This is a genomic window from Hyphomicrobium sp., from assembly GCF_041659645.1.
GTDB lineage: Bacteria > Pseudomonadota > Alphaproteobacteria > Rhizobiales > Hyphomicrobiaceae > Hyphomicrobium_B.
Genome location: NZ_JBAZXX010000006.1, coordinates 1 through 57,671, shown reverse-complemented (window position 1 = coordinate 57,671; position 57,671 = coordinate 1). Strand labels below are relative to the sequence as shown.

General features: G+C 60.2%; 52 protein-coding genes and 1 pseudogene (1 of these 53 running past the window's edge). 24 read left to right on the top strand and 29 right to left on the bottom strand.

The genetic code is table 11. From position 1 onward, the window contains the following. Positions 1–362 carry the 5' portion of a GlxA family transcriptional regulator gene (locus tag WC811_RS19910; RefSeq protein ID WP_372647189.1) on the bottom strand. The gene continues 679 nt to the left of window position 1, outside the view, so the window shows 362 of its 1,041 coding nt (coding positions 1–362); its start codon is at positions 360–362; the stop codon falls past the left edge of the window. 395 nt (positions 363–757) lie between these two features. Here WC811_RS19910 and betB point away from each other — a divergent pair, with 395 nt between their 5' ends. Together betB and betA are read left to right on the top strand one after the other, a co-directional pair. Then, entirely contained in the window at positions 758–2,218 is a 1,461-nt protein-coding gene (gene betB, locus WC811_RS19905) for a betaine-aldehyde dehydrogenase (RefSeq protein ID WP_372647188.1), read from the top strand. A gap of 48 nt (positions 2,219–2,266) precedes the next feature. Next, positions 2,267–3,928 carry a choline dehydrogenase gene (gene betA / locus WC811_RS19900; RefSeq protein ID WP_372647187.1) on the top strand — a complete coding sequence of 554 codons (1,662 nt, stop codon included), beginning with the start codon at positions 2,267–2,269 and terminating at the stop codon, positions 3,926–3,928. 11 nt (positions 3,929–3,939) lie between these two features. Here betA and WC811_RS19895 read toward each other — a convergent pair whose 3' ends face one another. Together WC811_RS19895 and WC811_RS19890 are read right to left on the bottom strand one after the other, a co-directional pair. Beyond that, positions 3,940–5,487, bottom strand: coding sequence for a DHA2 family efflux MFS transporter permease subunit (locus WC811_RS19895; RefSeq protein WP_372647186.1), 1,548 nt, complete (start codon positions 5,485–5,487; stop codon positions 3,940–3,942). After that, on the bottom strand, positions 5,474–6,361 hold the full coding sequence (locus WC811_RS19890) for an HlyD family secretion protein (RefSeq protein ID WP_372647185.1): 888 nt from the start codon (positions 6,359–6,361) through the stop codon (positions 5,474–5,476). Before WC811_RS19890 ends, WC811_RS19895 begins: the two co-directional genes overlap by 14 nt. A 550-nt stretch (positions 6,362–6,911) precedes the next feature. Here WC811_RS19890 and WC811_RS19885 point away from each other — a divergent pair. Continuing rightward, positions 6,912–7,547, top strand: coding sequence for a GNAT family N-acetyltransferase (locus tag WC811_RS19885; RefSeq protein WP_372647184.1), 636 nt, complete (start codon positions 6,912–6,914; stop codon positions 7,545–7,547). A gap of 17 nt (positions 7,548–7,564) precedes the next feature. Here the strand turns inward: WC811_RS19885 and WC811_RS19880 are convergent, their stop codons facing one another. The 9 genes from WC811_RS19880 to WC811_RS19840 form a co-directional block, all read right to left on the bottom strand. After that, positions 7,565–7,738: a hypothetical protein gene (locus WC811_RS19880; RefSeq protein WP_372647183.1), complete on the bottom strand. Its 174-nt coding sequence runs from the start codon at positions 7,736–7,738 to the stop codon at positions 7,565–7,567. 114 nt (positions 7,739–7,852) lie between these two features. Next, entirely contained in the window at positions 7,853–9,160 is a 1,308-nt protein-coding gene (locus WC811_RS19875) for an MSMEG_0569 family flavin-dependent oxidoreductase (protein ID WP_372647182.1), read from the bottom strand. Positions 9,161–9,199: 39 nt separating this feature from the next. Then, complete coding sequence (locus tag WC811_RS19870) at positions 9,200–9,487, bottom strand: MSMEG_0570 family nitrogen starvation response protein (protein WP_372647181.1); 288 nt, start codon at positions 9,485–9,487, stop codon at positions 9,200–9,202. Beyond that, complete coding sequence (locus WC811_RS19865) at positions 9,480–10,643, bottom strand: MSMEG_0565 family glycosyltransferase (protein WP_372647180.1); 1,164 nt, start codon at positions 10,641–10,643, stop codon at positions 9,480–9,482. Before WC811_RS19865 ends, WC811_RS19870 begins: the two co-directional genes overlap by 8 nt. Further along, positions 10,640–11,620, bottom strand: coding sequence for a sll0787 family AIR synthase-like protein (locus WC811_RS19860; RefSeq protein WP_372647179.1), 981 nt, complete (start codon positions 11,618–11,620; stop codon positions 10,640–10,642). The genes WC811_RS19865 and WC811_RS19860 overlap by 4 nt, the downstream gene beginning before the upstream one ends. Then, the gene (locus tag WC811_RS19855) at positions 11,617–12,162 is read right to left on the bottom strand and encodes an MSMEG_0567/Sll0786 family nitrogen starvation N-acetyltransferase (protein WP_372647178.1); all 546 of its coding nucleotides are present in this window, start codon (positions 12,160–12,162) and stop codon (positions 11,617–11,619) included. The genes WC811_RS19860 and WC811_RS19855 overlap by 4 nt, the downstream gene beginning before the upstream one ends. Further along, positions 12,159–13,361 (bottom strand): MSMEG_0568 family radical SAM protein, encoded by a 1,203-nt coding sequence (locus WC811_RS19850; RefSeq protein ID WP_372647177.1) that lies wholly within the window; start codon positions 13,359–13,361, stop codon positions 12,159–12,161. The genes WC811_RS19855 and WC811_RS19850 overlap by 4 nt, the downstream gene beginning before the upstream one ends. Further along, the gene (locus WC811_RS19845) at positions 13,267–14,328 is read right to left on the bottom strand and encodes a Nit6803 family nitrilase (RefSeq protein ID WP_372647176.1); all 1,062 of its coding nucleotides are present in this window, start codon (positions 14,326–14,328) and stop codon (positions 13,267–13,269) included. Before WC811_RS19845 ends, WC811_RS19850 begins: the two co-directional genes overlap by 95 nt. Before the next feature lie 27 nt (positions 14,329–14,355). Further along, entirely contained in the window at positions 14,356–14,838 is a 483-nt protein-coding gene (locus WC811_RS19840; protein WP_372647175.1) for an MSMEG_0572/Sll0783 family nitrogen starvation response protein, read from the bottom strand. A gap of 318 nt (positions 14,839–15,156) precedes the next feature. Between WC811_RS19840 and WC811_RS19835 the strand changes: the two genes are divergently transcribed. Next, entirely contained in the window at positions 15,157–16,548 is a 1,392-nt protein-coding gene (locus WC811_RS19835; protein ID WP_372647174.1) for a PLP-dependent aminotransferase family protein, read from the top strand. A gap of 75 nt (positions 16,549–16,623) precedes the next feature. Here the strand turns inward: WC811_RS19835 and WC811_RS19830 are convergent, their stop codons facing one another. From WC811_RS19830 to WC811_RS19820, 3 genes are all read right to left on the bottom strand, one after another. Then, on the bottom strand, positions 16,624–18,282 hold the full coding sequence (locus tag WC811_RS19830; RefSeq protein ID WP_372647173.1) for a L,D-transpeptidase family protein: 1,659 nt from the start codon (positions 18,280–18,282) through the stop codon (positions 16,624–16,626). A 260-nt stretch (positions 18,283–18,542) separates the two neighbouring features. After that, on the bottom strand, positions 18,543–18,998 hold the full coding sequence (locus tag WC811_RS19825) for a hypothetical protein (RefSeq protein WP_372647172.1): 456 nt from the start codon (positions 18,996–18,998) through the stop codon (positions 18,543–18,545). 306 nt (positions 18,999–19,304) lie between these two features. Next, positions 19,305–19,535, bottom strand: coding sequence for a hypothetical protein (locus WC811_RS19820; RefSeq protein ID WP_372647171.1), 231 nt, complete (start codon positions 19,533–19,535; stop codon positions 19,305–19,307). On the opposite strand from WC811_RS19820, the gene WC811_RS19815 reads away from it, so the two are divergent. Next, positions 19,525–20,904: an undecaprenyl-phosphate glucose phosphotransferase gene (locus tag WC811_RS19815; RefSeq protein ID WP_372647170.1), complete on the top strand. Its 1,380-nt coding sequence runs from the start codon at positions 19,525–19,527 to the stop codon at positions 20,902–20,904. The genes WC811_RS19820 and WC811_RS19815 overlap by 11 nt on opposite strands. 246 nt (positions 20,905–21,150) lie before the next feature. Next, positions 21,151–21,930: a DUF1194 domain-containing protein gene (locus WC811_RS19810; protein ID WP_372647169.1), complete on the top strand. Its 780-nt coding sequence runs from the start codon at positions 21,151–21,153 to the stop codon at positions 21,928–21,930. A gap of 16 nt (positions 21,931–21,946) precedes the next feature. On the opposite strand, the gene WC811_RS19805 is transcribed toward WC811_RS19810, so the two are convergent. The 5 genes from WC811_RS19805 to WC811_RS19785 form a co-directional block, all read right to left on the bottom strand. After that, positions 21,947–22,147 carry a hypothetical protein gene (locus WC811_RS19805; protein ID WP_372647168.1) on the bottom strand — a complete coding sequence of 67 codons (201 nt, stop codon included), beginning with the start codon at positions 22,145–22,147 and terminating at the stop codon, positions 21,947–21,949. Positions 22,148–22,258: 111 nt separating this feature from the next. Continuing rightward, the gene (locus tag WC811_RS19800; RefSeq protein ID WP_372647167.1) at positions 22,259–23,071 is read right to left on the bottom strand and encodes a formylmethanofuran dehydrogenase subunit C; all 813 of its coding nucleotides are present in this window, start codon (positions 23,069–23,071) and stop codon (positions 22,259–22,261) included. Then, positions 23,071–23,976 (bottom strand): formylmethanofuran--tetrahydromethanopterin N-formyltransferase, encoded by a 906-nt coding sequence (fhcD, locus tag WC811_RS19795; RefSeq protein WP_372647166.1) that lies wholly within the window; start codon positions 23,974–23,976, stop codon positions 23,071–23,073. Before fhcD ends, WC811_RS19800 begins: the two co-directional genes overlap by 1 nt. Then, entirely contained in the window at positions 23,973–25,637 is a 1,665-nt protein-coding gene (locus tag WC811_RS19790) for a formylmethanofuran dehydrogenase subunit A (RefSeq protein ID WP_372647165.1), read from the bottom strand. Before WC811_RS19790 ends, fhcD begins: the two co-directional genes overlap by 4 nt. A 20-nt stretch (positions 25,638–25,657) precedes the next feature. Then, positions 25,658–26,941, bottom strand: a complete 1,284-nt coding sequence (locus WC811_RS19785; protein ID WP_372647164.1) for a formylmethanofuran dehydrogenase — start codon at positions 26,939–26,941, stop codon at positions 25,658–25,660. 223 nt (positions 26,942–27,164) lie between these two features. On the opposite strand from WC811_RS19785, the gene WC811_RS19780 reads away from it, so the two are divergent. From WC811_RS19780 to WC811_RS19765, 4 genes are all read left to right on the top strand, one after another. After that, positions 27,165–27,710, top strand: a complete 546-nt coding sequence (locus WC811_RS19780; protein ID WP_372647163.1) for an SRPBCC family protein — start codon at positions 27,165–27,167, stop codon at positions 27,708–27,710. Between the two features lie 72 nt (positions 27,711–27,782). Further along, the gene (locus WC811_RS19775; protein ID WP_372647162.1) at positions 27,783–28,673 is read left to right on the top strand and encodes a YncE family protein; all 891 of its coding nucleotides are present in this window, start codon (positions 27,783–27,785) and stop codon (positions 28,671–28,673) included. 184 nt (positions 28,674–28,857) lie between these two features. Further along, a complete protein-coding gene (locus WC811_RS19770; RefSeq protein ID WP_372647161.1) occupies positions 28,858–29,547 on the top strand; it encodes a hypothetical protein in 690 nt (229 codons plus the stop codon). Further along, positions 29,544–29,921, top strand: coding sequence for a hypothetical protein (locus WC811_RS19765; protein ID WP_372647160.1), 378 nt, complete (start codon positions 29,544–29,546; stop codon positions 29,919–29,921). The genes WC811_RS19770 and WC811_RS19765 overlap by 4 nt, the downstream gene beginning before the upstream one ends. A gap of 78 nt (positions 29,922–29,999) precedes the next feature. Here WC811_RS19765 and WC811_RS19760 read toward each other — a convergent pair whose 3' ends face one another. Further along, on the bottom strand, positions 30,000–30,968 hold the full coding sequence (locus WC811_RS19760) for a quinoprotein relay system zinc metallohydrolase 2 (RefSeq protein ID WP_372647159.1): 969 nt from the start codon (positions 30,966–30,968) through the stop codon (positions 30,000–30,002). A 446-nt stretch (positions 30,969–31,414) separates the two neighbouring features. Here WC811_RS19760 and WC811_RS19755 point away from each other — a divergent pair, with 446 nt between their 5' ends. From WC811_RS19755 to WC811_RS19735, 5 genes are all read left to right on the top strand, one after another. Beyond that, positions 31,415–33,235: a methanol/ethanol family PQQ-dependent dehydrogenase gene (locus WC811_RS19755; RefSeq protein ID WP_372647158.1), complete on the top strand. Its 1,821-nt coding sequence runs from the start codon at positions 31,415–31,417 to the stop codon at positions 33,233–33,235. 289 nt (positions 33,236–33,524) lie between these two features. After that, entirely contained in the window at positions 33,525–34,190 is a 666-nt protein-coding gene (locus WC811_RS19750) for a c-type cytochrome, methanol metabolism-related (RefSeq protein ID WP_372647157.1), read from the top strand. A 178-nt stretch (positions 34,191–34,368) separates the two neighbouring features. Next, the gene (locus WC811_RS19745; RefSeq protein WP_372647156.1) at positions 34,369–35,334 is read left to right on the top strand and encodes a substrate-binding domain-containing protein; all 966 of its coding nucleotides are present in this window, start codon (positions 34,369–34,371) and stop codon (positions 35,332–35,334) included. Between the two features lie 126 nt (positions 35,335–35,460). Continuing rightward, positions 35,461–36,066: a PQQ-dependent catabolism-associated CXXCW motif protein gene (locus WC811_RS19740; protein ID WP_372647210.1), complete on the top strand. Its 606-nt coding sequence runs from the start codon at positions 35,461–35,463 to the stop codon at positions 36,064–36,066. Positions 36,067–36,325: 259 nt separating this feature from the next. Next, the gene (locus tag WC811_RS19735) at positions 36,326–38,185 is read left to right on the top strand and encodes a monovalent cation:proton antiporter-2 (CPA2) family protein (RefSeq protein WP_372647155.1); all 1,860 of its coding nucleotides are present in this window, start codon (positions 36,326–36,328) and stop codon (positions 38,183–38,185) included. A 12-nt stretch (positions 38,186–38,197) separates the two neighbouring features. On the opposite strand, the gene WC811_RS19730 is transcribed toward WC811_RS19735, so the two are convergent. Beyond that, positions 38,198–39,358 carry a mannosyltransferase family protein gene (locus tag WC811_RS19730; protein WP_372647154.1) on the bottom strand — a complete coding sequence of 387 codons (1,161 nt, stop codon included), beginning with the start codon at positions 39,356–39,358 and terminating at the stop codon, positions 38,198–38,200. A 292-nt stretch (positions 39,359–39,650) separates the two neighbouring features. On the opposite strand from WC811_RS19730, the gene tkt reads away from it, so the two are divergent. The 5 genes from tkt (at position 39,651) to WC811_RS19705 (ending at position 46,266) form a co-directional block, all read left to right on the top strand. Next, positions 39,651–41,660 carry a transketolase gene (tkt, locus tag WC811_RS19725; RefSeq protein ID WP_372647153.1) on the top strand — a complete coding sequence of 670 codons (2,010 nt, stop codon included), beginning with the start codon at positions 39,651–39,653 and terminating at the stop codon, positions 41,658–41,660. Positions 41,661–41,703: 43 nt separating this feature from the next. After that, entirely contained in the window at positions 41,704–42,915 is a 1,212-nt protein-coding gene (gene pgk / locus WC811_RS19720; RefSeq protein WP_372647152.1) for a phosphoglycerate kinase, read from the top strand. 35 nt (positions 42,916–42,950) lie between these two features. Next, positions 42,951–43,748: a cytochrome c biogenesis CcdA family protein gene (locus WC811_RS19715; RefSeq protein WP_372647151.1), complete on the top strand. Its 798-nt coding sequence runs from the start codon at positions 42,951–42,953 to the stop codon at positions 43,746–43,748. A gap of 13 nt (positions 43,749–43,761) precedes the next feature. After that, entirely contained in the window at positions 43,762–44,580 is an 819-nt protein-coding gene (gene thiD / locus WC811_RS19710) for a bifunctional hydroxymethylpyrimidine kinase/phosphomethylpyrimidine kinase (RefSeq protein ID WP_372647150.1), read from the top strand. 399 nt (positions 44,581–44,979) lie between these two features. Next, entirely contained in the window at positions 44,980–46,266 is a 1,287-nt protein-coding gene (locus tag WC811_RS19705) for an OmpP1/FadL family transporter (protein WP_372647149.1), read from the top strand. Positions 46,267–46,345: 79 nt separating this feature from the next. Here WC811_RS19705 and WC811_RS19700 read toward each other — a convergent pair whose 3' ends face one another. Continuing rightward, positions 46,346–46,894: a hypothetical protein gene (locus tag WC811_RS19700; protein ID WP_372647148.1), complete on the bottom strand. Its 549-nt coding sequence runs from the start codon at positions 46,892–46,894 to the stop codon at positions 46,346–46,348. 155 nt (positions 46,895–47,049) lie between these two features. Between WC811_RS19700 and WC811_RS19695 the strand changes: the two genes are divergently transcribed. Then, positions 47,050–48,255: an MFS transporter gene (locus WC811_RS19695; RefSeq protein ID WP_372647147.1), complete on the top strand. Its 1,206-nt coding sequence runs from the start codon at positions 47,050–47,052 to the stop codon at positions 48,253–48,255. Between the two features lie 6 nt (positions 48,256–48,261). Here the strand turns inward: WC811_RS19695 and dgcA are convergent, their stop codons facing one another. Together dgcA and WC811_RS19685 are read right to left on the bottom strand one after the other, a co-directional pair. After that, the gene (dgcA, locus tag WC811_RS19690; protein WP_372647146.1) at positions 48,262–49,239 is read right to left on the bottom strand and encodes an N-acetyl-D-Glu racemase DgcA; all 978 of its coding nucleotides are present in this window, start codon (positions 49,237–49,239) and stop codon (positions 48,262–48,264) included. A 36-nt stretch (positions 49,240–49,275) separates the two neighbouring features. Continuing rightward, positions 49,276–52,044, bottom strand: coding sequence for a hypothetical protein (locus WC811_RS19685; protein ID WP_372647145.1), 2,769 nt, complete (start codon positions 52,042–52,044; stop codon positions 49,276–49,278). Between the two features lie 381 nt (positions 52,045–52,425). Between WC811_RS19685 and WC811_RS19680 the strand changes: the two genes are divergently transcribed. The 3 genes from WC811_RS19680 (at position 52,426) to WC811_RS19670 (ending at position 54,402) form a co-directional block, all read left to right on the top strand. Further along, positions 52,426–52,821: an Hpt domain-containing protein gene (locus WC811_RS19680; protein ID WP_372647144.1), complete on the top strand. Its 396-nt coding sequence runs from the start codon at positions 52,426–52,428 to the stop codon at positions 52,819–52,821. A 169-nt stretch (positions 52,822–52,990) separates the two neighbouring features. Continuing rightward, a complete protein-coding gene (locus WC811_RS19675) occupies positions 52,991–53,311 on the top strand; it encodes a 2Fe-2S iron-sulfur cluster-binding protein (protein WP_372647143.1) in 321 nt (106 codons plus the stop codon). Between the two features lie 26 nt (positions 53,312–53,337). Continuing rightward, on the top strand, positions 53,338–54,402 hold the full coding sequence (locus tag WC811_RS19670; RefSeq protein ID WP_372647142.1) for an NAD(P)/FAD-dependent oxidoreductase: 1,065 nt from the start codon (positions 53,338–53,340) through the stop codon (positions 54,400–54,402). 16 nt (positions 54,403–54,418) lie between these two features. Here the strand turns inward: WC811_RS19670 and WC811_RS19665 are convergent, their stop codons facing one another. From WC811_RS19665 to WC811_RS19650, 4 genes and pseudogenes are all read right to left on the bottom strand, one after another. Beyond that, complete coding sequence (locus tag WC811_RS19665; protein WP_372647141.1) at positions 54,419–54,784, bottom strand: ABC transporter permease; 366 nt, start codon at positions 54,782–54,784, stop codon at positions 54,419–54,421. 32 nt (positions 54,785–54,816) lie between these two features. Further along, complete coding sequence (locus WC811_RS19660; protein WP_372647140.1) at positions 54,817–55,341, bottom strand: hypothetical protein; 525 nt, start codon at positions 55,339–55,341, stop codon at positions 54,817–54,819. A gap of 153 nt (positions 55,342–55,494) precedes the next feature. Beyond that, on the bottom strand, positions 55,495–56,670 hold the full coding sequence (locus tag WC811_RS19655) for a VWA domain-containing protein (protein ID WP_372647139.1): 1,176 nt from the start codon (positions 56,668–56,670) through the stop codon (positions 55,495–55,497). A gap of 123 nt (positions 56,671–56,793) precedes the next feature. Continuing rightward, positions 56,794–57,671 (bottom strand): annotated as a pseudogene (locus WC811_RS19650) (porin); the annotation flags it as partial.

Here is a 57,671-nt window from a genome sequence, read left to right as displayed (position 1 = left end):
AGTGCATACGTGCCGGTGCAAAGGCCTCCGAGGACGATGCCGTCGTGGGCTATCCGGCGGAGAAGATTGATAACCTTGTCGTTGACGAACTTTTCGACGTTCGTGCCGCCGCAGACGAGCACCATGTCGAGGTCACCGGCGTCGTCGTAGGTTTTTGCATCTGCGAAGGACAGGCCGTTGCTCGAGGATGCCGACCGGCCGTCGGGGGTAAGGATTGTCCAGGAATAATGGGGCTGGCCGCTCAAACGGTTAGCCATCCGCAGAACCTCGATCGCGCTTGAGAGCGCAATCATAGTGTATTCGTTCAGAGTCAGAAAGCCGATCCTACGGATCGCGCCCAACGTCGCCGGAACCTCATTCACGTAGCAAAGCTCCCGGATGCTCCGCAAACCAACGATAATCGCGATATCCGAGTATGACCTCGAACAGACGACCGTCGCAAAATCTTAGCACTCCGTCGTTCTTTGACAAGTTCTAGAAAGTTTAATTCTTGCTAGAGAAATGGGCTTTTAGTGCCGCAAAAGCGGGCGACCGGCCGGCCTTTTGGTTCGACTTTAGTCGGCTCGTTCAAGCCTTTGCCTCTGTCGCAGCCGACAATAATTGTGTCGTATCTGACAATGCCAAAAAGGCGCCGGACCGGCATAGAGATCGGCATGGGATGACAAACATCCGGCCGGTGTTCGTGCGCCGGTGACGGCCGTGACGGAAGCGCGCTGTGCTCGCTCGCGGCAGTAAGCAGATCCAATGAGTGTGGTTGATGGCGCAGTTGCTGCAGAACTACATCGGTGGCCGCTTCGTTGCGGCATCGGACGGTGAGACCTTCGAGAATACCGATCCGGCCACCGGCGAACTCATTTCCCGTGTCGAGATCGCTCTTGCGCCGGAGGTTGACGCCGCCTTGCAATCGGCGCAAGCCGGGTTGGCGCGATGGTCCGCCTTATCGGGTGCGGAGCGCGGACGCGTTCTCAATAAGGCCGCGCGTATTCTGCGCGATCGCAATCGCGAACTGGCCGAAATCGAAGTCCGCGACACTGGCAAGCCGATCCAGGAAGCGGACGTCGTGGACGTCGTCAGCGGCGCCGATTGCGTTGAATATTTCGCAGGCGTCGCGGCGACGCTGCATGGCGAGCAAATCGCGCTGAAAGATGCCTTTGTCTACACGAGGCGCGAGCCCATCGGGGTTTGTGTCGGCATCGGGTCGTGGAACTATCCGATCCAGATCGCGTGCTGGAAATCGGCGCCGGCCCTGGCATGCGGCAATGCGATGATCTTCAAGACGTCAGAGTTGGCGCCGACGACATCAGCAAAGCTTGCCGAGATCTACTCCGAGGCGGGCGTACCCGACGGCGTCTTCAACGTCCTGCACGGCGATGCCCGCGCCGGATCGATGCTGACGACCGATCCGCGGGTCGCCAAGATTTCGCTGACCGGCTCGGTCGGGACGGGCAAGAAAATCGTCGCGGCGGCGGCTGCCACTCTCAAGCGCACAACGATGGAATTGAGCGGCAAGTCGGCGCTGCTGGTGTTTGCCGACGCCGACCTTCGGCAAGCGGTTTCCGCGGCGATGCTCGGCAATTTCTATACTCAGGGCGAAATCTGCACGAACTGCACGCGGGTTTTCGTGCACGACGATATTTATGACAGCTTCATCGACATGGTCGTCGAACGGACGAAGAAGCTTCGGATCGGCCTGCCGCTCGATCCGGAGACGCAAGTCGGGTCGTTGATCTCGCGCCCGCACATGGAGCGGGTGCTGGGTTTCGTCGCCGCCGGGAAGGCTGAGGGCGCGCGCCTTTGCTACGGCGGCGAGAGGGTGGACAGTGTGCCGCTCGATCGCGGAAACTATGTGCGCCCTGCCGTTTTCTCCGAATGCACCGACGATATGAGCATCGTGCGGGAGGAGATCTTCGGGCCGGTCATGTCGGTTCTGAGATTCCGGGACGAAGACGATGTAATCACACGGGCGAACGCGACGCGCTTTGGACTGGCGGCCGGTCTTTTCACGCGCGATCTCGCGCGTGCGCATCGCGTTGCGGCGCGGCTTGAAGCCGGTATCTGCTGGATCAACAACTACAACATAACGCCGGTGGAGATGCCGTTTGGCGGCATCAAGGAATCCGGATTCGGGCACGAGAACGGTCAAGCGGCCATCGAGCATTATACGCAACTCAAGAGCGTCTACGTCGAGCTCGGAGACGTGCAGTGCCCGTATGAATGACGGCGACTTTTGACAATGTGAACCATCAATGCCGGGATATTTAGAGAGATGAGCACCTCCCAAGACTTCGACTACATTATTGTCGGCGCTGGGTCAGCGGGTTGCGTACTTGCGAACCGGTTGACGGAGGACGCGGCGGTTCGGGCTTTGGTTCTCGAGGCGGGACCGCAGGACAACAGCATTTTCATTCATATGCCGTCGGCGTTCGCTTACCCGCTGGCGGGTACGAAGTATAACTGGTGGTACGAATCCGAGGCGGAGCCTTATCTCGATAATCGCCGGATGTACTGTCCGCGCGGGCGCGTCGTCGGCGGATCGTCATCGATCAACGGGATGATCTACATCCGCGGACATGCGTTCGATTACGACGCCTGGGCGCGGCACCAGGGTCTGCAGGATTGGTCGTATTTCAATTGCCTGCCGTACTTCAAGAAAGCCGAGACCCGCCTCAAGGGCGGTGACGCATACCGCGGCAATTCAGGCCCGCTCTACGTCACGACGGCGCCATGCACCAACCCGCTCTATGACACCTTCATCGAGGCGGGACGCCAAGCCGGATATCCGGTGACCGAAGACATGAACGGCCACCAGCAGGAAGGTCTCGGCCGCATGGACATGACGGTCTACAAGGGCCGCCGATGGAGCGCCGCGCAAGCCTTTCTACGTCCGGCGCAGAAGCGCGGAGGCATCGAACTCAAGGCGAAGACGCTCGTCACGCGCATTCTGTTCGAAGGACGCCGCGCCGTTGGCGTCGAGTTCAGCAGGGGTGGCCGCTTGGAGACGGCGCGAGCGACGCGCGAAGTCATCATCAGCGGCGGCGCGATCAACTCGCCACAGATCCTGATGCTGTCGGGCATTGGCAACGCCGACGCGTTGAAGGCTCTCGGCATTCCCGTCGTGCAAGATCTTCCGGGCGTCGGCGAAAATCTTCAGGACCACATCGAAGCCTACGTGCAATACGAATGTACGAAGCCAGTTTCGATTTACAGCGCCAACAATCCGCTGGCTAAGCTCAAGATCGGCATCGAATGGATTTTGACGGGTAAGGGGCTCGGTGCGACCAATCACTTTGAATCGGGTGGCTTCATCCGGAGCGAAGCCGGCGTTCTGCATCCAGATCTGCAATATCACTTCTTCCCGATGGCGATCAGCTACGACGGCACGTCGGCGGCGAAGGGACATGGCTTTCAGGCGCACATCGGGCCGATGCGTCCGACGAGTAAAGGTTATGTCAAGCTGAAGTCATCGGATCCGCGCGAATATCCCCGCGTGCTGTTCAACTACATGCAGACCGAGCAAGATCGGAAAGAGATGCGCGCGGGCATTCGCCTGACGCGCGAAATCTTCGCCCAGCAGGCGTTCGATCAATATCGCGGCGACGAGCTGGCGCCAGGGCCCGGTGCTACGAGCGACGCCGATATCGACGCGTTCGTTCGAGCGAAGGCTGAGAGCGCTTATCATCCGTCGTGCTCGTGTCGGATGGGGGCCGACGATATGGCGGTCGTCGATGGTGCGGGACGGGTGTACGGCGTCGAGGCGTTGCGCGTCGTCGATGCGTCGATCATGCCGGACGTGGTCAGCGGCAATCTCAACGCGCCGACGATCATGATGGCGGAGAAGCTGGCGGATGTCATCCGGGGGCGGCCGCCCTTGCCCGTCGAAGAGGTGCCGGTGTGGTCCAACCCGAACTATGAGACGCAACAGCGGTAGCTGCGCCGGGGCTAATGCTTGCTGGCGGCGCCGAAGGCCGACGCGGCGCCCGTTTGCTTCAGCAACAACACCAACGGGATCAGAATGAGGAAGCTCAAGGTTATGAAGCCGAAGGCCTCGACGAAGCCGATCATCGTCGATTGGCGCGTCAGCTCGTAGCTCAGAAGTTGCTGTGCACGCGGATCGGAGAACGGGAGGCCGACCTGATCGAGCCAAGCGTGCAAGGCGGGATTATAGGGATTGATTCCGGCGCCAAGCGTTTGGAGATTCTCGTGCGTGGCACGCGTCAGGACCGTAGCGCCGATAGCGATGCCCAGAGAACCGCCGATCGTGCGCGCGATATTGAAGATGCTCGCGGCTTGGTCGGACGCAGTTGACGGCAAGGTCTGATAGGCCAGAGTCGATAGCGGCACGAAGATCATGCCCATGCCGAGGCCCTGAACAATGCCCGGCGCGATAATCCAGAAGGTATCGACGTTGAGATTGTAGAGCGTGGTCACGTAGGTTCCGGCCGCAGACAGGGTCAGTCCGACGAACACCAGCCAGCGCGCGTCGATACGCTGGATGAGGGTTGCGACCACGATCATGCCGAAGGCGACGGCGATGCCACGCGGGGCCATCACCAGCCCTGCCGTGCTTGCGGGATAACCGAGCAGATGTTCCAGAAATAGCGGCTGCAACGCGATGGTGCTGAGCATTCCGACGCCGAACGCCATGATCAGAAACGACGACGTCGCGAGATTGCGGTCCTTGAGAAGATTGAGCTTCAAGATGGCATCGGGGCGGTTGAAGCTTCGAACCGTAAACGAGACGAGGCAGGTGATCGCCACGGCCGCCAAGCCGACGATCATTTGCGATTGGAACCAGCCTTCCGAGTTCCCGCGATCAAGAAGCATTTGCAGGCTGCCGACGCCGACCGCGAGGAGCAGAGCGCCGATCCAGTCGAATTTGGCGCCCGTGTGCGGGGTGGGTTTGATGTAGGCCGCGATGAGCGCCAGGTTGATAATGCCAATCGGCAGGTTGACGTAGAATACCCATTGCCAACCGAGGTGATCGGTAATGAAGCCGCCAACCGTCGGTCCCATGATCGGTCCGAGGAGAACGCCGATCCCCCAGATCGCCATCGCCTTGCCGCGCTTTTCTGGTTCGAAGCTGTCGACCATCGTCGCCTGCGAGAGGGGAACAACGCTCGCGCCGAAAGCACCTTGCAGTAGACGGAAGAAGACCATTTGCAGGAGCGAATGCGCTTGTCCGCACAGCATCGACGAAATGACAAAACCGACGACGCTGACTGTGAGCACGCGCTTGCGTCCGAAGCGCTCGGCCAGAAAGCCGCTCATGGGAATGACGATGGCTTCAGCGACGATATACGACGTCAAAACCCAGGTGATTTGATCCGGTGTCGCGCCGAGGGTGCCCATCATATCGGGCAGGGCGACGTTGACGATGGTCATGTCGAGGATGACCATCAGCACCGCCAGCAGAACGGCGATAGAACTCAAGATCCTGGGAGCCAGCGGACCGCGTGTCGGCGATCCTATCTGGTTACTTGGTGCCACTCGCGACTCCATCCGAGGATGTGTCGATCGTCACGGATGCCGACGCGCCGACGCCCATCGGCGGGTCGTCTGCGTCCAGCGTGAGTGCGATGCGGACGGGGAAGCGCTGAACAACCTTGACCCAGCTGCCGGTCGCGTTTTCCGATGGCAACAACGAAAAGGAGGAACTGCTGGCGCGACTGATCGCTTCGACCTTTCCGGTCAGTTCTTTAGACGGGTAGATGTCGAGGAAGACGGTGGCAGCCTGACCGGGCTTGATGCGCGCAAGGTCCGTTTCCTTGAAGTTCGCGTCGACCCACCAAGTGGACGTGTCGACGAGCGGGAATATGCTCATGCCGGCTTTTGCGATGTCGCCGGGGCGGATGCGGACCTTGCCGACGGTTCCGTCGACGGGAGCTTTGATCGTGGCGTGATCGAGTTCGGTGCGGGCTTGCGCGACGGCGGCCTGAGCTTGCTCCACATTACCCTTTGCAGCCGCAGCCTGCGCGCCGGGTGCGCCTTGGGCTTGCTGCTGGGCGACCGCAAGGCGACCTTCCGCCAACTTCAGTGCGGCCTCGAACGGCGCGGGATCGATCTGAAGGAGAACGTCACCTGATTTGACAGACGCATATTCCTGAACCCGGACCTCCGTCACGACGCCGGTCACCAGGGGCGCGATCTGGATGATGTTCGCCGCGATCTGGGCGTTGTCGGTCGAGGGATAGAGCGTTTCATGTCGCCAATAGGCGTAGCCGGCAGCGATCAGCGCGACGATCCCCAAGGCGCCGAAGATGCCGAGCCCGCGCCTGGAAAGCAGCGGAGTGCGATCCGGCGTCGGGGCGCTGAGATGGGTACCGTTGGCCGGCGGCTTCCTATCTGGCAATCTGTCCTGCATCGGCTTTTTCCGCTTATTCGAAGGCTGCAACTTTCGAAGTCCTTTGAGGTTGCGTTGTACGGGGAATTTTGCGGTAGATTCGGGTCGTAATCGACGCCGGCACGGTGCAAAAGAAGTGACAATTGACGCCCCTCTATAGGCTCTTTGAGGGTTTGTCACCAACGCGACAATCGTCCTTGCCATGCCGCTCAAGTGTCGCGGAGCGGAATTCTGAGGCACGCGCCGGAGCGTTCATATTGCGGCTTTCGGTTTTAGATTGGATACGGCGTCCCTTACGGATCGGACAGGTTGTGGGGCGAAGAACAAGCGATACCGGAGCAGAATGAAAGGCTGAGCGCAGCCATGTCCCGGCTTTAAAGTTAATAATGGCTGGCACCGGTTGTTTGTGTCTGAGAAAGTTCGGGCGAGCACAGCGGAATTTGCGGTTTCCACGAAAGGATGGGGCGGGCATTAACGGATCGGGAGCGAATGGGTGAGAAATTCTTGTCCTTGAAAATACTGGCTTGAAGAATTTTGTAGATGCTTATGCAGCCCGGGGAATGTTGAGGCCGTGATTGTTTCGCAGCGATTGGAGCAAGCCGACGCATCACACACGCGCTTGCTCGCGCAGTATGCAAAAGCGTCATTCAAAACGGCGGACATTGAGGGCCGGCTGGCGACGCTGGTCCGGGATAAGCCGATCGTCGAATTGAGGACCGAGGGCGGGGAGCTTTTCTTTGTCAAGCGCTCGATGTCCGACGCTGAGTTTAGCTACAAGGTTTTCCGTACCGAGGTTTCGGCCATCATAGGCGACACGGCGATCGGGTTCTGCGAAATTAAAAAACTCGCCAACGGGATCTGTATGATCGCCGACGCCGAGGTCGAGCCGTCTTATCAGCGACACGGCATTGCGACTTCCGTCTATGACCTCATCACGTCGGATATGGCGGATGTCGGGGGCCTTTTGTGGCCGGTTTCTCCGAAGACGATGTCGGACGGTGAATTCAAGGTGTGGTGGCGTCGCTCGCCGGCGCTGGTGTTCTATTATCCTCATCGCGATCGCCTTGGGCTCACGCCGCGCGCCGAATTCGATGAGTTGTTCAATGAGACGTTGAATAGCGGAATTTGGGAAAAGGGCGTCGCTTATTGCTCAGCCCTGCTGTCCCGCATCCGACGGTTCGTGGGCTTCGGCTCGGTCCGCCGATGATGTGTTTCGCTTGCCGTTCAACGCTGAGCGGCCGCCAGTATCCGTTCTGCCGCGCCAAGCGCATCGCGGACTTTGGTTGAGATCACGCAGCGCCGCTGAAGCTCGCGGTCGGCGAATTTCAGCGCGTCGCGTAGTTGCTCAATGACCCCGAGGGCGGATGCGTCGTTCGCGCTGCGCTCTTGTGCGTCCATGTCCATGTTGTCTCCTCCCGGCCCGTTGTGAGGAGGCAACATCCTTCTCGCGGCAATTTCAAGGAATGTGCCGCGAGCGTGTCTTTTTCGAGAGCGAACAAAGCTGGCCGGCGATTATGCGGCGCTCGCCTGATTGCCGCCGAGGAGCGCATCGCAAAGAGGATTGGCCTTGCGCGGATTGTCGGCATGCGCGGCGATCTCCCCGCCGAGGTGTTCAGCGTCCCGGGCGATGCCTGAGAAGCGGCCGGATCCCCAAGTGTGCAGCCAGGGCAGTCCGAGGAAGTAAAGGCCCGGTACTCCGGTAACGCCGCGATCGTGAACGGGGGCGCCGCGGTTGTCCATCGCGGGAAGTTTGATCCAGCTGAAGTCGGCGCGGAAGCCGATGCACCAGATGATCGATGTGATGCCAGCTGCTCGGTAGTCGAGTTCGCTCCGTTCCGCCTTCGGCACCCAGAGCGGATTGTAGCGCGGCTCGACCGGTGCCTGGATGGCGTTTTTGGTAATGAACGCGTCAATGCTGTTCTTGATCGATTCCGAAGTCTTGTCGGCATTGTCGAGGCATTGTTCCAGGTCCTCGGCGACGAGAAACTTATCGTCATTGAGGCCGAGCAGCTTGCCGTAAAGCTCCATACCTTCACGCGCGAATTTGCGAAGGTCGATATCGCGACCGCCGTCACGGCCGGTGACGTAGTGGTTGGTGTTGTCGCGCACGCCCTGGCGCAGCGGGTGCTCCTTCACCGACATTTCGTAATAGCCCATCTCGGCGAGCCACTTCACGACGTCCTTGCCGCGATAGCGGCGGGCGACACGCGGCGCGTCGCCGACACAGAGGTGAACCTTTCGGCCCGCGAGATGAAGGTCTTCCGCGATCTGGGCTCCGGACTGGCCGCTGCCGACGACGAGCACAGCGCCGTCGGGAAGCTGCTCGGAGCTGCGATACAGCGACGAATGGATCTGCAAGACATTGGCGTCGATATTTTTCGCGTAGGGTGGAACGATCGGGATTTGATAGCCGCCTGTCGCGACGACAACCTGATCGGCGGTGTAGCGACCGTAACTCGTATCGATGGTGAAGCCGCCATCGGCTGTGCCTCTGACGCCGTTGACGGCCACGCCTTCGCGGATCGGCGGATCAAGCGCTTTCACGAAACCCTGCACGTATTCGATGATTTCGTCGCGGACCATGAAGCCGTCGGGATCGTCGCCGCGATAGGGATAGCCCGGCAATTGACACTGCCAATTGGGCGTCACGAGGCAGAACGTATCCCAGCGTTCGGTACGCCAAGTGTGGGCTGCTTTGTGTTTCTCGAAGATGATGTGGCGAATGCCTCGCTGCTTCAGGCTCGAGCTCATCGAGAGGCCGGCCTGGCCGCCGCCGATGATGGCAACGGGATAGTGATTTCCTTGGTAATGGGCGCTCATGGCGTTACCTTTTTGGGGGACGATGTTGCGTATCGAAGGTCATTCGCTGAATGCGATGACCGTCACGCGTGCATCGGGGTTGTTAGTGAAATCTGCGGATTTACGTTCGATCTCGGCGATCTGAGACAAGGCATGACCGCAAGCCATGCCGTACTTCGCGTGGACGCGTTCGCTGCCGATGTTGAGGGCGGTTCGGGCGCGTTCGACGAAGTCCTTGAGGGCGTAGCTTTGCCCCGGGCTGAAATAGTCCTTGATGACGAGCGACGGCGAATAGCAGGTCTCGGTCTTGTCGTCGGGCCAGCGGATGGCAAATTCCATTTCAGGCATGGCAGTTTTCTTTCATGGCTTCGTAAACTGGAAGATGGGCGAGTGCGATGGTGGTCCAGTTGTGCCGCCTCGCGACGCCAAGGCGGCGTTCCACGAGATCGGCGCGAGCCGGGGTTTTGATCGCCGAAAGCATGGCTTCGGCAATCGAGGTGCTGTCTTCGGGATCGCACCAATGGACGTCATCCCCGGACAGGAAATCGGTGAATGGGCGGATACGCGACGCGACGACGGGCACGTCGCAGGCGAGGGCTTCGAGCACGACAAGTCCGAAGCCTTCGTTGAGCGATGGAAAGACAAGTGCCGAGGCGCGGCGATAGAGCGACGGCATCAGCCTGTCGGGCACCGTGCCGGTAATGATCACCGAACTTTTCGGCAGACACGAGAGCTTTAAGACTTGCTCGAACTCGTGCCGGTAAAATGAGTGATCGAGAACGCTGGCACCACCCGCGATGACGAGCCGCGCGTCCGGATTTTGAGCATGGCATTGCGCGAATGCGGCGAGAATGCCGATCGTGTTCTTGCGCTGCTCGATCCCGCCGATGGCCAAATAGATAGGTCCGTCGCCGGGCACGAGCTTTTCGCGCAGCTCGGTATCGTAAAGGGCGTGCGGATCGCGATTGAAGCGAAAGACATCGACGCCGTTGCCGGTCAGGCTTGCGAAACGGCTGAAGCGTGTTTCGATTTCCTCCTGCCAAACCCTGCTGACGGTAAACAACTGGTCGGCCCGTTGGATGCTTTCTGCCTCAAGGACAGTGACGCGTACATCGGAAAAGGGGTCGATGTGGTGGACCGTTCGCGCGAACGCCGGAATGCGGCGGCGATCCTTCAGCGCCAGAAGCGCATTCGCTGAGATGCCGTCCTGAGCGTGCCAAACGTCGAAGGTGTGCTCCGGCACCGCGCTGAAATAGCTCGTGTAATCGGCGACTCTGGAGAGAATTGTTTCATGCAGCGCGTACGCAGGCGGCTCAGAAGGGACGATGACTGTTTGGCAGAGCGTCGAGCGGAAGAAAGCGGTTTCTCTTTGTCCCGGTGCAAAGACGACGGGTTCGTGTCCGAGGCGCGCGAGGGCGTCGGCAAGTTCCAGGGTGTGAATGACGCCGCCACGCGGATTCGTGGAGTGGGTCAGGAGTGCGATTTTGAGGGGTGTGTTTTTCATGGCGTCGCCTCACGGCGGCCAAGGCCGAGAAGCGGAGAGGTGGCAAAATCCCAAATGGTCTCGCGATTTTCACTGTCGGAGATCTCGACCCGCGTTCCTTTCGTGACCGCGCCGACGTCGGCGGCTGCAACGCCCTGGGCGGAGAACATCGCAAGCACCCGCTCGGTGTTTTGCGGCGGGACGGACAGGATGAAACCGAAGCTGGGAAATGTCTGGAGCCAGCGTTCGAGTGGGACGCCGGGGGGCTTCGGTATTTTATCGAGATTGATCGTTATGCCGACGTTTGAGCATTCCGCGAGCATGATCGAGGTGCCGACGATACCAGCCTGGCTGATATCCTTGGCGGCTTTGGAAAGCCCCCGTTCCGCAATGGTCGGCAAGATATCGTAACAGGCTCGAAGGCGTTCCGGAGGCGCGTCGGTTGCGGCTTCCCAATTCGAATATGGCTCGCGATAGCGGCCGCGAAGATCGATTGCTGCGATCAGATGATCGCCGGGCTCCGCATCGAACGACGTCAAAAGCTTCTTGGCGCGGCCGAGGATCGCGACGCTCAATTGGCGTTCGGCTCCGCTCGTACACGTATGACCGCCAACAATTGGAATGCCGAAGGTTCTGGAGGCTGCTTTCATACCGGCGAGAATTGGGTCGGCCTCATCGGCGTTCGAAGCAAGAATGCAATCGACGACGGCGACGGGACGGCCGCCCATCGCGGCGACGTCCCCCAGGTTGACCATGATCCCGCACCAACCCGCGAACCACGGATCGCCGGTGACGAATTCGTTCAGGAAGCCTTCGATCGCGAACAGAAGATAGCCGCCGCCATCGGGAATGGCGGCGCAGTCATCGCCGACAGCTGCCGTCGCGACACGATTGAGGTCGAGTTGTTCGGCGACCGTCGCGATGGTGCTCTTGGCTGCGAACGCGCGGCTTTTGCGGAGCCGCTCGGCGAGATCGATTATGTCGGGCGCGAGTGTCATGCGGCAATCGTCCTTGGGCGGGCGCTGAAGCCGGTGGCTGCGTCTTCGAGGGGCGGATAGAAGTCCAGGTCTGCTTGCATGTAGTGGTGCGGGCGGCCATGGATCTCGAGTTCGGAAAGCGTTTGCCAGTGCATCCGGCGAAAGAGCGCGGCGTTCTGGGATTGGACGTTGGCGAGAAACGTGTGGCATCCGCGCGCGCGCGCCGAGGAGACGGCGAGGCGGATGAGCGCCGATCCCAACGCCCCGACTTTGCGATACCGCTCGGCAACGGCAAGACGCGATCCCCACCAGACTCCGGGTTCGGCCTCGTGAATGCGGACGGTACCAACGACTTCGCCGGTGACGATGCCGAGCGATGTCAGGGCGACGATGGGGATGGCGTGACAATCGATCTCGTCGCGGTCGTGGCCGTTGAAAATGTGCTGCTCCTCGCAGAAGACTTGGCGGCGAAGATCCTCGGCGCCTTGCAGCTCGAAGCGATTGGTCGCGAATTTTACGCGGTATTCACTGGGGAAGAACGGCGGGACGGGTTCGAAGATCATATCGACGCCCTCCGCTCGTAACTCGAAAGCGCGGAGCAGGCGCCGCAGCGGCCGCATCCGGCTTTGATGTTGTTCGAGAGAAGGTTCGAGTGGCGGAGCATCGCCGACAGCGGCTCGAGGATGCTCCGCATGAAATCCGGCGTCGGCGTCGGATGGCTTTCGAGCGGCGTTCCGGCGATCGGCACGAACGGCACTACGAATGGGTAGACGCCGAGAGCGATCAGCTTCTCGCTGGTTTCGAGAATGGCTTCGCGGGTATCGCCGAGGCCCGCCAGAATGTACGTCGAGACTTGGCCACGGCCGAAGACCGGCACCGCGGCGGCGAAGGCCCGGTAATATTTTTCGAGCGAGACCTGGGCCTTGCCCGGCATGATCTCTGCGCGGATTTCCGGCGTCACGGATTCAAGATGGAGGCCCAAGGCGTCGACGCCGCTATCCTTGAGGCGTTGGTACCAAGCATCGTCGTCAGGCGGTTCGCATTGCGCCTGGATCGGGAGCGCGACGGCGGCTTTGACCGCAGCGGCGCTCTCGGCGAGGATCGCGGCTCCACGGTCGTTTCCGGGCGGGGTGCCCGTCGTCATGACCATGTGCTTGACGCCATCAAGCTCGACGGCGGCCTTCGCGACTTCGGCAAGTTGCGCGGGAGTCTTGCGCTCAATCGTGCGCTTGGCGGCGAGCGATTGGCCAACCGAGCAGAACTGGCAAGTCTTCGTTCGGCTCTGATACCGAATGCAGGTCTGCAGCACGGTCGTCGCGAGCACGTCGCGGCCGTGCAGCACAGCGATTTTGGAATAGGGAATGCCGTCGGCGGTCGTCAGATCGTAGAAGCGTGGCCGCAGCGGAAAGCTGATTTCACCGACGTCGATGCCGTGACGGGTGATGCGGCTTTTGCCGTCTGTGCTGGGGCGATCGATGATGTACGGACTTTCGAACGCCGGCGCATTGTGCACCGGCACCATGACGGTCGCTTCTCCGATCGTCATGGCCTTGTGGTCGGAGGGGCCAGCGCCGCCGCGTCGGCTTTCGGCGCCAACTTTCGGATCGACGAGGCGAGCCCCGAAGGTCTGCAATTCGTTGATCAGTTCCGGCTCCGCGAGTTGCGGGCTATTCGATGCTTGCTCCGGTGTAAAAACCGCAAAGGTCGCGGCCGGACGCTTTGGCGGGACCGTTGATAGCTGTGGACGCGGCATGGGTTTCATCGATTGATCCTCCACCGATGGCGATAGCCTCAGTTGATGCGGTGCGCAGGGGCACGGCGGGTCTGTCGTCGAGAAAGAGTTTCAAGAGTTCGGGGCGGGCGTAGTGGCCGACGGAATCCATCATGCGCTTGCGCTTGAGCACGAGGCCCATATCGAGGTCGGCGATCAGGATGCCTTCGCCAGACGTCAGCGGCGGGACGACGTGATTGCCCTCGGGCGAAATGATCGCCGTCATGCAGCCGCCGCGAAGCGCCTTCTCCAGCGCTTCATTCTTAGCGATGGCGGAGATCTGCTCGTCGGTCAGCCAGCCGGTGGCGTTGACGACGAAGCAGCCAGATTCGAGTGCATGATGACGGATCGTGACTTCGATCTGATCGGCGAAGATCGGACCGACCATGGAGCCCGGAAACTGGGCGACGTGGATTTCCTCGTGCTGCGCCATCAGGGCGTAGCGGGCGAGAGGATTGTAATGTTCCCAGCAGGCGAGCGCGCCGACACGGCCGACGGCGGTGTCGACGACTTTCAAGCCTGAGCCATCGCCTTGGCCCCAGATCATGCGCTCGTGATATGTCGGCGTGATCTTGCGGCGCTTCAGCAGCAGCGAGCCGTCGGAGTCGAACACGAGCTGCGTGTTATAGAGGGAGCCGTGGTCGCGCTCGTTGATGCCGAGCACGACCACGCAATTGTTCTTCCTCGCGGAGGCGGCAACGGCGTCCGTCACCGGCCCCGGAACGACGACAGAATCTTCGTAGAGGCGCAGATGCTCACGCCCGGTCAGAACCGGCGGATGGACGAAAGAGAAATACGGATACCAGGGCACAAACGTCTCGGGAAAGACGACGAGGTTCGCTCCCTTGCTAGCCGCTTCGTCGATCGCGTTGAGGACGCGCTCGACGGTCCCGATCGGGGTTTCGAGGTCGGGGGCGATCTGAACGGCGGCGGCGCGGATGACGGTTTTCTCAGCCATTGACAGCTTTCTCCGGTGAGGGCGGCGTCAAAGGGTCCAGGTGTCGAGGATGAAGGCGTTGGCCTTGCGGTGGAGCAGGACGAGATCGAGGACGTCGAGCGGGCTGATCGGTTTGATCCCCGGAATGAGCGACGGCTCGCCGTGGCCATAGAGGGCCTGGAGCGCGAAGCGGCAGGCGTAGACCTTGCCGCCTTCGGACATGAACTTGACGATCTGGTTGTTGAAGTTCTGATGGCCGGGGAAGGCCTCGTCGCCAAGGGTCGGGAAACCACGCTGGACGCCAAGCGTGACGCCGGGACCGTAAAGCAGGATGGCGGTTTCGAAGCCCTTGCGCAGCAGGCGCGTCGCCTGGAGCAGGTTCACGAAGCCGATGGAGCCTTCGAAGGCCACGGTGTGGAAGGTGACGAGGGCTTTCTCGCCAGGATCAGCCTTGACGTCCTCAAAGACCTTCTCCTCGTAATCGACGAGGTAGTCACCTTTCTGATGTGCAGGTTTCATCACGGCGGGCATTGTCCACTCCTCTTTTCATCGGTTGCTAGGGATGCCTCCCGTTGGGCGAACATCTGAGGAGAATGGTTAGCAACGACCGTGCCAGATTGACTGTAGTTAGAAATGCCAGCGATTGCGTTTTAAATCCATTCATGTATGCATTCAATTTGTCTGGCTGATGCACAACCTGGGGGCGCAATGGTGCCCGGTTGGGCTAGGCAAACAGGTGTTGCATCATGTGTGTTCGCCACGCTTATTTCGCGCGCGCACTCGGGGTGGGACTTGCGAAGCGTCGCATGAGGAAACAGAATTGATTGACACGCAAAGCGGGTGATTGTCTTGGATGCGATCGACTGGGTTCCAGATCTCTCTACACGCGAGAAGCCTCGATATCTGGCCATAGCCGATGCGATCGAGGAGGAGATCCGTTTGGGCCGTCTTGGGCCGAGTGATCGACTTCCGCCGCAGCGTGAGCTTGCGCGGCGTTTGAATATCGATTTCACGACGGTCGCACGCGGTTATGTCGAGGCGCAAAAGCGGGGCCTCATCGAGTCCCGCGTCGGGCAAGGGACGTTCGTCGCTTATGTCGAGCGACGGGGGAGAAAGGCGGCTGCTCCGCGCGAAGACCTCGTCGACTTGACGATGAATCTGCCGCCGGAACCCGACGATCCGGTGCTCATCGACAGGATGCAGAGCGGCATCGAGTGGATCAGCCAGGATATCGTCGCGCTGCTGCGGTATCAGAATTTCGGCGGCTCGCGGATTGCGAAGGAAGCGGCGACGAATTGGTTGGGGCGCAGAGCGCTGGTCCCTTCTCACGACCGGCTTTTCATAACGCCCGGCGCGCATCCAGCGATGCTTGGAATTTTCAGCACGATCGCGAAGCCGGGCGATGTCGTGGTGTGCGAAGCGATCACCTATCCGGGAATGAAAGCGATCGCGGCGCAGCTTGGCTTGCGGCTCATCGGCATTGCGATGGATGATGAAGGAATAGATGCGGCGGCTCTCGAAGAGGCGTGCGCGAAGCACAAGCCGAAAGCGCTCTACCTCAATCCGACGCTGCAAAATCCGACGACGATTACGATCTCCGAGCAGCGGCGTTCCCAGATCGCGGCCGTTGCGCGGCGGTATCGACTGCCGATCGTCGAGGATGATGCGTATGGTTTTATAGCTCCGAATGCGCCGCCGCCGTTTGCGGCGTTGGTGCCGGAGCTGACGTGGCACATCGCGGGACTCGCCAAGTGTCTCGGCGCCGGGCTGCGGATGGCGTATGTTATCGCGCCCGACATCAAATCGAGCTGGTCTGTCAGTTCGGCGATCCGGTCCGCGACTGTCATGGCGTCGCCGTTGACGGTGGCGCTGGCAACGCGATGGATCGAAGACGGCACGGCGGACGCTATTCTCAAGTCGATCCGGACGGCGACGCAGGCGCGACAGGAGCTTGCCGCCGAGATCCTTCAACCGGGAAGCTTCAGGGCGGACCTTTTAAGCTTCAATATCTGGGTTAATCTGCCAAAGCCTTGGACGCGCTCTGCCTTTATCGGGCAAACGGCGCGCTCAGCTTTGATCGGCATCGTCGCGAGCGATGCGTTCTGCGTTGGCATCGAGCCGCCTGAAGCCGTTCGCATCTGCCTCGGCGGTCCTCTCGATTACGAAGGCGTGCGCGCGGCGCTGGAATATACCGCGCATGCGCTGGACCAGTCGCCGGCGATGGCCTCGAATTTCCTATAAACGCGGAATGCGCTCATTCTTGCGCGCGTGCGAACAGCGACGGTCTTAGCCTTGGTGGCGGCGACCGTCTGTTGTTCACCACCAGCCGAAGAACGACTTCTGGCGCGGATACATCTGGCGGCGTCCATAGCGATCGTAGCCGTAGTAGTAGTCGTCGGCGCTATCGGACATTAAATTATCGTTCCGGAACATCTGCTTCGGCCGCTTTTTGATGCCGCCCTGTGGTTCGCTATTGATGAGAACCACAAAATCCGTCGCTTTGCCCGTTTCCTTGCTCATCGGTTCATCCGAGATGATGATCGATGATCCCGGCCATACGGCGCTGGAGAGTTTTTCGGCGACGTCGGGAGGAATGGTTATGCGATCGAGGGCGGCGCTCGCCTTGGCGACATTGGTCTGCGCTGGGACGTCGGCGTCGCTCAAACTATGCTTATTGTCATCATTGTACGCGTAATCGGCGTCGCGGTGCTCAAGCGATACCGCGGTCCAGCGGACATCCTTGCCGCCGTTCGTATAGTCGACGGCAGTATAGACGTGCGTCCCGATCGGCTTATCCGGATCCGAGATTGTAATCGGGGCATCGAATACGGGCTCGTAGCCCTGACGCACATACAGCCGTTGGGTTTTCAGGCTGATGAAGACCGACATCGGCCGCGCTTTGCGCCTGGCTTCGTTGAGCGTCGCGACCGCTGCGTCGCGCGCAGCCAACGCGGGTGCTGCTTCGCCCATTGCCTTTTGCAATTCGGTGTCGGCGGCCTTTAGGGTTTCGGTCGCGGCGGCAACTTTGGCGGCGGCTTCGCCCGCGCTCTTGGCCGCACGGTCCTTAGCTTCGGTCCATTTCTTTTTGGCTTTGTCTGATTTGGCGTCGGCTAGGCTTTTGTCGGCCTTCGCAACGCGGCTATCGGCGGATTTCTTGGCTGCTTCCGCTTTGCGGAGAGCCCTTGCGGCTTGGTCGCGCGGCTCTTTCTTATCGGCGATGGTCTGTTCCATCTCCTTGGCCTGGTCTATGGCGGCGTCGGCTTCGATTTTCTTACCGTCAGCAAGGGAATTCAAGGCGTCGAGTTCGGCCTGGCGGGCCGGCCAATTGCGAAGGTTTGGCACGAACGCGTTACCGGTATCGCCGTCGTCTTGCATTGGGTCCTGGTAGGACATCGGGATGGCGACCGCTGACTGCACGGCCTGAAGCGCCGTCGGTTTCATTAGCAAGGGATGGGAGATCTCGACCGGCGCGACATTGTCATAGGCGACGACGACACGCATCCCGACTTTTGTCAGCGGGAAAAGGCGTTGCGCAAAGCTGTCGGGCATGCGGACGCACCCGTGCGACGCGGGATAGCCGGGGAGCTGACCGGCGTGGAGGGCGATTCCCGACCATGTAATGCGTTGCATGAAGGGCATCGAGGCGTCGTCGTAGAGGTTGGAATAGTGTTCCTCTTCCCTTTGGAGCACGCTGTAGACGCCGACGGGCGTTTCATAACCGTCGCGTCCGCTGGAGACGCGCGAACTCATCGAGCCGCCTGCAGCGTCGTAAATGGATACACGCTGGTCCCTGATCGAGACGATGGCCATCACTGGCGGCCCGGAGAGAGTATCCTGTAGCGTGTCTTCAACCGGCTGCGGGCGCCGTTTGCCCGCATCGGCGGCATCGAAAGCCATGCTCGTCGCCAATGCTGCCAGTGCGATCGTCGCGAACCGTCCGATCAAATGCTTACGCTGGAGAGGCAAGTGGAACATTTTTTAGACCTTAAGGGTGCAGCCCGAGGCGAGAAAACGGAGAGTTACAGAGTAGTCTGAAGGTGGTTGCGTATTAATTAGCGCGTACTCGGCGCCCAATATTATCGCCTCAGTGTGTTGCTGCAAAAACGCAGATGCAACACTTAACGCGCAATCTGGTCGATCGGTTGACCGACCCAAACAAAAAGAGACCCCCACCGCATCTCTGCGCTGGGGGTGCGATTGCATAAATGCCGGGACGTGTATCGGCGCGAGTTCGGTCAATAATCCGGGCAGACCCACCGGTGGTAACGGCGGCTCCAAAGGCAATTGTCGTCATCGTCGTCGTAGAAGCCGTCGTCATAATAGAAATATGGGTAGCCGCCGATGAAGAAGCGATGGCGGTGATGATGGCCATGACCGTGGCCGTGCCCGTTTTGGAAATGGCGGCCGTTTGCGAGGCGCATTTGCGCTAGCGAGTGGCCGGCGAAATGGGCGCCATGCATTCCTCCACCGTGCATTCCTCCGCCGAACCCGCCACCGTAGAACCCACCTCCACCGTGGCCTCCTCCACCATGGCCTCCACCGCCTCCGGACCGCGCTAGGACGGTCAGGCTGCCCGCGTCTCCCGAGCCGATGTAGACGCCGGGATCGATCGGTGATGCGATTGCGGCGCAGGCCGCTACCGACAGAGCGAAGGCTCCGGCGGCGAACGAGAATAAGAGTCGCTTGGACATCATTGTCTCCTTGCTGGAGTGCGATTGCATTCGGCCTTCATGCCGTCCGTTGACGGCGGCGTTCGCGCGCAGGACTTCGGGGCCTGGAACGTGGGGGCGCGGTCGCGTCGCATATGGAAGACCGACGAACGGGAGTCTCGCCCGTTAGCCATAACGTAGGTACCTGCGGTCTGAACGCCTGTTCCCAAGGGAACAGTCTGCGAGGGTTGCTCTGCTGCGGTTTGGGCCCGGGGCCAGATGTCTCGTCTTGCGACGCTGCACAGGTGTTTATTCACCGTGATGCGCTCGATTGCTGGTGCGTTCGAGTTATACCGCAGCAACAGCCATTTCGTTTACCAGAGCCTTACGTCCGCGCTCGTATGCCATGGATTGGCGCTTTGCTGAGTACGCGGTCTGCGTGATGCTTGAGAAATCTGGTTCGGCCCGATCAATCGTCGATGTGAACTCGTCGTCGCGGTCCTCAAATTGGACGCCGGGGCTGAGGTCGCTTTTCTTCGACCGACTGGGAAATGCCTCGCGGCCGAGTTTGCTTTTCACCGTAGCCGCCGCCGACGCTGTCTCGGTCGTCGCGGCGTGGCCGCTGGCCAATCTCTTGCTTTACGAAAGCTTCGAGTCGACGTGGAGGAGTTTTTCGGCCACCGCATTCGTCGCGGTTGTGATGATCGCCGTGCTTCGCTGGCAATGGTCCTATACGATCCCTTCGCTGCGAAAGTTCTGGCCGCAAGTCCTCAAGGTTTTGATCTCGGTCGGCGCAGTAGCGCTGGGCGTGTCGGGCGTCGTTTTTCTGTTCGACGAAACGTCCGTCGCGCCGCGCGAGATCGGGGTATGGATGGAGCTTTCGGCTCTGTTCGTTTGTTTCGTCCGTTTCGTAGCGGCCGACGTGGTTCGTCGCTTGACCCGTGCCGGTGTTCTTGTGCGGCGCACGATCATCGTCGGCGGCGGAAAGGATGCGGAAGATCTTATCCGCGAACTCAACGCCGATGCCGACAACCATCTGCAGATTCTCGGCATCTTCGACGACAGGCAGAGCGACCGGGCGGCAGGAGATTTCGGTGGTGTGGCGCGGCTCGGAACGTTCGAAGGTCTGACGGATTTCTGCCGCAAGGCAAGCGTCGACCTGCTGATCGTTACCGTCCCGACGCGCGCCGAAGAGCGTCTGATGCAAATTCTCGACAGGCTTTTTACGCTGCAAGTCGATGTGCGGATCTCGGCGCTGAATTCCAAGCTTCGCATGAACTCGCGAGCCTACAGTTTCATTGGCAACGTGCCGATGCTCGCCGTGATGGACAAGCCGCTGAGCGATTGGGATTGGGTGCTAAAGAATATCGAGGATCGACTGGTTGCGTCGCTGTTGCTGATGCTTGCTTCGCCGGTCATGGCCGCCGTCGCGATTGCGATACGCCTCGACAGCAAAGGTCCGATCATTTTTCGCCAGAAGCGGTACGGCTTCAACAACGAGCTGATCGAGGTATTGAAGTTTCGCTCACTGTACGTCGAGGGTCAGGATACGACGGGGAGCAATGTCGTGACCCGCGACGATCTGCGAGTGACCAAAGTCGGCCGCTTTATTCGGCGTGCAAGCCTCGATGAGCTGCCACAACTCGTCAATGTTTTGAGAGGCCAGATGTCGCTCGTGGGTCCGAGGCCGCATGCGACAGGCTCCAAGGCCGAACGGGATCTCTTTGAGGATGTCGTCGAGGGTTATTTTGCTCGCCACCGCATGAAGCCCGGTGTTACGGGGTGGGCGCAGATCAACGGCTGGCGGGGCGAAACTGACACGCGCGAGAAGCTCGTTCGCCGTGTTGAGTATGATCTCTATTATATCGACAATTGGTCAGTCCTGTTCGACCTTTACATCATCGCGATGACACCCGTTTCGCTTCTGACGGGGAAAAACGCCTATTAATTCGGGGCTTGTGCGCGGCGTCTGCCTTATGGCCGACATGATCCCGAACCGCAGCGATGCTACGCGTTGTTCGGCTAGCGCGTCGCAGGGGGTTATCGCGGTTTGGCAATAGGTTTCCATGCGCCGGGTATAAATGGCGGAATCGCCGAGGACGGCTTGGCGGAAAAATTCCCGTTTGCTAGGCTTCTCACCGGTTCGGCGGTCGCGCCGTGCTCGTGCCCGCGGGAGTTTCGCATTTTCAATTTCATGAGACGGGGACGGGCGGCAATCGCTGCGGTCATGATGGCGGCCGGCTGCATAGGCCTGCCAGCGTTGCCGGTATCCGCGCAGGAGGGGTCTCCGGTCGATACGGCTCTCATCGTCTCCGTCGATGTTTCGAACTCGGTGGATCAAGCCCGCTATCGGTTGCAGATGGAGGGCATCGCGAAGGCGCTTGAAGATCCGGGTGTCATCGAAGCCATCACCGGCGGGTCGGCGGGCGGTATTCTATTTTCGATGGTGACGTGGGCCGATACACCATCGTTTGTCATTCCGTGGATCAGGATTGCAAATAAAGCCGATGCTCTGGCGGCGGCGAAGCGGGTGCGGTCGCTGCCGCTGCAGGGCGGCGAGTTTACGTGCATGACGCGCATGCTGCGCTCGGTGAACGACAAGATCGTTCCGCAGATTCCGGCGAAAGCCGCGCGCGTGATCGTCGATGTTTCGGGCGATGGGCCTGACAACTGCAACGCGGAGGAGCCGATAGACTCCGTCCGCAATGAACTTGTCAGCAATGGCGTGACGATCAACGGACTGCCGGTCCTGCTCGACACACCGGAAGATTCGGCGATGCTGCCGAAAGCGATTCCCGGCGGACCGCCCCCCCTCGAACAATGGTACCGCGCGCACGTCATGGGCGGCCCAAGCAGTTTCGTGCTGCCCGCGCTGGGTTACGGCGATTTCGAGCGCGCGATCCGGCAGAAATTCGTCATCGAGGTCAGCGCTCTGACTTCGAAGACGTATTCTCTCGCGACATCGGGACGATAGCTCCGAAGCGCAGCGGCTAAATCTTTTCCTCACTGGCGGATCCGCAGCGCCAGCGTTTGACAGCCCAGCCCGGATGCTCTTCCGACCATTTTGCGAAGTGTGGTGGTGCTTGAACCATGCACGTCATGGGATCGATGTCGGAATCTATCGGGATTTTGTAGTCGCGACAGACGTTTGGATCGGCCGTGAGGCAAGCGGACAGTATGATTGCAAGCATGAATATGCTCCCGGTAAACGCGCTGTTATAGTATCACCATACGGTGACGGTGCGTTTCCTGGATTTGTTTCACGGGTCTGAAAGCAAAAAAGAGCGGCCGGCGGCGGCTGATTACCCCGCCGGCAACAGGATTTCGCCTCGTCCGATCGTTGCTGTGTCGCCGCCAATCTTCTGGACAAACAATGGCATAGGCTTCGGAGCCAAGTCCCCGAGCGTCGATTTCAGATAGCGAGCAATGACGCGGATGATCACGAGATCGTGTTTGCCGCAATCGACGAACGTCGGCAGCAGGCTCTCGACGCTCGGACCGATCAGTGTGCCGCGGCGCATCATGAGGCCGGGATCGCGACCAAATCCGCCTTCGGCCCAGATCGTGCCACCGATCATGCGGGAGCCGGCGCCGGGACCGGTCTTGCCGCGAACGATAACGGTCCCCCGCCGCATCTTGTCTCCGGCGCGAGCGCCGATGTTGCCTTCGATCACGGCCATGCCGCCGAGCATTCCGAAGCGCTCGCCGGTTTCGACCCCGCCGAGGTTATCGCCTGCGTTGCCTGAAACGAGGATCATTCCGCCGGTCGAGCCGGATGCCAGATAGTCGCCGGCGTCACCGTGAATTTCGAGCTTGCCGCCCGACATTTTTCTGGCGGCGAAAGAGCCGACATTGCCGACGACCCGGATCGTGCCGCTGTCCAATCCGTCGCCGACGAAGTCGATTGCCGGGGTTGCGCCTTCGATGGTGAGGGTTTCGCCTGCTTCGCCGGAAATGTCGAATGCGTCGCCAAGCGCGACGCCGCCCTTTTCGATGCCGACGTTAAGGCGGGCGATCTCGTGTGACGATAGCGCTAGAAGCTTCGACGGCGTGATGCCTGCGAGGTTGATCCGCTCTGTCGCGGGCGCCTTAAAGCGCAGCTTGAGGCCGCTCATCAGATCAGATCCTTCAGATGATAATGATGCTGTCCGAGCTTGCCGCCATAGTTGCCGGCGGTGATACGAGTGACGCCGCGTTTTGCGCCGATATCCGTCACGGCCTTGAGGCCGATGCGCATGGCGTCCGCGACGGCTTTGGACGTCAGACCGTCGATAACGATTTCGAGGACGGCGAGAGTGTCGGGCGCCAGCTCGCTGTGCTTGATCGTACCGCGCAGCGTCGGGCAAAAGGCGTCGTTGGATGACGCGTGCATGCCGGCGTATTTGGCGCCGACCTTCGAACCGGAGCGAACGATGCCGCCCGGAAACGGCGTGATGACGTCGTCGACTTTGGCGATGGCCTCGACCGCAGCTTCAGCCGTTTCGAGCAGCCCGGCGCGATCGCGGCCGAGAATGAGCATATTGCCGCCGCCAACGGCATCGGTCGTGACGCCGGTGTCTTCTTCGATGATAAATTCGCCGTCCATGACGGGTATACGCCAGTAGCGGCTGTCGCCTAGCTTTTTGGCGGTCTGATAGCCGTCTCCGAACAGGCGTGTGCCCTTTCCGAGAGGCATCGTCTTCTCGGCCTTCAGGCCCGCGTAACATGCGGAGCCTGGGCTCGTCAGCACGCACTGACCGATACGATTACGGACCTGCGGAATAAGCGCGTCGGGGGAAAAGCCGAAAATCAGGATGCGGACGCCCGGACGCCCGTCAGGCGTTTCCTCGGGCGTCAGTTCCTTGTCGATGCCGCACTCGGCGCCAGCGCCGATGACGGAGGTTCCAAAGCCCGTCGCGACGGTTGCCGCGATTTTCGCCCACTTCATGCTGTCGGCGGTGATGATGATGCCGGTACCGCTCATGCCGAAAGCTTCGGCGAAGGTATCGTCGATCGTTATGCCATTGACCGTCTTGCTCATGCCGCGCGTGCCCCGGTCGGTTGGATGATCAGCGAACCACGGCCGCCGTTGATGATTTCATCGTCGGAGAGGCGGAAGTTGTCCATCCGCATCGTATGATAATCGTCGAAGTAGGGTTTGAGAGATTTCTCGATGCTGTGATCGTAGGTCGGCCGTGCGACATGCGTCGCGCCGTTGACGACCTTGATGATCTTGCCGTTGCGGACGATGAGCTCGCCGTTCTTGAAGAGCAATTCCGGCGTCGTGAACATCGCTTCGCGGTCGGGGTTATCGTCATAGACCGTGATGTCGGCCCAGGCGCCGACGCCGAGTTGGCCGCGATCCCGGAGGCCCAGGCTGCGTGCCGGACCGGCGCGGGTCATGATCGCGATTTCGTAGAGCGAATATTCGCGGTCGAGCGACCCCAGCGTCGAATACTTCAGGGCATCCGGATTGATCTTCTGCATCATATCGTTGCGGAAGCCCTTGTCCATCAGTAGGCGGATCAAGTGCGGATACCAGGTGAACGGACCGCCGTTCGGATGGTCGGTCGTCAGGAACAAGCGCCACGGGTCGTTGATGAGCAGGAACAGCTCAAGCCCGATGGCCCACTGCAGCGCGTTGACGAAACTCTTGTCGCGATACTTGAAGGGAACGACGCCGCAACCCGCATCGCACTCGATGTCCATCACGACCCACTTCTTCGGGGTCGCGGACCGAGAGGTTATGAACTGGCGCATGGAGTCGCCGGAAGCAGTGCAGGTCTGTCCGAACATCACCTGGCCGACGTCGCAGGAGACGTTCTCGTTGGCGTTGATCGCTTCGGCGACCGGCGCGGCGGCGGACGAGAACTTCAAGTCGCCTTCCGTGCCGTAGCTGTGAAACTGAATATGGGTCAAGTGGATCGGCAGGCCCTCGGCGCCTTTGATCGTTTCGAGCGTCGTTTCATATCCGCCCGGAACACCGAGGTTGCAGCCGTGGATGTGCAGCGGATGCACGACGCCCAATTCTTTCAGCCCGCGTGCGAGCGTCACTATGATATCGCGCGGGGTCACACCGTAATAGACGTGCTTCTCGTTGAGATCGAGTTTGCGCTGATTGAACTTAAAAGCGCTGATGCCGCCGGGGTTGACGACCTTGACGGCGATCGCCTGCGCCGCGTGCATCGTCCAGGCGATGTAGTCCTTGATCGCGGAGAAGTCTTTCTTGCCCGCGAGTTGGCGCAGGAAAAAATCATCCGAGCCGAGCATCACGAAGGCGCCCTTATCGATGATCGACGTGTCGGCCATCTCCATGTGCGCTTGGCGGGCGTTCGCCGGGAGCATCGCGGGTTCGAACGCCGCGGTGTAGCCCATCTCGGCGTAGCGATAGCCGGTCAGCATCGTCGAGGGGACGGCGTGACCGACGCCGGCGCGCGTCAGATCGGTGCGCGCAACGGTGTCGTGCATGTGATCTTCGGGCAGCATCATGCGGGCGATCGTCATCTTGCCGCCGCCGATGTGGGAATGCGGATCGATGCCGCCCGCCATCACCACCTTGCCATGGACCGCATATTCATGCGCCACCTTGGCATTGGGTTCCGGCGAAACGATGCGGCCGTTTTCGATGTAAATATCGCGGATCTCGCCGTCGACCCCATTCTCGGGATCGTAGACTTTGCCGCCGGTGAGCTTGATGAGCATTCTCGATCTCGGAATTTGGCCTAGAGGGCAGCTTCGATTTTTTCGAGTACGTCTGCCGCGCGGGGAAGCGTCGACTGGCGGAGTTTTTTCAGCGGCAGCGAGACGACGTTGTCAACGCGAACCATCGTGCCGGAATGATCGAGGCCTGGCGTCCCGACCGGAATGTAGACCTTCGGCTGTCGCGACGGCTTAATGCCGGGAGCGGCAAGGAAGATCGTGGGGACGTCGGTTTCCGGCTCCTTGAGGTCGGGCGAGAACGACGAGAGCCACAGAAGCATATCTGCTTCCTTCGCGGCCAGCAGACGATCGGCCGAGTACCGCACGGGGTCGTAGTCGGCCTCGCCGGTCGCGAACGAGACGCGAAGCGGGAAGCCGGACTGCCAGCTGCAAACGGCGCCAGCGGACGTCGCGCCATCGTTGCCGCCGAGGGAAAGCCCGGCGAAGCGCGACGTTAAATTGATCTCCTTCACGAACTCGGAAATCGCCTGGACCGTCAGGTCGGCGTTCGGGAAGGTGAGGCTCGGCGGTGCCCAGAGGATAACGCCGTAGCTCGCGGCTTTGCAGCGGGCGAGAAGGTCTTCGATGTCGGCGCGCGGCAGGCCGGCGATGGTGTCGCCCGAAACCGTTGCACCCTTGTTCATGGCGCGCATTGCATCGAGAATTTCAGCGATGCGATCGCCTTTGACCGGGATCGTCACGACTTCGCCGATACGGTTGCCCTTAAGCGCGGATTGATCAAGGGCTTCGCCGAGAAATACGACCGTCCGCTTCGGTGGATTGTCGGAGAACATCGAGGCTTCGTTGCAGACGACGCGTTCGAAGAAGCGCGGATGAAGCTTATGGAGGTCGCTGCCCGCGATGATGAAGAGATCGGCGCGGTTGCGCGCTTCGGTCAGCGTCGTCAGCACCCAGCCGCTCGATTGGAGCACCTTGAAGTTGCGATACTGTCCTTCGCTCAGCGCATGGTCGAGGATGCCACCACCCTTTTCCGCCAGCGCGATCGCGGCGCGAATGCCGTCGACGTCGGTTCCGAGGCCGCCGAAAATCGGCAGGCGGCTGTTCTTGATGAGGCGGGCTGCAGCGGCGATGGCTTCGTCGAGCGATACGTCCTTGCCGTCAATCTGCGGCTTGGGCTCGCTCAGCGGCCGCTCGAAACCGGCGACCGATTTAACGCAGCCGTTCTTGAGGACTTTCAGCCCATCATTGGAAGGGCCGATCTCGAGATCGTCGCAAAGGATGCCGCAAAACGGGCAGGCGACGTTCTCAAAATGGTTCGCGCCGTTCCTCGACTTTTCGGATTCCAATTCGAACTCCTCATGGACCTGGGCAGCGGGCGACCTTGGATTCGACCAAAGTACGCTGGCGCAGGTAAAGCATCGTTGTGCAAACGGTCAAGCACGCCGAACGGGCATATCGAATGCGACACATTTTGCCGTCTTTTCGTCGCTACCGAAGGTGCCTAATGTCCCCCCGCCCGCTCGCGGGCGCCGATTGCGCCCGCGCACTAGAAATCTCCGGAGGAAATGTATGCTGAAACGCTTGGTGATCGCCGCCACGATCGTCGGCCTTGCGCCGCTATCGCTGTCGGGCGCCGCTTGGGCCCATGGTCCGTCGCGTCAGAAAGTGACCGAAACAATTGAGATCAATGCCCCTGTCGACAAGGTTTGGAAGGCCGTTGGCAACTTCCAGGACATGAGCTGGCTGCCCATCGTCGCGAAGACCGAGGGCAAGGGCGGCAACGACGTTAACGCCACCCGGGTTCTGACGCTAAAGAGCGGCGGCACGGTCGAGGAGCAGCTCGACAAGTATAGCGCTGAAGATCACGTGTACGCCTACGAGATCACGAAGGTCGATGTGAAGGTGCTTCCGGTCAACGATTACTCGTCGCACATCACCGTCGAAGCCGACGGCGACAACAAATCGACGGTGACGTGGTGGGGCGGCTTCTATCGTGGGTATATGCTGAACGATCCGCCGCCGGACCTCACGGACGAAGTGGCTCTCAAGGCCGTAACCGACCTCTACAAGGCGGGGTTGGACGGGCTGAAAAAGAAGGTCGAGGGCGGCGGCTGAGTGCATAAGGGCCGGCTTGTTTTTCGGGCGGTGAAATTAGGGCTTGGCCTTGTCGCGTCATGCGCAGCGGTCATGCCCGGTTTCGCGCATGAGGCGCTTCTCACCGCTCAGCCATCCGACAGCCTTTCCTTCGTCGATCTCGATTCGATGAAGGAGACTGCGCGGATCGCCGTAACCGGCAAACCGGTGGGAATCGCGCTTTCACCTGATAAAGCGACGGCCTATATCACTGCGCCTGACAGCAAAGAGCTGATCGAGGTCGATGCCGTCTCGCGCAAAGTCACGCGGCGGCTCTTCCTCGGCGGCGGACCGGTCGGCATTGCTGCGCATCCGACGCGTCCCGAAGTTTATGTTGCCGATTGGTACACGCATAAGATCATCATCGTCGATACGGTGACGTTCAAGACGATCGGTGACGTCAAGGTCGGGGATTCGCCGTCGGGCCTCGCCGTCACGCCGGACGGCACGTTGCTGCTGTCCGCCGATCGCGACAGCGACGCGGTTTCGATCGTCGATGTTGCGAGCCGGAAGGTGTTGGCGTCCGTTCCGGTCGGAAAACGGCCGTTCGGCATTACGATCGATGCCAAGGGCGTGCGGGCCTATACCGCCAACGTGAAGAGCGACGACGCGACGGTCATCGATATTGCGGCGAGGAAGGTCGTCGGCAGCGTCAAGACCGGACGGCGTCCTTACGCCGTGGCCCTCGCCGGGGGCAGGGGCTTCGTCACGGATCAATACGGGGGGACGGTGACGGTCTTCGATTTGGGGACGCTCGCGGTCATCAAGCGCATCGATACTTGCGACCATGCCGAGGGGATCGAGGCCGACAAAGACGAGAAAAATGTCTATGTCTCCTGCTGGGGCGAGAACGCGCTGCTGCGCATCGATCCCGATAAAATGGTCGTAACCGGTAAGGCTGCCGTCGCGGACGGCCCGCGCGCTTTCGGGAAATTTCTTCGTTAAATAGGCAGTGTTACCAGCTTGTAAGTTGTGAGTTGCCGATCTTCCGGCAACCTTCGGCAAATCTTGCAAACCCGGCAAGCGGCTCCTGGTCTTTGCCAGAAATGGCTCATTCTCTGGTCAAGCGGTCCTAGTCCCGCTAAATAGCCGGGAAAATTACCTAGACGATCTAGGAGGATCGCCCCTTATGACCAACTTCTTGTTCCGCCAATTTGGTTTGGCGGCTTTTGCCATCATGTGTCTTAGCACTGCTAGCGTCGCGGTCGAGACGCCGAAACCCGCCGATATTCTGTTCGAGCGTCCCCATATCGCGTCCGTCGCCCCGGGAACCGACCTCGTCTATAAATTCGAGCGCAAGCCGTCAGACCCCAAGGTGATGGGAGAAGGCTTTACCGACGACATCACAGTCAAGATTTTGAGCGACGGGGCACCGGGCAAGAAGAACGTGCGTTTGCAGATCTACTCCGGCGATCGGGCGCGGGATCCGCAGGACATCACGGATATGGACGGCAATCCGATGCTTATTGTCTATCTCGACAATGCCGTCTCGCATTTCCGCCTTCTCGCCGGTGGCGATGCCGCCTATCTCAAGGGAATGTTCAAGAAGAGCTTGGGCGATGGCGCAACCATCACTCCGGTCAAGATCGACTATAAAGGCCAATCCGTCGACGGCTATCGCATCAGTCTGACGCCATATATCGACGATCCGGCCAAGCCGAGAATGAACGGTTACGAAGGCTCGACGTTCACAATCGCGCTATCGGATAAGATCCCGGGCTATTTCGCGAAGATGGTTTCGGACTATACGAACACCAACAAGACCGTAGCGACGCTCGTGGAAACAACGACCCTCGAAGGCGTGGGAGAGGTCAAATGAGATATTGGCTAACGGCTACCGCCGTAGGACGTGGGCTTCTCGCGATCGCCGTCATTCTGGTTTCCGCCTCGGCGGCGCGCGTGTCGGCCCAAGAATTGCCGTCGAACGACTATCCGACGGTCGCTCGCGCGGACTATGTCTACGCCTGCATGGCAGTCAACGGACAGACGCGTGCGATCCTCGAGAAGTGCTCGTGCTCGATCGACGAGATCGCAAACATTTTGCCTTACGACCAGTACGAGCAGGCTGAAACGCTGATCTCGGTCGGCCTTCGGGGCGGCGAGAACGTCGCGTGGACGCATTCGCCGGAATTCCAGGAAAAAATTAAAAACATGCGCCGCGCGCAGGTCGAAGGCGAGCTTCGTTGTTTCTGATTTAGTTGGCCCCTCGTTTTAATATCGTGCCCGGCGACTCCCCTCCGGGGGCCGGCCGCCGGGCACGATATAAAACATCTATTCCCATTCGAGTTCGGTGAAGGCCGCCGTGACGTTGCGGGGGTGATGCTCGTCAAAGAGCGCCCACTTACCGCGCTCTGATTGCCCGGCCGTCGCGACGGCATCTTCGATCGTTTTTCCTTCTTTGATCATCCCGCGCACATCGGTTGCGAGAACCGTCAGATAGCGCTGGACGGGCAGAATAGCGTCGGGCCAAGGCATCGACTTTGGGCCGTGGCCGGGGACGGCGCGGTCGGCTTTCTCCTGCATCAGTTCGGGCATGAGCTTGATCCAGCCGACGATCGAGCCGTCGAGAGTCGGGATATGGCCCGAAAACAGCAGATCGCCGAGGAAGAAGGTTCCGGTCGGGTGGTCGAAGATCGTCAGATCATTATCGGTGTGTGCGGTCGGCCGCGCCTTGAGGGTCAGGACGCGATTGCCGAGATCGAGTTCGAGGCCGTCTTTGACGAGGACGGTCGGCGGGATGATCTCTGTGCCCTTGAAGGAGGCTTCGCCGAGGCGCTCGCGGGCGTTCGTCAAATAGCTCTCCTTGCGCGCGTAAAGGGCGGCAGGAAGCTTGTAGTGGCCGACAAATTCGGTGCCCGCCGCCTGGAATGCGGCGTTCCCCATGACATGATCGGGATGCATGTGGGTGTTGATCACATAGCGAATGGGCTTGTCGGTGATCTGGAGGATCGCCGTGTGAAGATCGCTCCCCATCGCGAATGAGCCGCTCGTATCGATGACGGCGACGGCCGACGATCCGACGATACAACACGGGTTGGAGATGTCGCCCCGGTTGGTCTCGTTAACCAACTGATATTTGCCGACATGGACAAAGATGCCCGGCGCGATTTCGAGCACCCCTATGCGTTCGGCTTCGGCGCGGGAGATGCGGGGAAGTAGCGGAAGTAATGCTGCAATCGCGGCGCCGCGGAGAAAGTCCTTGCGGGAAGGTTTGCTAAGAAAAGGGGGAACATCAATCATGCGGACCGGCCAAATGAGTTTGTCGGCAGTATGGACCCCCAGAATTGGGAATTTGATTTCCCGTTTTCACGAAATCGCGAGGATTCGTGATCGGAAGACGTGATTTTCACGGACGTCGGACAACTAGACGTGCGGTGCACCATTTTTGGTGCGACGCAATTTCCTCCCGTAAATACAGGGGTATTTTGGGTCAGAAGGGTTGTCCTAATTTGCCGCACGAGAATGATCGTCGCACTACGTGTTGCGACTTGAAAAAAAAGATGTCTACATGCCCCCGTTCACGAGGACTGCCGGTTTCTACACGGTTTCGTGAAGAACTCCTTCTCCGGCCGGGCAAAGACGGGAAAAAATCCCGCAATTCCTGAGATCGGCGCTGGGAGATATCGGTAGTCTCCGGGTTCGACTTGCAAGCGTGGCAAGACTTTTCTCAAAACGGAGGAAGCGCAATGCGCAAAAGTGCATTCGCATGCGGTTTGCTCGCAACAGTCGCGTTCTCGGCGTCCGCATGGGCGAACGAGGATGTGATCAAGTTGTCGAGCGATCCGAATAACTGGGCTATCCAGTCCGGTGACTATGCTGGTACTCGCTATTCAAAGCTTGACCAGATCACGACCGAAAACGTCGGTCAGCTGAAAGTGGCATGGACGTTCTCAACGGGCGTTCTTCGTGGCCATGAAGGCGGTCCGCTCGTTATTGGCGACGTGATGTATCTTCATTCGGCATTCCCGAACATCGTCTTCGCTTTGAACCTCGCGGACGAACAGAAGATCATCTGGAAGTACACGCCGAAGCAGGACCCGTCGGTTATTCCGGTGATGTGCTGTGACACGGTCAACCGTGGCGTGCAGTACGCTGAAGGCAAGATCTTCCTCCATCAGGCCGACACCGCTCTCGTCGCTCTCGACGCGAAAACGGGTAAGGAACTGTGGAAGGTCGTCGACGGCGATCCGAAGAAGGGCGAAACCGGTACGGGTGCTCCGCTTGTCACGAAGGACAAGGTGATCATCGGTATTTCGGGCGCGGAATTCGGCGTTCGTTGCCACGTCACCGCTTACGACATCAACAGCGGCAAGAAGGTTTGGCGCGCCTACTCGATGGGTCCCGATTCCGACATCCTCGTCGATCCGGAAAAGACCATGTCGCTCGGCAAGCCAGTGGGCAAGGACTCCTCGCTCAAGACCTGGAACGGCGATCAGTGGAAGATCGGCGGCGGTTCGACCTGGGGCTATATGGCCTTCGATCCGGACCTCAACCTGATCTATTACGGCACGGGTAACCCGTCGACCTGGAACCCCGCTCAGCGTGCGGGACCGGATGGCAAGCCGATCGATCAGAAGTGGTCGATGACCATGTTCGCTCGTGACGTCGACACCGGTGTGGCCAAGTGGGCATACCAGATGACGCCGTTCGACGAATGGGACTATGACGGCATCAACGAGCCGATCCTTGCCGAACTCGACATCAAGGGCGAGACGCGCAAGACGGCGACGCACTTCGATCGTAACGGCTTCGGCTATACGTGGGACCGCGTTACCGGCGAGCCTCTCGTTGCCGAGAAGTATGATCCAGTCGTCAACTGGGCAACCGGAATCGATCTCGACAAGTCGAGCCCGCATTACGGTCGTCCGATCCGCGTAGCGAAGTACTCGACGTTCAAGAACGGCGCGGACTTCAACACGAAGGGCATCTGCCCCGCGGCTCTCGGTTCTAAGGACCAGCAGCCAGCAGCCTTCTCGCCGCTGACCAAGCTGTTCTACGTTCCGACGAACCACGTTTGCATGGACTACGAACCCTTCAAGGTCTCGTACACGGCTGGTCAGCCTTACGTTGGCGCCACGCTGTCCATGTTCCCGGGTCCGGATAAGCCTGAGCGTATGGGTAACTTCATCGCTTGGGACGGCGCACAGGGCAAGATCGTCTGGTCGAAGCCTGAGCAGTTCTCGGTTTGGTCGGGTGCTTTGACGACAGCTGGCGGCGTTGCTTTCTACGGCACGCTCGAAGGCTACTTCAAAGCCGTCGATCAGAAGACCGGCAAGGAACTGTTCAAGTTCAAGACGCCGTCGGGCATCATCGGCAACGCAATGACTTACTCGCAAGGTGGTAAGCAGTACGTAGCCGTGTTCTCGGGCGTTGGTGGTTGGGCCGGTATCGGTCTTGCCGCTGGCTTGACGAACCCGACCGATGGTCTCGGCGCCGTTGGTGGCTATGCAGGTCTCTCGGAGTACACGAACCTCGGTGGCTCGCTCACCGTATTCGCCCTCCCATAGGCCACGAGCCTGAAAATAGGGGAGCCGGTGCGGGGAAACCTGCGCCGGCTCTTTGCTGTGAAATATGCCCCTAAAGACGGATGGCCGAAAAAACACCTTTCAACAAAAAGGCTCAATCTGCTAAACGGGTGCGGAAAATTGCACTTGTTTCCCGTCTGCGGATGCCGGGCCGTTATCCGGCCAGCGTCCCACGGACCGTATCTCTCAAAACCCAAATCAGAATGGGTTCTTAAAAAGACTAGGGCGGTGGCGATCCACGCAATTCAATCCACAGGAGAAGAGGAACCTCGTGAACAAGTTCATTAAGACACTTGCAGTCGCATTGATCACGGTCGGGGCTGTAGGAGCTGCCGCTGCGAAGGAACAGGCCAACAGCAGCGCTGCCGCGGCACCCGCTGCCAAGCTGATGCAGGTTGCCGAAGACGCGGCTCCGAACCCGGATGATCCGAACGCGCCACCGCCAGGATCGCGGAAGCCCGACGGCGATGCCGTGTATCCGAATCCTGTCAGCGATCTTGCGAAGAAGGACGGCATCAAGTTCGAGGATGGCCGTTATCGCAACAAGGATGGCGATCCGGTGCCGGTCGTGACGAAAGACTATATGGTCGACTGGGGCACCTGGAACGGCTTCCGCCGTTATCATGATGCGTGCCACGTTTGCCATGGTCCGAACGCGCTGGGCAGTACGTTCGCGCCGGCTCTGGCCGACTCGCTGAAGACGATTGACTACAACACCTTCATTGCGACCGTCTCGAGCGGCAAACGTGAAAACAGGGGCGGCACTGATTTCGTCATGCCGTCGTTCGGCGAAGACAAGAACATCATGTGCTACATCGATGATATCTACTCATACATCAAGGCACGCTCGCTCGGTACCTTGCCGCCGGGCCGCCCGAATGGTCGTGAAGATATCTCGCCTGATGCGAAGAAGGCTGCTGACGATTGCACGGGCTGAGGCCTGGAAGTTTCTCCAGACCTCATCATATGATTGGTTGGCTTCGTGCGTCGGTGTCGTGTGAAGCGGCTTAGGAATATCGGCATACTGGATCGGGGGCGGGTCGCGATAGCGGCGTGCCCCCACTCCATATCAGGGGCCGTCACGTTCACGCCGTCATAACAAAAAGGTTACTCACGTGAGGAAACAAGCGCTCAAGATTTCAAGCTTTTCGGTGCCCGCTTTGGCGCTCGGATTGCTCGCAATGGCCGCATCGATGGGTTTCATGCTCGTCGATACGTCGCGCGCCGCAGAAACTCCCAAGGCGGATCTCGTCAACCGGAAGGAGCTTCGCGTTTGTGCCGACCCATCGGATTTGCCGTTCTCAAATCAGAAAGGCGAAGGCTTCGAGAACAAGATTGCGAACATCATCGGCGACGAGTTGAAACTTCCAGTCGTTTATACGTGGTTTCCGAAGGCAACCGGTTTTGTGCGGATGACGCTCAACGCCAAGCGCTGCGACTTGGTGATTGGCTGGGGGCAGGGTGACGATATGGTGCTCAACACCAACGCCATCTACCGTTCGACGTCGGCGATCATCTACAAGAAGGGAACCGGTCTTGATGGTGTCGAGTCGCTCAGTGACCCTCGCTTGCAGGGCAAGACGATCGGCATGCAGCAAGGTTCGGCAGGTGCAACACTGGCGGCCAAGTATGGTTTGATGGCCAATGTGCACGGTTACCCAATGATCGTCGATCGCCGATACCAAAATCCGGCAAAAGATATGATCGACGATATTCAAAAGGGCGATATCGCCGCCGGCATTCTGTGGGGTCCGATTGCCGCCTATTGGGCGACGCAGAGCGGCGACCACCTTGTCGTTGTTCCGCTCGTCAAAGACATTGGAGCAGCCAGGATAGCGTTTCGCATTACGATGGGCGTCCGCAACGGCGATGACGCGTGGAAGCGTAAACTCAACGAAGTGATCCGCGAGCGCCGGGCGGATATAGACAAGGTGCTCCTCGATTACGGCGTGCCGCTGCTCGTTGACGACGATACGTCGACCGAGATGGTGACGACGCCGCGTTCGTCACAGGCGGCCGAACCGTCGGCGTCGAACGGCTCAACGGCATCTTCTCCAGCGCCTGCCGCTGCGACACCTTAAAAGCGGAAGACCGCCCGGCGAACACGGCGGACGTTTTTCGAGATGACAATTGCCGGCCTCGTTTATCGTCTCCCGACGATAGCGGGGCCGGTTCGTTGCAACCGGGGTGGCGGAGCGGCGCGAATGATGACTTCGGCCCGGCGAAAACTTGTACTAGTGGCGCTCGCAGTAGCGGTGTCCGTTGCACCCGTCCTATGCGGAGCGGTTCGCGTGGCTTACGCCGAAGATGTCTCCGGGCCGTCTCCCGCGGGTCCGCCGCCGCCGGAGCCCGACGGTTATCGCGACGACAAATATCGTTCGCCGGTGCCGTTGACTCTCAGGGGTGCCACGATCCTTTCGAGCGCCGATGCCATGAAGGTATGGTCGGCAAGACGAGCGGTTTTTATCGACGTCTATCCGCATCCGCCGAAGCCTGCGGGACTTACGCCCGGCACGATCTGGCGCGAGGCGTCGCATATGACAATCGAGGATGCGGTCTGGCTTGCGAATGTTGGCTATGGCGTGCTGCCGCCGGGATACGACGATTATTTTCGGCGCAATCTCGATATGCTGACCAAAGGCGATAAGGCGAAGCCGCTCGTCTTCTTCTGTCTCAGGAACTGCTGGATGAGCTGGAATGCCGCGAAGCGGGCGTTGAGCTACGGTTATTCCAACGTCTCGTGGTATCGGGACGGCAGCGACGGCTGGCAGGAAATCGGCGGTCTGATCGTCGAAGCGCACCCGTTGCCTTGAGTTTCGGCGCGTAAAGACCCAAAAAGGATCATCGTGGGATATCGTCCGCCGACCGCCGGTCCCGCGACTTCAATGTGTCGCACCTTTTGGTACATCGGACGGGGGCTTCCTACATCCCCGATCAGCCGGTGTTCATACGTTGTCCAGATAGGGGGCTGCATACAAGATATCGGGCAATGTGTCGGAGTGGCGGACCGGCGATCTCGGATTAAATGCGACGGCGGCGTCTGTGCTTCGCCGGTTAAGAACGGGGGACGACGTGACACTGAATGAACTGGCAATCCTGTTGGCCGCATTGGCACTCGCTGCGCCGCTAGCCCGTTGGCTCGGCATTGCCGCAGTGCTCGGCTATCTGGTTGCCGGTGTTATTCTCGGGCCTTATGGCGTCGGGCGGATGTTCTCAGAGCAGGATGCGGAACAGGTTCTGCATTTCGCTGAATTCGGCGTCGTTCTGCTGCTGTTTCTGATCGGGCTTGAGCTTCGCCCGAAACGCCTTTGGGCGATGCGTCAGGCGATTTTTGGTCTCGGTACGCTGCAGGTCGTGATCACGAGCCTCGCACTCGCTTTTATCGGCATTTTGTTTTCTGGAACCGCATGGCAGCCGGCACTCTTCGCCGGAGCGGCGCTGGCGCTGTCCTCGACAGCGTTTGCGTTGCAGGTCTTGGAGGAGAACGGCGAACTTTCGACGCGACACGGCCGCTTGGGTTTCTCGGTGCTGCTGTTTCAGGATCTCGCAGCCATTCCGCTGATCGCGTTGGCGCCGTATTTCGCGGTCTCGGCGGTGAAAGCCAACGTCGGCATCGATTATTTAGCGCTCGCCAAGGGGCTCGGCACGATCGTGGTGGTTGTCGTCGTAGGGCGCTACATACTCGACGCGTTGCTGCGGCTCGTTGCGCGTTCGCGGGTCAAGGAAGCGATGACGGCCGCCGCGCTGCTGACGGTTGTTGGAATTACGCTGATCATGGAATCGGTGGGGCTGTCGGCTTCGCTCGGCGCGTTCATCGCGGGCGCGCTGTTGGCGGAAAGCAGCTACCGGCACGAACTCGAAGCGGATATCGCGCCTTTCGAAGGGCTCTTGCTCGGTATCTTCTTTACGGCGATCGGCATGTCGCTCAATCTCGGGCTACTGATATCGGCGCCGGTACTCATCATTTCTGCGACGATCATTTTGATCGTCGTCAAGTCGATCATCCTCTACTTGCTCGGACGTTGGCAGGGTCTTGAATCGGGGCCGTCGCGCCGTTTGGCGTTTGCACTCTCGCAAGGCGGAGAGTTTGCGTTCGTGCTGCTATCAGTTGGACAGGCGGCAGGCGTGCTCGGCGGCGGTTCGTCGCAAATCATGGCGGTGATCGTCACGCTGTCGATGGCTATGACGCCGCTGCTTCTGTTGCTCGACCGGCTTATCTTCAAGAAGGTGAAAGACGACACACGCAGCTTCGATACGCTGCCCGAAAACGACGGCCATGTGGTGATCGCGGGGTTCGGTCGGTTCGGGCAGATCGTAGCGCGCGTTCTCCGCGCCAAGGGCGTGCCGTTCACGGCGCTCGATATCAGCGTGGAGCAGGTCGATTTCGTAAAGCGGTTCGGCAACAAAGCTTTCTATGGCGATGCCAGCCGTCCCGAAGTGCTGGAAGCCGCGCAGACCGACAAAGCCCGCGCGTTCGTACTCGCGATCGACGACGTCGAAGCGTCCATGCGAGCGGCGGAGATCGTCAAGACGCACTATCCTCACGTTCCGATCTATGCTCGGGCCAGAGACCGTATGCATGCGTATCGGCTGCTCGATCTCGGCGTCGCGGCGCTGCGGCGCGAGACCTTCCTGGCGTCTCTTGATCTCACGCGGATGCTGATGCTTGGCCTCGGATATTCTGATCGCGTCGCGAGCCGCACGGTGCAGACGTTCCGCGATCACGACGAGCGGCGCTTGAACGAGGATTACAAGCTCGCCTCCGACGTGGAGAAGCTGTTGGAGCGGGCGCGTACTTCGCAGGCGATGCTCGATAAGCTCTTTCGTGAGGATGAAGTCGAGGAGGCGAAGCTTACGCAGGCCGAGAAGAGCCAACGCGATGCCAAGACATCGCGAGACGCCAAGTCTAAGGCCGGCGGGATTCCGATCTGAAGACGTGACGGTTCAGCCCACAAAATAAAGTTGTGAAAATAACGCACTTTGACGAAAGAGGATTGCGCCAAAGGCCGCGAGTATCAAGCTCGCGAGCAGCGGTCGCGTCTTGCAAAGCAGCGCTAGGCACATAAAAGCGGGAAAGCACATAAGCACAAATCTGCTCATCGAGTGGGTAACGCCAAGCGTGAGGTAGGGCAGCATGAGCGTCGCGAGTGCGTAAAGAGATACGGCGAACCGCAGATGCCAGAACGACCAGGCCGTGAGGGCAAGGAACGGAAGCAGCCAGCCGCCGTGTCGCAGCGGGACAAGCATCACCGCGTCCACGAAGCGGCTCGTAAACGTGCCCTGATGCCATGCGCTCTGACTGTGAGCGAAGGCGAGGGGATCTCCGAACTCGATGCCGAGAAAAATCATGAAGGCAATCAGCCCGGATACCGCGAGCAGCGAACAGAGGAACATCTTGAGAAAGGTTTGCGGCCAAGGCGATGTCGGGCGTTGATAAAGCTCCCACAGGATCACGGGCAGCATGACTATTCCGGTGGAGCGGGTGGCGACGGCAAGTCCGGCAAAAAGTGAGGCGAGGATGAACTTCTCCTGCTTCAGGACGACAAAAGAGAGCAGGATCAAAGTCAGGCACAATGACTCGGTGTACCCGGCGGACAGAAAAAAAGTCGATGGGAAAAACCAGAAGAACGCGGTCGTCCAAAGTGCAATTTCGTCACCCGCTTCATCCCTGACGAATTTCGTCAGCAAGAGACACGCGGCCACTGCCGAGATGTTGGAGACGATGAGAAGCGCCACTCCGGTGTCGGCGCCGGTGCTCCAATGAACGAAGCGTCCGAGAAGGGGATACAGCGGGTAGAACGCGGTTGAATTTAGGACCGCCGGATCCGTGCTGTGCCTATAACCGTCTTGCGCGATGCTGATATAATATCCGGCGTCGTAGCGGAGCAGCCGGTCAAACCAAGAATGACCAAGACCCCATTTTATCGAATCGGGGGATGGCGCAAGCAACGCGCCGAAATTTATCCCAGCGACAACGACAGCACGCGATACCGCGAAAATGATCAGTGCCGGAAGGTAGATCGCGTAGGGCTTTGACTTCTCCAATATCCGGAGAAAACGGGTTGAGATGGAAGGGTGTCGCGGAAAATGCGTGTCGGTCGACATGCTCGGAGCCCCCACGTCCGGGATGGAGGATGTGGGGTTTTGTGAAATGTGGCAAGGCCGTTCATTGGGCGGAACATTATCCGCAGGGGACGGCGGGGAGGATCACGTCAGCTTGCCGCAGTGCGACGGTATCGTCCCTTCGTCGCGGCTCCGCCGGTTCGGCCAGAGTTCGAGGGCTTTTCGCAGGGGTGTGCCGATGCTGGCGCGGTAGACGCCGCCGCAATCCCCCGGTAAATGTCCACCACTTTACGGCCCGCCAGGGGCGCTTAGAAAAACGGACTTAAGTGAAATAATGAGCAAAGCCCAGATCATGGCAGAAACGTCGCCGACACCGAGCGTCAGGGAAATGGCCAATGCCATCCGCGCGCTGTCGATGGATGCGGTTCAGGCGGCCAACTCCGGTCATCCGGGCATGCCGATGGGGATGGCGGACGTCGCGACCGTGCTGTTCACGGAAGCGCTGAAGTTCGATGCCAGTTTTCCCCAATGGGCGAACCGCGATCGCTTCGTCTTGTCGGCCGGTCATGGCTCGATGCTGCTTTATTCGTTGCTCTATTTGACTGGCTATCCGGAAATGACGATCGATGAGATCAAGAATTTCCGGCAGTTCGGCTCGAAGACGGCAGGGCATCCGGAATACGGTCATGCGCCGGGCATCGAGACGACGACGGGGCCGCTCGGCCAGGGCATCGCGAATGCCGTCGGCATGGCGCTCTCCGAGCAACTTCTCGCAGCGCGGGTCGGCTCGGATCTCATCGATTATCATACCTACGTCATCGCCGGCGACGGTTGCCTCATGGAAGGCATCAGCCAGGAAGCGATTTCGCTCGCGGGGCATTTGAAGCTCGGCAAGCTGATCGTCCTGTGGGACGATAATTCGATCACGATCGACGGCGCGACGAGCCTCGCGGTGTCGGACAGCGAGCTGAAGCGTTTCGAAGCTTCGGGTTGGAATACGGCGGGCGTCGACGGCCACGATCCCGCTGCGATATCTGCCGCCATTGCGACGGCGAAGGGGGACACTTCGCGGCCTTGGCTCATCGCCTGCAAAACGCAGATTGGTTTCGGTTCGCCCAACAAGGCTGGAAAGTCGTCGGCGCACGGAGAGGCGCTCGGTGTCGAAGAGATCAAAGCGACGCGGGAAAAGCTCGGTTGGCCGTATGGACCATTCGAGGTGCCGGAGCAGATCTTGTCGGCGTGGCGTGCAGTCGGAGCCAAGCACGGAAAGCTTCGTGATGTCTGGGAGAAGCTCGAGGCCAAAGCGAGCGCCGATACGAAGGCATTGATCACTGGCCGCGATACGAAGGATGCGGTTGCCAAGGCGATTGCCGCCGCGAAGAACGATTTCGCAGCCGACACCGCGAAACGCGCGACACGCGTCTGGTCGCAGATGACGATTGAGCGTCTCGTGCCGGTGCTGCCCGAGTTGATCGGCGGCTCGGCGGATCTTACGGGTTCGAACGGCACGCGGACAAAACACCATGTCTCAGTGACGCCAGAGAATTTCGCCGGCAACTACATTCACTACGGCGTGCGCGAGCATGGCATGGCGGCGGCGATGAACGGCATCGCGCTCTCGGGCTCGTTCATTCCGTATGGCGGCACGTTTCTCGTCTTCGCCGATTACTGCCGTCCGTCCATTCGCCTGTCGGCGCTCATGCAGCAGCGAGTTGTTTATGTGCTGACGCATGATTCCATCGGTCTCGGCGAAGACGGCCCGACGCATCAGCCGGTCGAGCATCTGAGCGCACTACGGACTATTCCGAATTTGAACGTCTTCCGTCCGGCTGACGGCATCGAAACGGCGGAATGCTGGCAACTGGCGCTCGACGCGACGGAGACGCCATCGATCCTTGCGCTCTCGCGTCAGGCGGTTCCGAACCTTCGCGGCAAGGGCGACGAAAACTTGAGCGCGAAAGGCGCATATATTCTGAAGCCGGTGGAGGGCGTCCGCGACGTGACTCTCATCGCGACGGGCTCTGAAGTTGGTCTCGCGTTCGAGGCGGCTGCAACTCTTGAGAAGGACGGCATCAAGGCGGCCGTCGTGTCGATGCCATCGTTCGAGCTCTTCCGGGCACAGCCGGAAAGCTATCAAAATGAAGTTCTGGGTAGTGCGCCCCGCATCGCCATAGAGGCGGCCATTGCGCAGAGCTGGTACGAATGGCTTCGCAAATCCGATGTGTTCATCGGCATGCACGGCTTTGGCGCGTCAGCTCCGGCGGGCAAGCTTTACGAGCATTTCGGCATTACGGCCGCGCACGCGGTCGATGCGGCTCGCAAGGCGATCGCGAAAAAATCGTGACGGCCTGAAACATAGGCGCAGCGCTAACCGTACTGGTATTCTGATGAACCTCGACAAGCTGAAGACGACGGATGGCATCGACGTCACGGGAAAGCGTGTGATCGTGCGTGCGGATTTGAACGTTCCGGTGCGGGACGGCAAAGTCACCGACGCGACGCGACTTGAGCGTGTGCTGCCGGGCGTGAAAGCTCTGGCGGCTCGCGGCGCGAAAGTTATTGTGATCTCGCATTTCGGTCGGCCGAAGAATGGACCGGAAGCCGATCTTTCGCTGAAGCCGATCGCGCAGGCGATGGCGCTGCTTCTCGGGCGGCCGGTCGCGTTCGGAACGGACAGCATAGGGGACGCCGCGGCTACAACGGTCAGCGGCCTCAAGAACGGCGATGTGGCGCTGCTCGAAAATCTTCGCTTTCACAAGGGCGAGGAGAAGAACGATCCGGCTTTCGCGGCTGAACTCGCGAAGCTTGGCGATATCTTCGTCGGCGATGCTTTCTCGTGCGCGCACCGTGCCCACGCTTCGACGGAAGGGCTGACGCACTATTTACCATCGTTCGCCGGTCCGCTTTTGATGGAAGAAATCAACGCGCTTCGGACTGCGCTCGAAAAGCCTCAACGCCCGACGGCGGCGGTTGTCGGGGGCGCGAAAGTCTCGACCAAAATCCCGGTTTTGACGAACCTTGTCGCGAAGGTCGATAAGCTCATCATCGGCGGCGGAATGGCTAACACTTTCCTGCAGGCGATGGGCGTGATGGTCGGCAAGTCGCTGTCGGAACCGGAGTTCGCCGGTACGGCTCGCGATATCATGACGGAAGCCAAGCAAAAGGGCTGCGAGATCATCCTGCCGATCGACGCCGTCATCGCGCGCGAGTTCAAGGATGGCGCCGCGCACGAGATCGTCGCGGTCGATAGCGTGCCATTCGACGCGATGATTTTGGATGTCGGGCCGCAGTCGGTCGCACGGACCGCCGAGGTGATCGCGGCTTCGAAGACGTTGCTTTGGAATGGTCCGCTGGGCGCCTTCGAAATTTCGCCGTTCGGCGAGGGCACGTTCGCCCTGGCGCGAGCTGCCGCGACGTTGACGAAGGCCGGCAAGCTCGTGTCGGTGGCTGGCGGCGGCGATACCGTCGCGGCGTTGAATGCCGCCGGCGTGACGGACGACTTCACCTATGTCTCGACTGCGGGCGGCGCGTTCCTCGAATGGCTCGAAGGACGCGAATTGCCGGGCGTCGTGGCGCTCACGCGCGAAAAAGTCCACTGAGCCCGCGCACGGGCGCTTTTTGAAAGTTAGGCAGCATGCTGGTCGATGCGCATATCTATTTCGGTGTCGCGCTTGCGGGGCTGGTCAGTTTTCTCTCGCCATGCGTTCTGCCCTTGGTGCCGCCGTATCTCGGATACATTGGCGGCACCACGATCGACCAATTGACCGATGGAGAGACGACCGACCGGCGCATCTGGCTGCGGGTCGTCGCGTCCGCGGTTTTCTTCGTGCTCGGCTTTACGACCGTGTTCGTCAGCCTCGGCGCGGGCGCAAGCTCGATCGGGCAGGTTCTCTTATCTTATCGCGCGTCGCTTGGAACGCTCGCAGGCGTCGTCATCATTCTGTTCGGCCTGCACTTCCTCGGCATCCTGAAGGTTCGCCTGTTCTACAGTGAGGCTCGCTACTCGATGGCGGCAACGGAGGCGAGCTTTGCCGGCGCTTATGTCATGGGGCTGGCCTTTGCGTTCGGCTGGACACCGTGCATCGGGCCGGTGCTTGCGACCGTACTGACGCTGGCAGCGAGTGAATCGAGCCTTTGGACCGGCGTCAAATTGCTGTTCGTCTATTCGCTCGGTCTTGGCATTCCGTTCATCCTGGCGGCGATCGCAGTCCGCCCGTTCCTCGGCTTCATGCATAAGTTCAAGCGGCATTTCGAGACGCTTGAAAAAGTGATGGGGCTCTTGCTCATCGTCACTGGGTTGCTGTTCGTGTTCGGGGCGCAGAACTGGTTCAGCCAGTGGATGATCGAGAACTTCCCAGCACTGGGCAGGATCGAATCTTACGTCACGCCCGCTAATCTCGGCGCCGAGATTCTGAAACAGGGAACACCCTAAAGGCCGACGACCGATGACCGCATATACGCCGCCGATCGCTCTTACGGTTGCAGGCTCGGATCCGTCGGGCGGCGCCGGCATTCAGGCCGACATCAAGACATTCGCAGCGTTTGGCATTTACTGCGCGAGCGTCATCACGGCGTTGACGGCGCAGAACACGGTGGGCGTTTCCGGGGTATTTGCGATCCCGCCGGATTTCATCGCGGCGCAGTTCCGTTCCGTCGTTTCCGATCTCTCCGTGTCAGCGATCAAGACCGGAATGCTCGGAGACGTCGCGACTGTCGAGGTCGTTGCGTCGCTTCTGGGCGATGTCGCGGCTGTGCCGGTCGTCGTCGATCCGGTGATGGTTGCGACGAGCGGCGATGTGCTGCTTCGGCCAGAGGCGATCGAAGCCGTGCGCCATTCTCTCCTCCCTCGCGCGACGCTGATTACGCCGAACCTCCCGGAGGCGGCCCGTTTGCTCGATAGTCCCGAGGCGACGACGGACATAGAAATGCGCACTCAAGCGGAGGCATTGATGCGGTTTGGTTGCCGGGCGGTGCTTTTGAAAGGCGGCCACGGCGAAGGCGCAGACGTCGTCGACATTCTTTTCGACGGGCAAACGCATTTGGAGTTTCGGCGTCCGCGCATCGTGACGAGCAATACCCACGGCACGGGCTGTACGTTGTCGGCTGCAATCGCCGCCGGTCTTGCGAAGGGCAAGACGATTGATGTCGCTGTTGCCGATGCCAAGGCGTTCGTTTGGAAGGCGCTGTCGGCGGGCGTCGATATGCACATCGGAAAAGGCCGGAACGGTCCAGTCGACCACAATTTCGCACTTAGAAATTCATAGACTGGACTTTCTGAGTTCGGCTCTTTTCGGCCCCGCAAAGGATTTTCTGTTGCGAGGGCGCACCTAACACAGCCGACTCGCGTAACATGCGTAGTGTCAAGGCTTGCGCCAAAAGTCGTACTTTGGCAGCTTGCGCACGATTTCGGTGGTTGGTCCGCCGCTTAAGAACTCCGGGGGGAGCGCCAAGCGACGTTTCGAGGGATTGAAACTGGGCTTGGCAAGAACCGGTCCGCTTCGGCGGGCCGGTTTTTTTGTTGCTCGGCGAGCACAGCTGCGCGCCTTAGCGCTGGAACCCGGTGTTTGAAGTTGGAAACCCTTATGTGGCGCAGTCGCGACGCAGGTATTGTGTCAAAATGTAGGTGGCGTTGTCCAAGAGGTGTTTTCCGGGGGCACGAGAGCATGCGGAACATAAGAATAATAGAGAATAAGTTCCTCCTCGCGGGAGCCAGTGTCCTTGCGCTTGGCGCTCTATCGAATGCAGCCTCGGCAGGCGGCTTCGCCATCGGCGAGCAGTCTACGGTCTTCATGGGAAGCGCATCGGCCGGTGTCGCGGCAGGCGGCAGCATCGGCTCGATGTACTGGAACCCGGCTGCAGCTTCATCGCTGCCAGGGACAAATACGGAATCTTCCTACACGCTGATATTGCCGCGTTCGACTTCGACAGTGACGGGGATTGAATCTCCCTTGGGCTCTGGTCCGATTCCAGCGGGAACTCCGGGAGCTTCCAGCGGCAACGTCGCGATCGACGCTGCAACGGGCGCGAGCTACGGCAGTTATCAGGTCTCAAGGGACCTATGGCTTGGCATGGCTCTCAATTCTCCATTCGGTCTTGCGACCAAGCCAGATAATCCTTCTTACATGGGATCAATCCTTGGTGTGACGACCAAGCTTATTACCATGGATGCCAATCCGACAGTCGCTTACAAGATCGCGCCGGGCGTGACGATTGGCGCTGGCCTGCAGATCATGTGGGCGCAGGGCAAACTACAGTTTAACGAAGACGGCCAAGGGAGTATCGCGCAGTTCCTCGGTACGGACTGGGCGTTCGGCGGAACCGCCGGTATCATGATCGAGCCCGCGAAGGGCACAACGATTGGCCTCGGCTATCGCTCGGGAATGGATCTCAACCTTGGCGGCAACTTTAGGCAGCCGCTGGCAATCGCTCCGACGATCCCTGCGGGGTCCTACAACGCGACAGGGTCGCTCAAGCTTCCTGACCTTGTGACGGCCAGTTTCAGACAGGAAGTCACGCCCCAAACGAGGCTGCTCGGTACGGTCGAATGGACAAACTGGAGCCGCTTCCAGAGCCTCGATCTCGTCAGCGACGGGGCAGGCGGCAAGCTTTCCATTCCAGCGAACTGGAGCAATGGATGGTTCTTCTCGCTCGGCGGCGAATATGACTACTCGCCGGTCATAACATTGCGGACGGGTGTGGCGTACGAGCTTTCGCCAGAAGATGATGCTACGAAACGGTTCACGACAATCCCGGACAACAATCGGGTCTGGCTGAACTTCGGCGCCAGCTATAAGTGGAGCGAAACCATCACGCTCGATTTTGCTTACAGCCATATCTTCGTTCAGGATGGCGCCTTCGAGAGGGCGTCACCGACCTTGCCGGTTACGCTAACGGGCGAGCAGGTGTCTTCCGCGGATCTGATTTCCGTTGGCCTGCGGAGCCAGTGGTAAAGCTGCTGGTATAAGATTTACGAAAAAAACCGGGCTGCGAGGCCCGGTTTTTTTATATCGAAATGTAGGGTGTGAGAGCTTAGGCGGCGTCGTCGACCTGCAACTCGTGCAAGATGCTCTCAAGAATGCCTTCCAGCTTATGCGCCGACGTTTCGAGTGCGCTCGCCGCCGCGACCACGCGGTTTGACTGAGACGCCTGGGACTGGCTCATCGCGTAGAGCTTGCCAGCGTTGCGCGCGATCTGTTCGCAGCCTTGTGGATCGAAGGGATTCGCCTGTAGCGACCAGGCGATGTCGTGGATGTCCTCGGCGGCCTTCAACATGGCATGGGTGGGTAGAATGCTCTCGTCGACCGTCGGGCGTGCCAGCAACGCGGTGCGCGACTCGGCCAACTGCGCCTTGATTGTTTCGATTTCGGTCTTGAGTTGGCCAAGGAGGGCCGGGGGCTCACGCAGCGAACCTTGGAGACGCCGGATGGCATCTTCGAGAAGCGCGCTGTCGAGCCTACGGGCGCGGCGGCCGTGCTCGGCGAGAAACCATCGTCCGCGTGCGGTTTCAAGGAGTGTCGCCTCAATGGCGCGGTACTCGGTATCAATATCGTCCGGACGTGGCGATGTGAGTGCCTGCATGGCGAGTTGTGCTCCGCAATAAGTCGCATCAACCGGTATGCGATTCGCAAGTGGCAGAGACACAACCTCCGGCTGAACTAAACAGGACTTATCGAGCAGAAGCGTCCGCTTGGTCTTATACGGTGGCTTGAGCATAGATCTTAGAGAGACGGGGCATGGTCATCGCCAATGGTGCGAATTGGAGTTTCGCGGTGCGTGTGGCGCTGTTCTATGGCGCGCTGTTCGTATTTTACGGAATGCACACGCCGTTCCTGCCGGTCTGGCTGAACTGGCGCGGGCTTTCGGCCGGAGAGATCAGCGCGGTGATCGCGGCGCCGCTGTTCCTCCGGGTCTTCGTGTCGCCCGTCGTTGCGATGACCGCCGATCGGAGCGGAGCACATCGCCGGTATCTCGTGATCCTGTCCTGGCTGTGCTTGGCATTCGTGTTCGGGCTCGCGGTGTTTCCGTCGTTCTGGCTTATCCTGGTCTTCGCCACCGGATTGATGTTGTGCAACTCGACGATCATGCCGCTGATCGAAACGATTGCGGTCAACGGCGTTCGCCATCGCGGACTCGATTACGGGCAGATGCGGCTCTGGGGGTCGCTGACGTTTGTCGCCGCGAATTTCGTCGGCGGTTTCGCGATTTATGCATTCGGCGGCGGGGCGGGTGTTTGGCTCGTTGCGCTTGGATGCGTGCTGACGGTCGCTGTTGGGTTCATCCTCCCGCCGGACGAACGTTTCGAAGATGAGATCAAACCGGCGCTGCCGTTGTGGCGGTCATCAGCGATTCATGAATTGCTGGGCAACCGAGAGTTTCTCATCTTTCTGGTCGCGGCCGGGCTGACGATGGCGGCGCATGCGACCTTCTTCACGTTCGGCATCCTGCTTTGGCAAAAGCAGGGAATTTCAGCGGCGTGGTCGGGCGCGCTTTGGGCTATCGGCATTTTTGCCGAGGTCATGCTGTTTGCGGTTTCCGGACGCGCGGTGGCTCGGATCGGCGCGGCGCGCCTGATCGCGCTCGGAGCGGCGGCGTCCATCGTGCGGTGGTCTTTGATGGCGTTTGAGCCGCCGCTTGCCGCGCTCATTCCGTTGCAGCTTTTGCATGGCGCGACGTATGGAGCGACCCACATCGGCGCCATCCACTTCATCCACGAGGCGGTGGCGCGCGACAAGCAAGGGACGGCGCAATCGCTCTATTCGACGATAGCGGCCGGCGCCGCGATGGGAGGTGCGACGCTGATCGCGGGATGGATTTACAGCAGCGCCGGTTCTCTCTCTTACTTCGGGATGGTGGCAATATCGGCGCTCGCGCTGGCGGCGGCCATGTGGCTGGTCAGACAAAGGCGGCGCGTTCCGATTGTAGTAACCGACGCGGCATGACGACCTTTATCCCCAAAGCTGCGGGTCGGGCGGTTGGATGATGCCGTTCTCGATGTGCAGGCCGTGCTCGCGGTCGCGTGCAAGGAGGAGCGGCCCATCGAGATCGATCCAATCGGCGTAGGGTGCCAGGAGCATCGCCGGGGCCGCCGCAAGCGACGTCGCGACCATCGAGCCGATCATGATCTTAAGGCCATGGCGGCGCGCTTCCGCGACGAGGCGCATGGCGCCGGTCAGTCCTCCAGCCTTGTCGAGCTTGACGTTCACGGCATCGTAGCGGCCGAGTAGCGTTTCGATGTTGTCGGCGGTGTGGACGCTTTCATCGGCACAGAGTGGGACTGGGTGCGGAATGTCCGCCAGGATGTCGTCATGGCCTGCGGGGAGCGGTTGTTCGATCAGTTCGATATCGCATTCGACGGCGGCTGTGAGGAAGGCCCCTATCGTCTCAGTGGTCCAGGCTTCATTGGCGTCGACAAGGAGATGTGCGTCCGGACGGGCCTGTCTCACGGCCTGCATCCGCAGATCGTCGCCCGTGCCGCCGAGTTTCAATTTGAGAAGGGAGAGGTGCGGTACGCGCGCGGCTTTTTCCGCCATGACGCTGGGCGTATCCAGGCTGAGCGTGAAAGCAGTGATCTTTGCGATTGGATGGGGAAGGCCGGCGCGCGCGGAAACGGCAATGCCGGTGCGTTTGCTTTCAAGATCCCAGAAGGCGCAGTCGAGGGCGTTGAGAGCAGCGCCGGGTTTCAGGAAGCGCGTGAGATCGGCGTGTGAGGAAATGTGTACGGCGGCCGATCGGATGGTTTCGATGACGCCCTCGACGGTCTCGCCATAGCGGGCGTAGGGAACGGCCTCGCCGCGTCCGCGATGCGCTCCGTCAATCGCTTCGACAACCACGACATCGGCTGCAGTCTTGGCGCCGCGCGAGATTACGAAGGCTTCTCGCAGTGGCCAAGCCTCGTGTCTGGCCTCGATCGTTACCGAAGACATGGGTGTGAATCTCACAGGCGGCCGACGTGCGATCGGTCAGCGGATGCGGCCCACGGCATGCGCGAGGAAAAGATAGACGCGGCCGGTATCGGAAACGAGGTGGCCTTGCGCCGTGCGTCCTGAGGCGTCGCGGGAGTCCGCTTCTTTGATGATCCGCTCGAAGTCGGTGAGATAGCGGAAGATCGACTGCGAAAGATCGGCGTCCGTCTGCGCGCGTCCCGCAATTTCGTCGAACAGCATGCGAGCTTCCGGGGCGTAGATGCTGCGGACCAGAACATTTCGCTGGCCGGCGCGAATGCGGCTCCAGATCGCTCCTGCCGTTTGCGGATCGAGGGCGCGGGCGATCATCCCGACATCGAGGCGAACGGGCGCTGCCGACGAGGGCGGCTCTGGGATGGGACGAGCGTGAGCCTGGACTTGCGCTTCTTCCTCGTGGGAGGCGCGGGCCAGAAGATCACCGAGAGACCAGCCCTCGCGGGTATCCTGTTGGGACGCCCCACGTCCGCGGCTCTGGGTGCTTTCCTGCTGGATGAGGGTCGATGACAGCGAGGCAACCGGCGGCAAACGCGCGGGGGCGGGATCGGGCCGCATGATCTCGCGCGGCGCGTTGGCGCGCTGGGAAATCTGAGTCAGCTGCTCGATGGCGCGCAATTGATCCTGGAGGGCGCGGCGCATTGTTTCCGCGGTCTCGCGCGTCGACGCGGGGAGACGCGCCGCTTCTTCGCGGATCCGGGCCTGTTCGCTTGCCAGAGTGGCTGCGGCTTCCGCGGCGCGGACGCGGGTTTCATCAGAGGCGGTCGAAAGACGGTTCGACAGCGTTTCGAATTCGCGTGAGAGTTCGCCCGATACGTTCTGGAAGCGATTTCGCAGATCGGTCAGAGCGCGATCGCTGTGGGCTTCGGTTTCGTGCTTGACGCGATCGAGTTCCGCCATCAGCGCGCGGGAGCGGTTTTCTGCCGTGTCGCGGAGTTCTTCTGCGATGGCGCGCGCCTTGAGTTCGATGTTCGACAGCGAGCCTTCGAGGTTCGAAGAATAACCGGCCATCGTGCGCCCGAATTCGTCGGCCTTACCTGAGAGGCGGTCGATCGTGTGCGTAAGCTCGGCGTGACGGGATTGCAGAGTGGAGTCGATCCGGAGATTGGCGGTGTCGAGCACGTTGGCGGCTTTGAGAATTTGCTCGCCCTGGTTCTCAAAGCGGTTGGTGACGCCATGAATTTGCTGGAACAGATTGTCCGCGACGTTTTGGAGGACGCCCGACTGCTTCGACAGGCCGTCGATGGCCTTCATGGTCTGGCGCGTGATGTTCTCGCTGGTACGGCGGACGGCATTGATGCCGTTCATGACAGAATCGTCGAGTTCCGACGCCTGGTGCGCGATCGTTTCGCGGAATGTCTGTGAATGGAGCTGGAGGGCGTTCGTCAGCAGCGAAGCCTTTTCGCTGACGGCATGATCGATGGCCGAGGTCGAGCGCATGATCTGGTCGTCGAACAGCTCAAGCCGCCTTTGGAACGCCTCATCGAGCGAACGAGTGCGCTCGATGAGTTGAATATCGAGAGCCTGGGCGCGGTTCGAAAGCGTCGTGTCAAGGGCGAGCGCATATTCCTCGAAGACCGTTTGCAAGTTCTCAGTGCGATTGCCGAGCGTCGTATCGAGCGTCTGCATATAGCCGTCGAACGTCACGCGCATCTGCTCGGTACGGGCGCCGAGCGCCGACGAGAACGCGGTCGTATAGTCTTCGAGAACGGATTGAAGCTGCAGCGTGCGCGAACCAACGGCGTTTTCGAAGCGCCCCGTTGCGGTCGCGAGCGAGCCTTCGAGGCTGGCGAGATTTTCACCGGCATTGGCGATGATGCCGCGAAGCGTCAGCTGCTGCGTCGACAGTTTTTCGATCAGAGTCGGAATTTCGGTGCCGAGCGTTTTGAGTGTCTCGGTGACGTTGGTCGACGTGTCGAGAAGGGCATGGCGTTCGCCGCCAAGTTCGTTGATCAGATCGCGGATGCGGCGTTCGTTGTGTTCGTAGGAGCGTTCGAGTTCGGCGACGTGGTTGTGGACCAGGGCTTCGAGTTCACCAGCGCGGCCCAAGGCGCGGGACACGGCATCGTTCATGAACGAGACCTGGCGGCGGACGGCCTGACCGAGGCTCGCGATCGATTGCTCAGCTGTTCGATCGGGTTCTGCGAGGCGGATCGCGACCTCGCTCATGGTTGCGGATTTGAGGGCGAGGGAGGCGATGTGCCAACTCAAAAGCGAGAGCAGCCAAATGATTGCGATCGGCGCGATAATCGCGGTCGCGGTGTAGAAGGTCGTCGGGTGCAGCAGCAGCGACGTCAGCGGTTGGCCCGCCTGCCATTCTGGGGCGAGAGTCAAGGCGCCGACGATCAGACCGACAACGGCCCAAACGGCGCTGCCGATGGCGGCATAGCGAAAGACTTTGTTCGAAGGTTTCTGTTCGAGGGCATAGATCAGGCCGCCGATGCTCGGGACATCGTCGTTCGCGGCGATCTTGCCCCGGACCGGGCCTGCTGGGCGGCGTCGCGCGACGCGCCGGGCCGGTGTTTCGATCGTCGGCTCGTCCGTGGACGTCTCGGTGTCGTGGGGGAGGGCCGGCGCCGGAGACTGCATAATTTCCCTGCCGAGCAAGGAGGGTAGGGGCGGAAGCGAGGGCGCGTCCGCGATCGAATCCCGGCGTTCGGCCACGGACTCTGCCGCCGGGCCCGCGACTTCGGGAGCGTCGCTCAACGTCGGCTCTATCGGCGGTGTCCTACCCGCGATGGCCATAAGTTTCGCAACCTGATCTTGCGACATTGCGCGATGTCCCCCACTCGATCCGGTTTACGCAGCACAAGCCCGTGCGCTTCAGGCCAACCGGAAGTCCCCCTCGCACCCTATAAGAATTTTAATTGCCCGCAAAATGGAAAGACATGGATAACCATAAGAAATGTCTATGCATCCTAGTGGGTTAGCGACTTGTGCCCGGTAATACGGCCGGAATGCGGCGTTAGGCGGTGCTATTGCCCAGGTGCGGCCTCACGCCCCTAGGTTAAGTAGCGGTTTACATTCGCGCCGGAAACACCTGGACCCGGTTTACGCAGAGTTATTCCGCTTCTGGGACTATGCTGTCCCCAAAAGTCTCGGCCAGGGCAGTGGCTTGGCCTCGACACCTGCAGCGGTTTTAGGTGCGTTGTTATGATTGCCCACGAGGCAGAGTCGTTTGGTTCGCACACTCCGGATAGCAGCGAGAATGCCCGCGATATGCCACTCGATCTGAACCATCTGCGGCGATATACGCTCGGCGATGAGGCTCTCGAAGCCGAAGTTCTAGGGCTTTTTCTGGCGCAACTTCCGGAAACGATTGCATCCCTCCGGTCGGCCGCGACCGAGCGGGATTGGAAGATCGCGGCTCACGCGCTTAAGGGATCGAGCCGGGCCGTGGGGGCTTGGCGTATCGCGACGCTGGCCCAGGAGGCCGAAGCCCTCGCCTGTGGCGCCGAGCCGGAGGCTTGTTCTGAGGCGATTTCCAGGCTCGAGGCCGCGGCTTCGGAAGCGAGCGATTTCGTCAAGGAAGCTGCCCACAGAGCGTAAGCGTCGCAGCAGTCACCTGTGGCGCGCTGGTGGCGTCCTAGCCGCATCTTCTCCGTTCAGCTTGAAATACCCGTCGCGTGCCTCTAAGTGTGCGCGCTAACAATGATCCCCATCCGACTGAGGCCGCTCGCAATCGGCCGTTTCAAGCCTCAAGGACGCACGCGCACCCATGTCGAAAATTACGTTCATCCAGCCTGACGGCGAGAGTCAAACGGTGGAAGCGGAAAACGGTCTGACCGTCATGGAAGCAGCCAAGCTGAACGATATAGCCGGCATCGAGGCGGAATGCGGCGGTGCCTGCGCCTGCGCAACCTGCCATGTTTATGTCGATGAAGCCTGGCGCGACAAAGTCGGCAAGGCGACGGACATGGAAGAGGATATGTTGGACTTCGCGTTCGACGTTCGCGAGGGCAGCCGCCTGTCCTGCCAGATCAAGATTTCCGACGTGATCGACGGCTTGGTCGTCCGCGTGCCCGCCAAGCAATTCTGAAGCAAAACATTCAACGGACGATCGTGATGGCCGAGACGACCCCTAGTGTATCCGGATCACCGGAATCGGCTGGTCCGTTCGAGACTGATGCCGTGATCATCGGCGCCGGACCTTGCGGACTTTTTGCCGTTTTCGAATTGGGTCTTCTCGACATCAAGACGCACGTCATCGACATTCTCGATCGGCCGGGTGGTCAGTGTGCGGAGCTTTATCCGGAAAAACCGATCTATGACGTTCCAGCTCTTCCCGTGGTCACGGGGCAAGAGCTGACCGAACGACTGCTGGAGCAGATCAAGCCATTTAGCCCGGTTTTTCATTACGGCGAGCGGATAGACAGTTTGCAAAAGCAAGCGGATGGCCGATTTCATCTCGTGACGGACGCTGGAACCGAATTCATCGCGAAGGTGGTCGTGATCGCGGCGGGTGGTGGATCGTTCACGCCGAAGCGGCCGCCGCTCAACGGCATCGAGGAGTATGAGGGCAAGTCGGTCTTCTATTCGCTGCGTAAGATTGAATCGGTGCGCGGCCACGATATCGTCATCGTCGGCGGCGGCGACAGCGCACTTGACTGGACGCTCAATCTCGCGCCGGTTGCGAAGAGTCTGACGCTCATACATCGTCGCGATGAGTTTCGTGCGGCGCCGCATTCCGTGGAGAAAATGCGCAAGCTCGTCGAGGAGGCGAGCGTCCGGCTCTTGATCGGTCAGGTCGCAGGGATCGAAGGAGCGAATGGGCAGTTGTCGGCGCTCGACATCAAAACGGCGTCGGGTACCGAGAAGATTCCATGCACGGCGATGCTGCCGTTCTTCGGATTGACGATGAAGCTCGGTCCGGTCGCGGATTGGGGCCTCAATCTTCATGAAAATCTTATCGTCGTCGACACCGAGCGCTTCGAGACGAACGAGCATGGCATCTTCGCGATCGGCGATATCAATACTTATCCGGGCAAGCTGAAGCTCATCCTGTCGGGCTTCCACGAGGCAGCGCTGATGGCGCAGGCCGCGCATAAGATCGTATATCCGGACAAGAAGCTCCTGTTCCAATACACGACGTCGTCGTCGAGCCTGCAGAAGAAGCTCGGCGTGAAATAGCCTCTTAGGCCGATGCTTAGGTGTGGGCTATTTCGAGAAACCCGAGTGCGAGAAGAACAGCGGCGCCGGCAGAGACGATGATCTTGCCGCGCCGTGTGGGGGCAGCGGCGCCAAGCACCAAGGCCGCCAACAACATAGCCGCGGATACCAGATTGATCGGAACGAGTGCCGCTGGACCTATCGAGCCGCGTGCTTGGGGATATTGCAGGCCGATCCAGATACTGGCCGCGATACCGAGCGTCAGCGCGCCAGTTAGCCTTGGCCAAAAGCTGGCGCTCGGTTTCTGAATTCCGGCGAGCGTCAGCGCGACGAGGGGCGCGATAAGCAGAACAGCGCCGATAACAGATTTGATAGCGAATTCAGCCCAGAGAATTTGTTGCACGCGTTCGCTCCGGAAGGCGCGAGGCGACGCCGTCAGTTTTCAAAGACAGCTTTGGAATTGACGCCGTCGGTGCTGTCTGATCCGCCGCCCCAACCGCTCAACAGGCCACCGCTGTCCTCGGGAGCTTCAGAGGGCGGAGGCGTATAGTCGCCGGCGAGATTGCGATTGAGAGCGGTCTTGATGCGCGCCGTTCTCTCAGGCGTGCAATAGTCTTCCTCTTTCTCCTTGTCGGCGATGGCTTTTTTTACGCCGTCAAAGGCCGTGTCGTAGACGCGTGAAAGCTTGTCGCCGTTGGCTGGATTGGCTGCGCTCTCGGAGGCCAGATACTGGCTCTTAAGCTTGGCGGCATCGAAATTGTAACCGCATTTGAGAGCCCTCGCGGATGTTGCCGCGACGCCCATAGCGCGGGCTGAGGGATCGTTGGGATCGCGATTTTCTTTTGCCGTGTTCGATCCGCCGAGCAGCGAGCCGGTGGTCGGCAGCGACGGCAACGAAGCGCCGCAGCCGCCGAGGCTCACAGTCGCGATCGCGACAAGAATGATTTTCGCTTTATTCATTGGGAATGTCCCCCACCCCCGCTTTTGAACTTCAATGGCCCACTCGCGGTTGTCGGTCAATGCCGACTCTAGAGATTTCCACGGCTTGAGCCTAACAAGTTGACATGCAACTTCGGGTGGATCATCGGCCATTAGTGGGGCCGAAGCAGGGCCTTAGCGCATCAGCGCCCGCATGCCGGCGTCGAGGCCGTCAAGGGTTAAAGGGTACATGCGGTCGCCAAGCAGATTACGCACTATGCCGATGGAGGGTGTCCAGTCCCAGTGTCGCTGATCCACGGGATTTAGCCATATGGCGTGCTTGTAGATGTCGGCGACGCGTTTGAGCCAGACGGCGCCGGGCTCCTCGTTCATGTGCTCGACGGAGCCGCCGGCGACGGTGAGCTCGTAGGGGCTCATCGATGCATCGCCGATAAAGACGACCTTGTAGTCCGCCGGATAGGTGTGGAGAAGTTGCCAGGTGTCGATCTTGTTCGTGTAGCGCCGCGCGTTGTCTTTCCAGACGCCTTCGTACAGGCAATTGTGGAAGTAATAATACTCCAGGTGCTTGAACTCGGTGCGGGCGGCTGAAAACAGATCCTCGACGGTTTTGACGTGGTCGTCCATTGAGCCGCCGATATCGAAGAACATGAGGAGCTTGACGGTGTTGTGCCGCTCGGCCCGCATGTGAATGTCGAGATAGCCTTTTTCGGCGGTGCCACGGACCGTACCGTCGAGATCGAGTTCGGAAGCCGCGCCGGATCGAGCGAATTGGCGCAATCGGCGTAACGCGACCTTGATCGTGCGGGTGCCGATCTCGGCGGTGCCAGCAAGATCTTTGAACTCGCGCTTGTCCCAGACCTTGATCGCGCGGCGATGGCGGCTCTCGTGCTGGCCGATGCGAATCCCGGCGGGGTTATAGCCGTAGGCGCCGTAGGGCGAGGTGCCGCCGGTGCCGATCCATTTATTGCCGCCCTGATGGCGTTCCTTCTGTTCGGCTAGGCGCTTCTTGAGTTCCTCCATGATCTTGTCCCAGCCGCCGAGTTCCTCGATGCGCTTTTTGTCTTCATCGGAGAGATGGAGGGTATTGACGCGGCGCAGCCATTCTTCGGGGATTGCCGCCTCGACGGCATCGGGCAGGCTTTCGAGGCCTTTGAAGACGCGCGCGAAGATCTGGTCGAAGCGATCGAGGTTGCGCTCGTCCTTTATGAGCGTCGCGCGCGCGAGGTAATAGAAGTCTTCGACGCGGCCGCCCGGAATACCGACGCGGACGGCATCGAGCAGCGTCAGGTATTCTTTCAGTGTGACGGGCAGTTTGGCCGAGCGCAGCTCGGTGAAGAAGGTCTCGAACATCGCGCGAATTTAGGCGTTTCGGGTGTTTGAGGCAATGAGCTGAGCGCCGCAAGGGTGAGCGTCAAACGCAAAGAAGCCGCCCAAAGGGCGGCTTCTCGTATTTTCAATATTTACGGCAGGAGATCAGAAGTTGATCAGAGCGCCCATGCCGACATAGTCGAAGTTGTCGTAAGCTACGCCTACGGTGTTATTATCGTCGTAGTCGAGGTGACGATACTTGAGCCAGATCGACATAGCGGCGGCATCGATTTCCTGGACTACGCCGAGACCCCAGACCTTGGTGGTGTCATGAGTAGCGCCGAAATCTTCAATTGCAGCCGACTGGGAAAACGCGCCGGATCCCTTGATGTGTTCATACTCGCCGTAGAGAACCGTGTGACCGAGTGGGTTCCAGCGCTGACGGATACCGCCCTTGCCGTACCAGGTCTGTGAAGACCCGATATCACCATCGCTGTAATCGTCGTGGCCGTAGGCACCGTAAGCGAACAGACCTGTCGGGGTGTGTTCGATGTATGCGCCAGCCTGGAAGTACTGCTGGGTGTTGTTGACGACCGAACCGTTAAGTCCTTCGTCGGTGCTTTCGGCATAAGATGCAACACCGGCGACTTTGAAGTCGTGCCATTCACCGGCATAACGCGTGGTGATGGCCCAGATGTCGTCTTCACCCCACGATGCGGACACCGAGAAGCCGCCGAAGGTCGGCGAGTCGTAACGAACGACGTTGCGAGGTACGCCGAAGCAGTCACCCCAGGCACCGCCAGCGGACTGGCAGTATGCACCGCCCCAATGCAGGGCCGAGTCGTTAGCGGAATTTTCAAAGCCGGTAGTTCCGACAAACGAGCCGTTCTTTGCACGAATGCCGAAGCTGTTGACATCGAACGCCACCCAGTTGGCGGGAACGAGCGAGCCCGAGCCGTCAACCAAGATTGCCGCGTTGTCAGCCGCGTCGGATTGTTTGCCGACCGAGACCTTACCCAGCTGATCGCTCTTGATGAACCAGA

Bases quoted from the DNA above. Each gene is read 5' to 3' on its own strand.
- WC811_RS19705 (WP_372647149.1), top strand. From the start codon at position 44,980: ATGCGGAACATAAGAATAATAGAGAATAAGTTCCTCCTCGCGGGAGCC.
- WC811_RS19770 (WP_372647161.1), top strand. From the start codon at position 28,858: ATGACCAACTTCTTGTTCCGCCAATTTGGTTTGGCGGCTTTTGCCATC.
- WC811_RS19865 (WP_372647180.1), bottom strand. From the start codon at position 10,643: ATGAAAAACACACCCCTCAAAATCGCACTCCTGACCCACTCCACGAAT.
- WC811_RS19730 (WP_372647154.1), bottom strand. From the start codon at position 39,358: ATGTCGACCGACACGCATTTTCCGCGACACCCTTCCATCTCAACCCGT.
- WC811_RS19875 (WP_372647182.1), bottom strand. From the start codon at position 9,160: ATGAGCGCCCATTACCAAGGAAATCACTATCCCGTTGCCATCATCGGC.
- WC811_RS19740 (WP_372647210.1), top strand. From the start codon at position 35,461: ATGACTTCGGCCCGGCGAAAACTTGTACTAGTGGCGCTCGCAGTAGCG.
- WC811_RS19870 (WP_372647181.1), bottom strand. From the start codon at position 9,487: ATGCCTGAAATGGAATTTGCCATCCGCTGGCCCGACGACAAGACCGAG.
- WC811_RS19825 (WP_372647172.1), bottom strand. From the start codon at position 18,998: ATGTCCAAGCGACTCTTATTCTCGTTCGCCGCCGGAGCCTTCGCTCTG.
- WC811_RS19840 (WP_372647175.1), bottom strand. From the start codon at position 14,838: ATGCCCGCCGTGATGAAACCTGCACATCAGAAAGGTGACTACCTCGTC.
- betA (WP_372647187.1), top strand. From the start codon at position 2,267: ATGAGCACCTCCCAAGACTTCGACTACATTATTGTCGGCGCTGGGTCA.
- WC811_RS19685 (WP_372647145.1), bottom strand. From the start codon at position 52,044: ATGTCGCAAGATCAGGTTGCGAAACTTATGGCCATCGCGGGTAGGACA.
- WC811_RS19700 (WP_372647148.1), bottom strand. From the start codon at position 46,894: ATGCAGGCACTCACATCGCCACGTCCGGACGATATTGATACCGAGTAC.
- WC811_RS19805 (WP_372647168.1), bottom strand. From the start codon at position 22,147: ATGCTTGCAATCATACTGTCCGCTTGCCTCACGGCCGATCCAAACGTC.
- WC811_RS19670 (WP_372647142.1), top strand. From the start codon at position 53,338: ATGGCCGAGACGACCCCTAGTGTATCCGGATCACCGGAATCGGCTGGT.
- WC811_RS19760 (WP_372647159.1), bottom strand. From the start codon at position 30,968: ATGATTGATGTTCCCCCTTTTCTTAGCAAACCTTCCCGCAAGGACTTT.
- WC811_RS19790 (WP_372647165.1), bottom strand. From the start codon at position 25,637: ATGCTCATCAAGCTCACCGGCGGCAAAGTCTACGATCCCGAGAATGGG.
- dgcA (WP_372647146.1), bottom strand. From the start codon at position 49,239: ATGTCTTCGGTAACGATCGAGGCCAGACACGAGGCTTGGCCACTGCGA.
- WC811_RS19845 (WP_372647176.1), bottom strand. From the start codon at position 14,328: ATGGCTGAGAAAACCGTCATCCGCGCCGCCGCCGTTCAGATCGCCCCC.
- thiD (WP_372647150.1), top strand. From the start codon at position 43,762: ATGACCGCATATACGCCGCCGATCGCTCTTACGGTTGCAGGCTCGGAT.
- WC811_RS19765 (WP_372647160.1), top strand. From the start codon at position 29,544: ATGAGATATTGGCTAACGGCTACCGCCGTAGGACGTGGGCTTCTCGCG.
- WC811_RS19890 (WP_372647185.1), bottom strand. From the start codon at position 6,361: ATGCAGGACAGATTGCCAGATAGGAAGCCGCCGGCCAACGGTACCCAT.
- WC811_RS19695 (WP_372647147.1), top strand. From the start codon at position 47,050: ATGGTCATCGCCAATGGTGCGAATTGGAGTTTCGCGGTGCGTGTGGCG.
- tkt (WP_372647153.1), top strand. From the start codon at position 39,651: ATGAGCAAAGCCCAGATCATGGCAGAAACGTCGCCGACACCGAGCGTC.
- fhcD (WP_372647166.1), bottom strand. From the start codon at position 23,976: ATGAGCAAGACGGTCAATGGCATAACGATCGACGATACCTTCGCCGAA.
- WC811_RS19780 (WP_372647163.1), top strand. From the start codon at position 27,165: ATGCTGAAACGCTTGGTGATCGCCGCCACGATCGTCGGCCTTGCGCCG.
- betB (WP_372647188.1), top strand. From the start codon at position 758: ATGGCGCAGTTGCTGCAGAACTACATCGGTGGCCGCTTCGTTGCGGCA.
- WC811_RS19755 (WP_372647158.1), top strand. From the start codon at position 31,415: ATGCGCAAAAGTGCATTCGCATGCGGTTTGCTCGCAACAGTCGCGTTC.
- WC811_RS19655 (WP_372647139.1), bottom strand. From the start codon at position 56,670: ATGTTCGAGACCTTCTTCACCGAGCTGCGCTCGGCCAAACTGCCCGTC.
- WC811_RS19850 (WP_372647177.1), bottom strand. From the start codon at position 13,361: ATGAAACCCATGCCGCGTCCACAGCTATCAACGGTCCCGCCAAAGCGT.
- WC811_RS19855 (WP_372647178.1), bottom strand. From the start codon at position 12,162: ATGATCTTCGAACCCGTCCCGCCGTTCTTCCCCAGTGAATACCGCGTA.
- WC811_RS19715 (WP_372647151.1), top strand. From the start codon at position 42,951: ATGCTGGTCGATGCGCATATCTATTTCGGTGTCGCGCTTGCGGGGCTG.
- WC811_RS19660 (WP_372647140.1), bottom strand. From the start codon at position 55,341: ATGAATAAAGCGAAAATCATTCTTGTCGCGATCGCGACTGTGAGCCTC.
- pgk (WP_372647152.1), top strand. From the start codon at position 41,704: ATGAACCTCGACAAGCTGAAGACGACGGATGGCATCGACGTCACGGGA.
- WC811_RS19680 (WP_372647144.1), top strand. From the start codon at position 52,426: ATGATTGCCCACGAGGCAGAGTCGTTTGGTTCGCACACTCCGGATAGC.
- WC811_RS19675 (WP_372647143.1), top strand. From the start codon at position 52,991: ATGTCGAAAATTACGTTCATCCAGCCTGACGGCGAGAGTCAAACGGTG.
- WC811_RS19860 (WP_372647179.1), bottom strand. From the start codon at position 11,620: ATGACACTCGCGCCCGACATAATCGATCTCGCCGAGCGGCTCCGCAAA.
- WC811_RS19775 (WP_372647162.1), top strand. From the start codon at position 27,783: ATGCCCGGTTTCGCGCATGAGGCGCTTCTCACCGCTCAGCCATCCGAC.
- WC811_RS19880 (WP_372647183.1), bottom strand. From the start codon at position 7,738: ATGGACGCACAAGAGCGCAGCGCGAACGACGCATCCGCCCTCGGGGTC.
- WC811_RS19810 (WP_372647169.1), top strand. From the start codon at position 21,151: ATGAGACGGGGACGGGCGGCAATCGCTGCGGTCATGATGGCGGCCGGC.
- WC811_RS19830 (WP_372647173.1), bottom strand. From the start codon at position 18,282: ATGTTCCACTTGCCTCTCCAGCGTAAGCATTTGATCGGACGGTTCGCG.
- WC811_RS19800 (WP_372647167.1), bottom strand. From the start codon at position 23,071: ATGAGCGGCCTCAAGCTGCGCTTTAAGGCGCCCGCGACAGAGCGGATC.